The organism is Ruegeria sp. G10, assembly GCF_056533645.1.
In genome coordinates this window covers 1-56,713 of record NZ_JBQFOQ010000001.1, presented here as the reverse complement: position 1 = coordinate 56,713, position 56,713 = coordinate 1, and the positions used below count along the sequence as shown (strand labels likewise).

The 56,713-nt window shown below is 60.6% G+C and carries 50 protein-coding genes (1 of these 50 cut by a window edge); 27 read left to right on the top strand and 23 right to left on the bottom strand.

The window, feature by feature from the left end; all coding sequences use genetic code 11:
• Window positions 1-1,165 carry the 5' portion of a phosphoglycerate kinase gene (locus tag ACR0KM_RS00250; RefSeq protein ID WP_480857297.1) on the bottom strand. 26 nt of this gene lie to the left of the window's left edge, so the window shows 1,165 of its 1,191 coding nt (coding positions 1-1,165); it begins with the start codon at window positions 1,163-1,165; its stop codon lies off the left edge, out of view.
• A 135-nt stretch (window positions 1,166-1,300) separates the two neighbouring features.
• On the opposite strand from ACR0KM_RS00250, the gene ACR0KM_RS00245 reads away from it, so the two are divergent.
• Window positions 1,301-1,807, top strand: a complete 507-nt coding sequence (locus ACR0KM_RS00245; protein ID WP_480528787.1) for a peptidylprolyl isomerase — start codon at window positions 1,301-1,303, stop codon at window positions 1,805-1,807.
• Entirely contained in the window at window positions 1,800-2,348 is a 549-nt protein-coding gene (locus tag ACR0KM_RS00240; RefSeq protein WP_480819674.1) for a peptidylprolyl isomerase, read from the top strand. Before ACR0KM_RS00245 ends, ACR0KM_RS00240 begins: the two co-directional genes overlap by 8 nt.
• 48 nt (window positions 2,349-2,396) lie before the next feature.
• On the opposite strand, the gene aqpZ is transcribed toward ACR0KM_RS00240, so the two are convergent.
• Window positions 2,397-3,083 (bottom strand): aquaporin Z, encoded by a 687-nt coding sequence (aqpZ, locus tag ACR0KM_RS00235; RefSeq protein ID WP_480528789.1) that lies wholly within the window; start codon window positions 3,081-3,083, stop codon window positions 2,397-2,399.
• Between the two features lie 154 nt (window positions 3,084-3,237).
• On the opposite strand from aqpZ, the gene ACR0KM_RS00230 reads away from it, so the two are divergent.
• Window positions 3,238-4,020 (top strand): hypothetical protein, encoded by a 783-nt coding sequence (locus ACR0KM_RS00230; RefSeq protein ID WP_480857300.1) that lies wholly within the window; start codon window positions 3,238-3,240, stop codon window positions 4,018-4,020.
• Window positions 4,021-4,110: 90 nt separating this feature from the next.
• On the opposite strand, the gene ACR0KM_RS00225 is transcribed toward ACR0KM_RS00230, so the two are convergent.
• From ACR0KM_RS00225 to ACR0KM_RS00210, 4 genes are all read right to left on the bottom strand, one after another.
• Entirely contained in the window at window positions 4,111-4,611 is a 501-nt protein-coding gene (locus ACR0KM_RS00225; protein ID WP_480819677.1) for a bactofilin family protein, read from the bottom strand.
• On the bottom strand, window positions 4,601-5,926 hold the full coding sequence (locus tag ACR0KM_RS00220; protein ID WP_480857303.1) for a DUF5930 domain-containing protein: 1,326 nt from the start codon (window positions 5,924-5,926) through the stop codon (window positions 4,601-4,603). The genes ACR0KM_RS00225 and ACR0KM_RS00220 overlap by 11 nt, the downstream gene beginning before the upstream one ends.
• A gap of 178 nt (window positions 5,927-6,104) precedes the next feature.
• Entirely contained in the window at window positions 6,105-6,923 is an 819-nt protein-coding gene (locus ACR0KM_RS00215) for a ferritin-like domain-containing protein (protein ID WP_480857635.1), read from the bottom strand.
• Window positions 6,924-7,008: 85 nt separating this feature from the next.
• Window positions 7,009-7,470, bottom strand: coding sequence for a peroxiredoxin (locus ACR0KM_RS00210; protein WP_480819679.1), 462 nt, complete (start codon window positions 7,468-7,470; stop codon window positions 7,009-7,011).
• Window positions 7,471-7,538: 68 nt separating this feature from the next.
• On the opposite strand from ACR0KM_RS00210, the gene ACR0KM_RS00205 reads away from it, so the two are divergent.
• The 4 genes from ACR0KM_RS00205 (at window position 7,539) to ACR0KM_RS00190 (ending at window position 14,091) form a co-directional block, all read left to right on the top strand.
• The gene (locus tag ACR0KM_RS00205) at window positions 7,539-10,922 is read left to right on the top strand and encodes a YhdP family protein (protein ID WP_480865366.1); all 3,384 of its coding nucleotides are present in this window, start codon (window positions 7,539-7,541) and stop codon (window positions 10,920-10,922) included.
• Window positions 10,923-10,971: 49 nt separating this feature from the next.
• Window positions 10,972-12,018 carry a tRNA preQ1(34) S-adenosylmethionine ribosyltransferase-isomerase QueA gene (gene queA / locus ACR0KM_RS00200; protein ID WP_480857637.1) on the top strand — a complete coding sequence of 349 codons (1,047 nt, stop codon included), beginning with the start codon at window positions 10,972-10,974 and terminating at the stop codon, window positions 12,016-12,018.
• Window positions 12,019-12,127: 109 nt separating this feature from the next.
• Window positions 12,128-13,402, top strand: a complete 1,275-nt coding sequence (locus tag ACR0KM_RS00195; protein WP_480819681.1) for an MFS transporter — start codon at window positions 12,128-12,130, stop codon at window positions 13,400-13,402.
• Window positions 13,403-13,509: 107 nt separating this feature from the next.
• Complete coding sequence (locus ACR0KM_RS00190; protein ID WP_480819682.1) at window positions 13,510-14,091, top strand: DUF924 family protein; 582 nt, start codon at window positions 13,510-13,512, stop codon at window positions 14,089-14,091.
• Here the strand turns inward: ACR0KM_RS00190 and ACR0KM_RS00185 are convergent.
• On the bottom strand, window positions 14,088-14,522 hold the full coding sequence (locus tag ACR0KM_RS00185) for a hypothetical protein (protein ID WP_480857307.1): 435 nt from the start codon (window positions 14,520-14,522) through the stop codon (window positions 14,088-14,090). The genes ACR0KM_RS00190 and ACR0KM_RS00185 overlap by 4 nt on opposite strands.
• 205 nt (window positions 14,523-14,727) lie before the next feature.
• Between ACR0KM_RS00185 and lpdA the strand changes: the two genes are divergently transcribed.
• Window positions 14,728-16,122, top strand: a complete 1,395-nt coding sequence (gene lpdA / locus ACR0KM_RS00180; protein ID WP_480819684.1) for a dihydrolipoyl dehydrogenase — start codon at window positions 14,728-14,730, stop codon at window positions 16,120-16,122.
• Between the two features lie 136 nt (window positions 16,123-16,258).
• Here lpdA and ACR0KM_RS00175 read toward each other — a convergent pair whose 3' ends face one another.
• Entirely contained in the window at window positions 16,259-17,647 is a 1,389-nt protein-coding gene (locus ACR0KM_RS00175; protein ID WP_480857309.1) for a M20/M25/M40 family metallo-hydrolase, read from the bottom strand.
• 291 nt (window positions 17,648-17,938) lie between these two features.
• Here ACR0KM_RS00175 and hemA point away from each other — a divergent pair, with 291 nt between their 5' ends.
• From hemA to ispG, 3 genes are all read left to right on the top strand, one after another.
• Window positions 17,939-19,162, top strand: coding sequence for a 5-aminolevulinate synthase (gene hemA, locus ACR0KM_RS00170; RefSeq protein WP_480857311.1), 1,224 nt, complete (start codon window positions 17,939-17,941; stop codon window positions 19,160-19,162).
• Window positions 19,163-19,292: 130 nt separating this feature from the next.
• On the top strand, window positions 19,293-20,507 hold the full coding sequence (locus ACR0KM_RS00165; RefSeq protein ID WP_480819687.1) for a helix-turn-helix domain-containing protein: 1,215 nt from the start codon (window positions 19,293-19,295) through the stop codon (window positions 20,505-20,507).
• 70 nt (window positions 20,508-20,577) lie between these two features.
• A complete protein-coding gene (gene ispG, locus ACR0KM_RS00160; protein WP_480857313.1) occupies window positions 20,578-21,699 on the top strand; it encodes a flavodoxin-dependent (E)-4-hydroxy-3-methylbut-2-enyl-diphosphate synthase in 1,122 nt (373 codons plus the stop codon).
• An 18-nt stretch (window positions 21,700-21,717) separates the two neighbouring features.
• Here the strand turns inward: ispG and ACR0KM_RS00155 are convergent, their stop codons facing one another.
• The 3 genes from ACR0KM_RS00155 to ACR0KM_RS00145 form a co-directional block, all read right to left on the bottom strand.
• A complete protein-coding gene (locus ACR0KM_RS00155; RefSeq protein ID WP_480857315.1) occupies window positions 21,718-22,278 on the bottom strand; it encodes a CHAP domain-containing protein in 561 nt (186 codons plus the stop codon).
• Between the two features lie 276 nt (window positions 22,279-22,554).
• Window positions 22,555-23,313, bottom strand: a complete 759-nt coding sequence (locus ACR0KM_RS00150) for a DsbA family protein (protein ID WP_480857317.1) — start codon at window positions 23,311-23,313, stop codon at window positions 22,555-22,557.
• Window positions 23,310-24,692 (bottom strand): M48 family metalloprotease, encoded by a 1,383-nt coding sequence (locus ACR0KM_RS00145; RefSeq protein WP_480857319.1) that lies wholly within the window; start codon window positions 24,690-24,692, stop codon window positions 23,310-23,312. Before ACR0KM_RS00145 ends, ACR0KM_RS00150 begins: the two co-directional genes overlap by 4 nt.
• On the opposite strand from ACR0KM_RS00145, the gene ACR0KM_RS00140 reads away from it, so the two are divergent.
• The 3 genes from ACR0KM_RS00140 to ACR0KM_RS00130 all read left to right on the top strand — a co-directional run bounded on the left by ACR0KM_RS00140 (window position 24,691) and on the right by ACR0KM_RS00130 (window position 29,726).
• Window positions 24,691-25,854, top strand: a complete 1,164-nt coding sequence (locus ACR0KM_RS00140) for a pyridoxal phosphate-dependent aminotransferase (protein WP_480857321.1) — start codon at window positions 24,691-24,693, stop codon at window positions 25,852-25,854. The genes ACR0KM_RS00145 and ACR0KM_RS00140 overlap by 2 nt on opposite strands.
• A gap of 66 nt (window positions 25,855-25,920) precedes the next feature.
• The gene (locus ACR0KM_RS00135; protein ID WP_480857323.1) at window positions 25,921-27,141 is read left to right on the top strand and encodes an N-acetylmuramoyl-L-alanine amidase; all 1,221 of its coding nucleotides are present in this window, start codon (window positions 25,921-25,923) and stop codon (window positions 27,139-27,141) included.
• A gap of 95 nt (window positions 27,142-27,236) precedes the next feature.
• Window positions 27,237-29,726, top strand: coding sequence for a penicillin-binding protein 1A (locus ACR0KM_RS00130; protein WP_480819694.1), 2,490 nt, complete (start codon window positions 27,237-27,239; stop codon window positions 29,724-29,726).
• Here the strand turns inward: ACR0KM_RS00130 and ACR0KM_RS00125 are convergent.
• Window positions 29,720-30,595, bottom strand: coding sequence for an aminoglycoside phosphotransferase family protein (locus ACR0KM_RS00125; RefSeq protein ID WP_480857325.1), 876 nt, complete (start codon window positions 30,593-30,595; stop codon window positions 29,720-29,722). The two genes, ACR0KM_RS00130 and ACR0KM_RS00125, sit on opposite strands and share 7 nt — an antisense overlap.
• A gap of 32 nt (window positions 30,596-30,627) precedes the next feature.
• Between ACR0KM_RS00125 and prfB the strand changes: the two genes are divergently transcribed.
• The 3 genes from prfB (at window position 30,628) to ACR0KM_RS00110 (ending at window position 34,129) form a co-directional block, all read left to right on the top strand.
• Complete coding sequence (gene prfB / locus ACR0KM_RS00120) at window positions 30,628-31,752, top strand: peptide chain release factor 2 (RefSeq protein WP_480857326.1); 1,125 nt, start codon at window positions 30,628-30,630, stop codon at window positions 31,750-31,752.
• A gap of 176 nt (window positions 31,753-31,928) precedes the next feature.
• Complete coding sequence (locus ACR0KM_RS00115) at window positions 31,929-33,335, top strand: amidase (RefSeq protein WP_480857328.1); 1,407 nt, start codon at window positions 31,929-31,931, stop codon at window positions 33,333-33,335.
• A 17-nt stretch (window positions 33,336-33,352) separates the two neighbouring features.
• Window positions 33,353-34,129, top strand: a complete 777-nt coding sequence (locus tag ACR0KM_RS00110; protein ID WP_480857330.1) for a DUF2189 domain-containing protein — start codon at window positions 33,353-33,355, stop codon at window positions 34,127-34,129.
• Between the two features lie 4 nt (window positions 34,130-34,133).
• Here ACR0KM_RS00110 and ACR0KM_RS00105 read toward each other — a convergent pair whose 3' ends face one another.
• From ACR0KM_RS00105 to ACR0KM_RS00090, 4 genes are all read right to left on the bottom strand, one after another.
• Window positions 34,134-34,859, bottom strand: coding sequence for a helix-turn-helix domain-containing protein (locus ACR0KM_RS00105; protein WP_480857332.1), 726 nt, complete (start codon window positions 34,857-34,859; stop codon window positions 34,134-34,136).
• A gap of 305 nt (window positions 34,860-35,164) precedes the next feature.
• Window positions 35,165-35,725 carry an acetolactate synthase small subunit gene (ilvN, locus tag ACR0KM_RS00100; protein WP_480857334.1) on the bottom strand — a complete coding sequence of 187 codons (561 nt, stop codon included), beginning with the start codon at window positions 35,723-35,725 and terminating at the stop codon, window positions 35,165-35,167.
• On the bottom strand, window positions 35,722-36,981 hold the full coding sequence (locus tag ACR0KM_RS00095; RefSeq protein ID WP_480857336.1) for a glycosyltransferase family 87 protein: 1,260 nt from the start codon (window positions 36,979-36,981) through the stop codon (window positions 35,722-35,724). Before ACR0KM_RS00095 ends, ilvN begins: the two co-directional genes overlap by 4 nt.
• A gap of 50 nt (window positions 36,982-37,031) precedes the next feature.
• Complete coding sequence (locus ACR0KM_RS00090) at window positions 37,032-38,783, bottom strand: acetolactate synthase 3 large subunit (protein ID WP_480819702.1); 1,752 nt, start codon at window positions 38,781-38,783, stop codon at window positions 37,032-37,034.
• 424 nt (window positions 38,784-39,207) lie between these two features.
• Here ACR0KM_RS00090 and ACR0KM_RS00085 point away from each other — a divergent pair, with 424 nt between their 5' ends.
• Window positions 39,208-40,053, top strand: coding sequence for a HalD/BesD family halogenase (locus ACR0KM_RS00085; RefSeq protein ID WP_480857338.1), 846 nt, complete (start codon window positions 39,208-39,210; stop codon window positions 40,051-40,053).
• Between the two features lie 42 nt (window positions 40,054-40,095).
• Complete coding sequence (locus tag ACR0KM_RS00080) at window positions 40,096-40,482, top strand: bleomycin resistance protein (RefSeq protein ID WP_480857339.1); 387 nt, start codon at window positions 40,096-40,098, stop codon at window positions 40,480-40,482.
• A gap of 74 nt (window positions 40,483-40,556) precedes the next feature.
• On the opposite strand, the gene ACR0KM_RS00075 is transcribed toward ACR0KM_RS00080, so the two are convergent.
• The gene (locus ACR0KM_RS00075) at window positions 40,557-41,201 is read right to left on the bottom strand and encodes a response regulator transcription factor (RefSeq protein WP_480857341.1); all 645 of its coding nucleotides are present in this window, start codon (window positions 41,199-41,201) and stop codon (window positions 40,557-40,559) included.
• Window positions 41,198-42,634 (bottom strand): cache domain-containing protein, encoded by a 1,437-nt coding sequence (locus ACR0KM_RS00070; RefSeq protein WP_480857343.1) that lies wholly within the window; start codon window positions 42,632-42,634, stop codon window positions 41,198-41,200. The genes ACR0KM_RS00075 and ACR0KM_RS00070 overlap by 4 nt, the downstream gene beginning before the upstream one ends.
• 248 nt (window positions 42,635-42,882) lie before the next feature.
• On the opposite strand from ACR0KM_RS00070, the gene ACR0KM_RS00065 reads away from it, so the two are divergent.
• The 3 genes from ACR0KM_RS00065 to ACR0KM_RS00055 all read left to right on the top strand — a co-directional run bounded on the left by ACR0KM_RS00065 (window position 42,883) and on the right by ACR0KM_RS00055 (window position 47,380).
• Window positions 42,883-43,965 carry a TRAP transporter substrate-binding protein gene (locus tag ACR0KM_RS00065; RefSeq protein WP_480819707.1) on the top strand — a complete coding sequence of 361 codons (1,083 nt, stop codon included), beginning with the start codon at window positions 42,883-42,885 and terminating at the stop codon, window positions 43,963-43,965.
• 116 nt (window positions 43,966-44,081) lie between these two features.
• Window positions 44,082-45,008: a TRAP transporter small permease subunit gene (locus ACR0KM_RS00060; RefSeq protein ID WP_480819708.1), complete on the top strand. Its 927-nt coding sequence runs from the start codon at window positions 44,082-44,084 to the stop codon at window positions 45,006-45,008.
• Window positions 45,009-45,025: 17 nt separating this feature from the next.
• A complete protein-coding gene (locus ACR0KM_RS00055; RefSeq protein ID WP_480857344.1) occupies window positions 45,026-47,380 on the top strand; it encodes a TRAP transporter large permease subunit in 2,355 nt (784 codons plus the stop codon).
• Window positions 47,381-47,422: 42 nt separating this feature from the next.
• On the opposite strand, the gene ACR0KM_RS00050 is transcribed toward ACR0KM_RS00055, so the two are convergent.
• The 5 genes from ACR0KM_RS00050 to ACR0KM_RS00030 all read right to left on the bottom strand — a co-directional run bounded on the left by ACR0KM_RS00050 (window position 47,423) and on the right by ACR0KM_RS00030 (window position 51,249).
• Complete coding sequence (locus tag ACR0KM_RS00050) at window positions 47,423-48,781, bottom strand: dicarboxylate/amino acid:cation symporter (protein WP_480857346.1); 1,359 nt, start codon at window positions 48,779-48,781, stop codon at window positions 47,423-47,425.
• Between the two features lie 233 nt (window positions 48,782-49,014).
• Window positions 49,015-49,422, bottom strand: coding sequence for a VOC family protein (locus tag ACR0KM_RS00045; RefSeq protein WP_480857348.1), 408 nt, complete (start codon window positions 49,420-49,422; stop codon window positions 49,015-49,017).
• A 6-nt stretch (window positions 49,423-49,428) separates the two neighbouring features.
• Window positions 49,429-50,253 (bottom strand): arginyltransferase, encoded by an 825-nt coding sequence (locus tag ACR0KM_RS00040; RefSeq protein ID WP_480819712.1) that lies wholly within the window; start codon window positions 50,251-50,253, stop codon window positions 49,429-49,431.
• 75 nt (window positions 50,254-50,328) lie between these two features.
• Window positions 50,329-50,760, bottom strand: a complete 432-nt coding sequence (locus ACR0KM_RS00035; RefSeq protein WP_480857350.1) for an RDD family protein — start codon at window positions 50,758-50,760, stop codon at window positions 50,329-50,331.
• Window positions 50,761-50,823: 63 nt separating this feature from the next.
• Window positions 50,824-51,249, bottom strand: coding sequence for a DUF2852 domain-containing protein (locus tag ACR0KM_RS00030; protein WP_480819714.1), 426 nt, complete (start codon window positions 51,247-51,249; stop codon window positions 50,824-50,826).
• A gap of 145 nt (window positions 51,250-51,394) precedes the next feature.
• Between ACR0KM_RS00030 and ACR0KM_RS00025 the strand changes: the two genes are divergently transcribed.
• Genes ACR0KM_RS00025 through ACR0KM_RS00005 form a run of 5 tightly spaced genes read left to right on the top strand, consistent with a single transcriptional unit; the run spans window position 51,395 to window position 56,609 of the window.
• Complete coding sequence (locus ACR0KM_RS00025) at window positions 51,395-51,784, top strand: DUF4440 domain-containing protein (protein WP_480843484.1); 390 nt, start codon at window positions 51,395-51,397, stop codon at window positions 51,782-51,784.
• Window positions 51,781-54,570 carry a [protein-PII] uridylyltransferase family protein gene (locus ACR0KM_RS00020; RefSeq protein WP_480857353.1) on the top strand — a complete coding sequence of 930 codons (2,790 nt, stop codon included), beginning with the start codon at window positions 51,781-51,783 and terminating at the stop codon, window positions 54,568-54,570. The genes ACR0KM_RS00025 and ACR0KM_RS00020 overlap by 4 nt, the downstream gene beginning before the upstream one ends.
• Window positions 54,554-54,826: a hypothetical protein gene (locus tag ACR0KM_RS00015; protein ID WP_480528839.1), complete on the top strand. Its 273-nt coding sequence runs from the start codon at window positions 54,554-54,556 to the stop codon at window positions 54,824-54,826. Before ACR0KM_RS00020 ends, ACR0KM_RS00015 begins: the two co-directional genes overlap by 17 nt.
• 41 nt (window positions 54,827-54,867) lie before the next feature.
• Window positions 54,868-56,070, top strand: coding sequence for an RSP_2647 family RNA methyltransferase (locus ACR0KM_RS00010; protein ID WP_480857355.1), 1,203 nt, complete (start codon window positions 54,868-54,870; stop codon window positions 56,068-56,070).
• On the top strand, window positions 56,067-56,609 hold the full coding sequence (locus ACR0KM_RS00005; RefSeq protein ID WP_480528842.1) for an RSP_2648 family PIN domain-containing protein: 543 nt from the start codon (window positions 56,067-56,069) through the stop codon (window positions 56,607-56,609). Before ACR0KM_RS00010 ends, ACR0KM_RS00005 begins: the two co-directional genes overlap by 4 nt.
• Window positions 56,610-56,713 lie beyond the last annotated feature (104 nt).

Sequence of the window (56,713 nt, the reverse complement as noted above, 5' to 3'; positions counted from 1 at the left end):
GCAGGGTCTTGCCTTCCATCCATTCCAGGAATGCTCCACCAGCGGTCGAGATATACGAGAAATCCGCCGCCGCGCCGGATGCGTTCAGGGCGGCGACCGTATCGCCTCCACCCGCGACCGACGTCAGCTTGCCGTCGTGGGTCAGCGCGGCGGCCTTCAGCGCGGCGGCGTTGGTGGCCGCGTCGAACGGGGTGAGTTCGAACGCGCCCAGCGGGCCATTCCAGATCAGAGTCTGGCTTTTCTCCAAGACCTCGGAGACGGCGGCGACGCTTTCGGGACCGGCGTCGAGGATCATCGCGTCGGCGGGGCATTGATCTGCGGGCAGAACCTGATGCGGCGCGTTGGCCTCGAATGCTTCAGCCACGACGATGTCACGGGGCAGGACGATGGTGCAGCCTGCGGCTTCAGCCTTGCCGAGGATTTCGGCGGCGGTGTCGGTCATTGCGTGTTCGGCCAATGATTTGCCGACATCCAGCCCCTGCGCAACAAGGAACGTGTTGGCCATGCCTCCACCGATGACCAGATAGTCGACCTTCTCAATCAGGTTGCTCAGCAGGTCCAGCTTGGTGGACACTTTCGCGCCCCCTACAACCGCCGTGACGGGGCGTTTGGGCGCGCCTAGGGCGGCCTCAAGCGCGCTGAGTTCTTGTTGCATTAGGCGCCCGGCACAGGCGGGCAGTAGACGGGCCAGCGCCTCGGTCGAGCTGTGGGCGCGGTGGGCGGCCGAGAAGGCATCGTTGCAATAGACGTCGCCCAGCTTTGCCATGCCTTCTGCAAGAGGCACGCTGTTTTTGGTTTCCTCGGCATGGAAGCGGGTGTTTTCCAGCAGCAGGACCTCTCCATCGCCCAGTGATGCGGCGGCGGTTTCGGCATCAGGCCCGACGCAATCCTCGGCAAAGCGGACGGGAACGGCAAACGCCGCCTCAAGCGCGGGCACCAGTTGTTTCAGGGACATCTCAGCAATGCGTTCGCCCTTGGGACGCCCGAAATGGGCCAGCAGGATCGGCTTGCCGCCAGCAGCGAGGATATCGCGCACGGTGGGCACAATGCGCTGGATGCGGGTGTCATCTGTGACCACGCCATCCGCGACGGGCACGTTGATATCCACGCGCACCAGAACCCGTTTGCCGTTCAGATCCATATCGTCCAGAGATTTCCAGCCCATCGTGCCTATCCTTGCCCATTGCATCCGTTTCAGGCGGTTCTTTTCCTGCATTTTGCCTTCAGGTCAATGCGTCACTTGGCATTCGCGCCCCCGCGTCTTAGGTATTTGCGCAAGTTTCAAAGACAGGAGGGCCAGATGGCCGAGATCAAAGACCCCGAAAACACGATCATCATCGAGCTGAAGGACGGCAACGTCGTGATCGAGCTGCTGCCGGACGTGGCCCCTCAGCATTCGGCCCGCATGAAGGAACTGGCGCGTGGTGGCGAGTATGACAACGTGGCTTTTCACCGTGTGATCGACGGTTTCATGGCGCAGACCGGCGACGTGCAGCATGGTGACATGGAAGACGGGTTCAACATCCGCATGGCGGGCACCGGTGGTTCCTCGCTGCCGAATGTCCCGGCCGAGTTCTCGAAACTGCCCCATGATCGCGGTACGCTGGGCGCTGCACGCTCGGCCAACCCGGATTCGGCCAATTCGCAGTTCTTTATCAACTTCAAGGACAACCACTTCCTGAACGGTCAATACACCGTCTATGGCCGCGTCATCGACGGGATGGAGCATGTGGATGCCATCGTACGCGGTGAGCCGCCTGCGAGCCCCGACCGGATGATCAGCGTCAAGGTGGCCGCCGATGTATAAGCTGGCCGCCGCATTCGCTCTGCTGGCCAGCCCTGCGCTGGCTACGGGTCTTGAGATCGAGATCGAAGGTGAGGGCGCCAACGGCACCGTCACCGTCGACCTGTTCGAGGATCTCGCACCGCAGCATGTCGAACAGATCACCGCGCTGGCCGCCGCCGGGCAGTATGATGGCGTGGTGTTCCATCGTGTGATCGACGGTTTCATGGCGCAGACCGGCGATGTCGAACATGGCCGTCTGGGCGCGGATATGCGCCGCGCGGGCACCGGTGGCTCGGACCGTCCCGATCTGCCTGCCGAGTTCTCGGACTATAACTATGACCGGGGCGTGGTCGGTATGGCGCGGGCGCAGGATCCCGACAGTGCCAACTCGCAGTTCTTCATCATGTTTGCGCCGGGTCCGTTCCTGAACGGCCAGTACACAGTGGTCGGTCAGGTCACGGACGGGATGGATGTGGTCGATGCGATCAAGCGCGGCGACGGGCCGAATGGCGCGGTCATCGGCCAGCCGGATGCGATGAAAAAGGTCACTGTGACCGAATGAACGAACAGGGCCCCGGTGCGGATTGCGCCGGGGCCTTTGCTTTGGGGCTTAGTCGTCGCCCATGGCCCGCCAGATCACGGCGCCGATTGCAGCACCGATCAGCGGGGCCACCCAGAACAGCCACAACTGCGCCAGCGCCGGGCCGTCGGCAAACAGGGCAACGCCGGTTGATCGCGCCGGGTTGACGGATGTGTTCGTCACCGGGATCGAGATCAGGTGGATCAGGGTCAGCCCAAGGCCGATGGCGATGGGCGCAAACCCTTCGGGTGCAAAATTCGACGTCGCGCCCAGAATGATCACGATGAAGAACGCGGTCATCACGATCTCGATGATCAGCGCCGACATCAGTGAGTACCCCTCGGGCGAAGCCTCGCCATATCCGTTTGAGGCAAAGCCGCCCGCGCCTTCGAAACCGGGCGCACCGCTGACGATCAGATACAGCACCGCAGCGGCGGCAATCGCGCCGATCACCTGCGCAATCCAGTAGGGGATCAGGTCTTTGGCGTCGAACCGCCCTCCGATCATCAGGCCCAGACTGACCGCAGGGTTGAAATGCCCGCCCGAGATATGACCCACGGCATAGGCCATGGTCAGAACCGTCAGGCCAAAGGCAAACGAAACGCCCAGCCAGCCGATACCCACATCGGCCACACCTGCCGCCAGTACCGCGCTGCCGCAGCCGCCCAGGACCAGCCAGAACGTGCCGAAAAACTCGGCCATGAGTTTTGATGACATGAAATCTCCTCCGGAAAACAATGGGGTGGAGTGTAATTCAGAAATCAGTTTTTGTGAAATTGAAGTTTGCGGCCCGTTTCAGGCGATGGGTTTGCCAGATGCAGGGCGCGGGGGTAGACCTGAGGGACCCTCTTCAGTTTTCAGCGGGGTCCGTATGGGGCAAGAACGCAAACAACCTTTCACTCCGAAGGTCGCGGTGGGCGAGCCGTTTTACGAGCTTGTGCAAGAGGCCTATCGCGTGTTCGCCTATCCCAAACCTGCAAGCATCGAGGTGTGCGAGGGATGCTGCATGGATGCCGATATCGAGGCAGATTTCTTCAACCCTCCGATCGGCGATCTGCCACTGAGCTATGTTCAGGACTGGTACTTTGCGGCTTATGATCCCAGCGGGATCGCCAAAGCGACATGGGGTTATCTTCTGCCGCGTGTGCTGGAAATTCTGGCCTATGGCGAGGATGTCAGCAACGCCGGCCCCGAAGTCAGTCTGAACCGGTTCGCCACAGGCGTGGCCGCGAACTGGTCTGCCGACGAATGGAGCGTTCTGGACCGCTTCCAGCGCCTTTACCTGAACCGCGCCCTTGCGGATGATATGGGCGAGGCGCTTGACGATACATTGTGCATGTTCGCGCTGGCTGGTTGGCCGTTGCAGGAGCTGCTGGATCAGGTGGCGGCACAGCGCAGCGCGGTTCTGGCCCGCCGGTTCTGGCGGGATTGGTGTGCGGGGCGCGTACCGGGGCGCGAGTCGGTCTGGATGACCGCCTTCTGGGAAAGCCCAGCGCGCACCGAGGTGTTCGATTTTTACACCTCTCGCGCGATGTATCGCAGGTTGCAGCAGTTGGCCTTTGCCGATGATACGCCGCCTGATCTGTCAGAGAAGGCGTTGGCCGTCGCAGCCGTCATTGAAACGGACGCAAGCTGGAACCAGCCGCCGGATTAGCCGAGCATCAAGTCAGCCGGATACGGCCCGATCAAAGAAAAACGCCGCAGCGCGGGCTGCGGCGTTGGTCTCTGAAATCCGGTGCTGGATTTACTTCTGTGCTTCCGCAGCAGGGTTGGCCCCCGATTTGCCACCGCGGCCCGGGTTCAGCGGGTCGTCCTGACGCTGTACAGAGCCTTCGAAATGCGCGCCGCTTTCGATGGCGATGGTCTTGTGGATGATGTCGCCTTCCACCCGTGCGGTGGAGGTCAGGCGGACCTTCAGGCCACGCACACGGCCCACGATGCGGCCATTGACCACAACGTCATCGGCGGTGACTTCGCCCTTGATGGTGGCGGTTTCGCCGATGGTCAGCAGATGGGCGCGGATGTCGCCTTCGACGGTGCCTTCGACTTGGATATCGCCCGAGGTCTTCAGGTTGCCGGTGATGTGCAGGTCCGAGGACAGGACCGATGCGGGCGGCTTGGGCTTGGGCGGGGTGCTGGCCTTGGTTTCAGCCGGGGCAGGCGCCGCCGGAGTGGCCGGAGCGGCGGGTTTTGCTGCCTCAGGCTCTTTCGATCCGGGTTCGTTGATTTTGCTCTTAGAAAACATTTCTCGCAGCCTTGATGTAAGTCATTGGATTTACAGGTTTTCCGTTCACGCGCACCTCATAGTGCAGGTGCGTGCCGGTGGACCGTCCGGTGCTACCCATATCAGCAATATGATCCCCGCGCGAGACCCTTTGACCAACCTTTACACGTATCTTTGTGTTATGAGCGTAAAGTGTCTCAATCCCGAAGGCGTGCCTGATCTTGACCAGCCGTCCAAAGCCCGATTGCCAGCCCGCATGAGTGACCACGCCATCAGCCGTCGCAAAGATATCGGTGCCGGCCGGGCCGGCGAAATCTGCGCCGTTATGCATGCGACGGCCCCCGGTTTTGGGGTCTCGGCGGGTGCCATAGCCGCTGGTGAAGCGAACCGCTGCGCGCACCGGGCTGGCGAAGGGGGCCTTTTCGGCAGCGATGCGATAGAGGTTCAGCTGGTCCATCTGTTCCAGCAGGATATTGGCGCGGATCTGGTCGGGGGTCAGTTCCTCACCGCGTGTGCTCAGGGATAAAGGGGTCAGCGGACCGCCCATACCGCTATATCCGCGCCGAACTTCGTCGAGGATACGATCTGTTGGCATGCCCGCGCTGCGGAACATTTTGTCCAAGGGCTCGACCGAGATCAGCATTGCCTCTTCCAACTGGCGGAAGATCTCGTCGCTGCGTTCCTGCATCAGCCGGATTTCCAGCTCCAGCTCATCTTTCTGATCCAGCGCACCCTGCGCGTCGGCGGCGATCTGGTCGCGCTGCGCTGCGGTGCGGGCCAGTGCCTCGGTCATGAAGGCCATTTGCGCCGGGTTGGCCGACGCCATCATATAGGCCGCATCGCCATCCGAACTGTCCTTCAGCTCGGCCAGCTCGGAACGGGCGTCTTCACGCTGTTTCATGGTTGCGCGCAGCGTGGTTTGGATCACTTCGATCCCGGTCTCAAGCTCACGACGCCGGTTTTCCGATTCCAGCAGCTCGGACTGCATCACAGAAATTTGCTCCAGCGCCGCGTTGAACCGTTCATGAGCGGCCAACGCTTCGGCGGCGCGCGCGTCGCGTTCCGCCGACAGGATGTTCAGCCGTTCCTGATAGGTCGCCTGATCGCGCTTGGCCTGTTCCCGGAAATTCCCCGACCCGATGCTATCCATCAGCAGGATGGACGTTGCGATCGCCGTCCAGGCGACCATCACGGCGACGCCTGCGACGGCGGCGATCTGAGTCTCGGAACTCAGCCGGATGAACCGGGTGTCATTGTCGGATTTCAGAAAGACCCGGCGTTCAGGAAAGTGCCGCTCGAGCAGTGAGTGTAGTTTTATTGCCAGACGTGTGCGCACGCGTCCTACCTCAATTGTCCCCATATCCCGGAGCCGGTCGTGAGTGAGTAGCCGCCCCTTGGGGCGACTGCATAAAGCGGTCGGGTCAATCGGGCAAGTTTGTTAACCAATCAAGCGCCCCGAGCGGGGAATTCCCGCAGGCGATCGGCGGGAACTTGCCGAAACCGGGCGTTTCCGGTCAGTCGGCCACAACTCCTGGTGGTGGCAACTCTTCGGTCAGCGGCCAGTAGAAATCGGGCGGCAGGCCCGCTTCGGCGCGCTTTTCCTCGTTGAAGGGTGGCTTGAGTGCACCGTGGAAATAGCGGCGCACCAGCGTGTGGAACACATCCTTGGGATCCGCATTTTCGCGTCCGCACAGGAAGTGGAACCATTTCGAGCCATAGGCGACATGGCCGACCTCTTCGGCATAGATCACTTCCAGCGCGGCCACGGCGTCATCTGCCTTGGCCTTGCGGAAAATGTCGATCATGCCGGGGGTGACGTCCAGCCCGCGGGCCTCAAGCACCATGGGCACCACGGCGAGGCGGCCCATCAGGTCCTCAGCCGTGTCCTCGGCCGCGCGCCACATGCCCGCATGGGCGGGTAGGGCACCGTAATGGCTGTTCATCTGTTCAAGGCAATCGCAGATCATCTCGAAATGGCGCGATTCTTCTTCGGCGCATTTGACCCAGTCGTCGTAGAACCCGATGGGCATCGGGACGTGGCCGAACCGGGCGATGATGTCCCAGTGCAGGTCCACCGCGTTCAGCTCGATATGGGCGACCGCGTGCAGCAGGGCGATGCGCCCGGCCTCGGACCCCGGCCTGCGGCGCGGCACATCGCGCGGCGACAGCAGGTCGGGCTTGTCCGGGCGCGCCGGGTTCAGCGGGGGCGTGGCGGTTCCGATCTCGATCGCCTCAGCCTCGCCCTTGCGGGATGCGAACCAAGCGGCGGCGTGACGTTTGGATAGCGCGGTCTTGGCCCGCCCATCCGCTGTGGTCAGAACCTCGGTCGCCATTTGGGTCAGTGTTTTCGCCACGGCTTGTCCCCTTACGCTGTATGCGTGCGGGGCATAGCGCGGATGCAAGGGCGGGTCGAGAGGGTCAGAGCCCGCGCACGGCCTCAAGCACCTCATCGACGTGGCCGGGAACCTTCACCTTGCGCCAGACGCGGGCGATCTTGCCCTCGGCGTCGATCAGGAAGGTTGAGCGTTCGATGCCCATGGATTTGCGGCCATACATATTCTTTTCGACCCAGACGCCGTAATCCTCGCACACGGTCTGGCCGTCATCGGACAGCAGTGGCGTGGTCAGCCCGTGTTTGGCGACGAATTTGTCATGCTTGGCGACAGTGTCGCGCGAGATGCCGAAAACGTTAGCGCCTGCGTCACTAAATGCCTGAAGCTGTTCCGAGAAACCGATGGATTCCTTGGTGCAGCCCGGCGTATCATCGCGGGGATAGAAAAACAGAACGACGGCGCGACCGCGTTGTTCCGACAGGGTCACGTCTCCGCCGCCGTCACGAGGCAGTGTAAAGTCGGGTGCGATGTCTGAAACGTCGGGCATTTTGAACTCCGGCTGAAAAATTTAAGGGTCGCCCATTATCATAGGGCACTGTGAGCGGGTTGAAAGGCGTGGAACGCGAATTGGTTCAGCAAGATCAGCAAGATGGGGCAGAGGTCGGCAAGAAGCCGCGCCGTCGCTCGCGTCGGCGGGTGGCTGGCCTGTGGGCGATGGGGGGTGTTTTCTTTCTTGCGTTTCTGGCGGTGTTCACCGGGTTCATGGTGGTCGGGCATCGGTTGCATGCGCCCGAATGGGTACGTGACCGGGTCGAGGCAAGGCTGGATCAGGCCTTGGGCGGGGTACAGATCCGGTTCGGCGATGTGAGTTTCATCATTAACGAAGGCTGGAGGCCCCGGCTGCGCCTTACTGACGTGCGCGTCAGTGATGCGGCGGGGCAACAGATCGCCGAAGTCCGCGACCTGAGGGCCAGCCTTGCCATGCGGCCTCTGCTGCGCGGGAACGTCCGGCCCAAGCGGATCATTCTGCAGGGGGCCCAGATCGCTTTGACCCGCGGACAGGACGGGGCGCTGTCGCTTACGGTGGGAACAGGAAGCGCCCCGGTTGGCGAAGCTCCGAACCTGGCCCAACTGATCGAAGCCTCGGACGAGGTCTTTCGATCACCTGCGCTTTCGGCGCTGACGTCGGTCCAGCTGGATTCGATCACACTGGACTATCGCGACCTGCGTCTGGGTCGATCCTGGGTCTTGGATGGGGGGCATATTCAGGCGACGCGCAGCGCACGCGAAGTGCGGCTGGCGACCGGCTTCTCGCTATTATCCGGGCGTGATTTTGTCAGCGGAATCGAGGCGAATTATACCAGCTCTCTGGACAGCGCGGCCGCGCAGTTCGGGGTGTCGATTACCGATCTTCCCGCCGAGGATATTGCCGGACACAGCCCGGCACTGGCCTGGATGCAGGTGTTGCGGGCACCGATCTCGGGGGCCTTGCGCGGCAGCGTAGACGCGGATGCGGCGCTGGGGCCGGTCTTTGCCACGTTGAACCTGGGTGCGGGGGCGGTGCAGCCGACACCGGAAACCGTGCCGGTCCGGTTCGAGTCGGCGCGCACCTACTTTACCTACGACCCCAAGCAGGCGGTTCTGGATTTCAATGAAATCTCGGTCAACTCGGCCTGGGGGCAGGTGCAGGCGGAAGGCAAGGCGTTTCTCGAAGGTGCCGATGCAGGGGGGCTTGACAGTATGGCCGGGCAATTCCGCCTCAGCGGGATCGAGGTCAACCCGGCAAACCTGTTCCCCGAAGCTTTGAACCTGAAGCGCGCGGATGTGGATTTTCAGATGAAACTCGCGCCTTTCCGGATGCGTGTAGGTCAGATGACTGTCGAGGATGGTACGCACCGCCTACGGCTCAGCGGTGCGCTGGCCGGTCTGTCCGAAGGCTGGGAGGCGCAGATCGACGCCCAGATCGACCGGATGAGTTCGGATCAACTTCTGGGCTACTGGCCAGAGCGATTGGCCCCAAAGCCGCGTCTTTGGGTGACCAAGAACCTGCACACCGGAGAGATGTCCGATCTGGACTTTGCCCTGCGCCTGAAACCCGGCGCGCCGCCAGATATCTATGCGGATTTCGAGTTCGAAAAGACCAGTCTGACATTTGCAAAGACCCTGCCGCCAATTCAGGGCGGTCAGGGGCAGGCCAGCCTTTTGAACAGACGGTTTAGCGTAACTGCGCAGGCAGGCGTGGTGATCGCGGACCAGGGTGGCGCGATTGATGCCGCTGGAACATCGTTCATCATTCCCGACACTTCGATCAAGAAGGGCGCACCGGGCATCGCGCGAATACGGGCGAGCGGCAGTGTCACGGCAGCCTTGTCCCTGTTGGACCGGCCCCCGCTTTCGCTTCTGACCAAGGCGAATTTGCCGGTGGACTTGGCCGATGGTCAAGTGAGTTTGGATGGCACATTATCGCTGCCGCTGATCAAGGGTTTGAAGCTCGACGATACGCAATTTCACTTTGACGGCGTTCTGGCCGATCTCGACAGTGACAGGCTTGTCCCGGGCTTTGAGGTCAGCGCCGACCGTCTGCGTCTGACAGGGGATCAGACCGGCGTGTCGATTGACGGAGAGGGGCTGTTCGGAACAGTGCCGGTAACGGCGCTTTGGCAGCAGCCTATCGGCGGACAGGATCCGCAGCGCAGCACACTGAGTGGACAGATCGAGCTTTCGCCCCGGCTGTTGGCCGAGATCAAAGCCGGCCTGCCAAATGGGATGCTGACGGGGCAGGGTCTGGCAGAGTTCTCGCTTGGGATTGGCGCGGGAGAGCCGCTAAAACTGACGGCGCAATCGGATCTTGTCGGGGTGTCGCTGGCGATCCCCGAACTGGGTTGGCGCAAAGCGCCGACGACCAGCGGGACCCTGACAGCAGAGGTAACGCTTGGGTCTCAGCTCAGCGTCGATGCGCTGAGGATCAATGCCGCCGGGCTGCGGACCTCGGCTAGTATTTCGTTCCGGGACGGCAATTTCGATCGGGTCCGTTTCAGTTCCTTCGAACTGGGTGATTGGCTGGCAGTTCCGGCGGAATTGATCGCGCGTGGCGCGGCTCTGCCTGATATCCGCGTATTGGGTGGAGTGTTGGATCTGGGTAAATCAACGCTGGGCGAGGGCGGCGGCGATGGCGGGACCGGCGGGCCGGGACCCAAGCTGGACGTAACGCTCGACCGGCTGCAAGTGACCGAGGCGGTGGCCCTGACCGGGCTGACCGGCACATTTCAAACCACCGGAGGATTGACGGGCGCGTTTGCCGCGCAGGTCAACGGCGGCGCGCCGATCAAAGGGCAGGTGACACCGCGCGACGGGCGCACCGCTGTTGGTCTGACCTCTGCCGACGCGGGTGCAGTCATGCGATCGGCCGGTCTGATCACGCAGGCCCGGGGCGGCAATCTGCAGGTGCAGCTCGACCCGATTGCCGAGCCCGGTAACTATGACGTTGATCTGCGGATCGAAGGAACGCGCATCGTGGATGCTCCGGCGATGGCTGCGCTGCTCAATGCGATCAGTCTTGTCGGGCTTCTGGACGAAATGGTCGGGCAGGGCATCTTCTTTTCGGCGATCGACAGCAAGATGCGCCTTACCCCGACCGAGGTCAAAATACTCAGCGGCAGCGCCGTGGGCCCTTCGATGGGGCTGTCCTTCGATGGTACAATCGACACGGTGGCCCAGGTCCTGAACCTGCGTGGCGCGATCTCTCCGATCTATCTGTTGAATGCGATTGGCAGCGTCCTGACCCGGAAGGGCGAGGGCGTGTTTGCGTTCAACTACACACTGACCGGCCCGCTGGCCGAGCCGAAGGTGTCGGTGAATCCGCTATCGGGGCTGGCGCCGCTCTTCCTGCGCAATCTGATGCGCCAGCCTGCACCAACCGTTTCGGATGGCCCGAATGCCGCCCCCAAACGATCAGAGCAGCCGCATCCCGCACTACAGAGACGCGGGGAAGACCGCTGATCTGAACGCGGTGGTGGCCGAATCTGTTAGGGCGATGTATGGCGCGGCCATGAAACTGAGCGATTTTGATTTCCACCTGCCCGAACACCTCATTGCCACGCGCCCCGCCAGCCCGCGGTCTGCGGCGCGGCTGCTACTGGCGCAGGGCGATGCCGTTCGTGATCAGCACGTCTATGACCTGCCCGACCTTTTGCAGCCGGGCGACCGTCTGGTGTTGAACGACACGCGCGTGATCCCCGCGCGGCTCAGCGGTCGTCGACACCGCAATAGCGCGCAGGGGCCTGTCTCGGCCGCAATCGAAGCGACACTGTTAGAGCCGCAGGCGGATGGCAGTTGGACGGCGTTGGTGAAACCGCTCAAAAAGCTAAAGCCGGGTGAAGAGATCATCTTCTCCGATGACCTCAGCGCCACGTTGGATCGGGTTGCGGATGGGCAGGCCTACCTGCGGTTCAATCTGGTGGGCGAGGATTTCGACGCAGCGCTGGAACAGGCGGGGGCGATGCCGCTGCCGCCTTACATCGCAGCCAAACGCGCAGCGGATGAGCAAGACAAGACCGATTATCAAACCATCTGGGCCCGCCATTCCGGCGCGGTGGCGGCTCCGACCGCGTCGCTGCATTTTGATGACGCGGTACTGCGCGCTTTGGCGGCGCGCGGGGTCGAAATCACCTATGTGACGCTTCACGTAGGGGCGGGTACGTTTTTACCGGTCAAGGTCGAGGATGTCACAACCCACAAGATGCATGCCGAGTGGGGCCGTGTCAGCGCGCAGGCCGCTGCCGAAATCGCCGCGACCAAAGCGGCGGGCGGGCGCATTATCCCCGTCGGCACCACTGCATTGCGTCTGATCGAAAGCGCGGCCCGCGGCGGAGAGATCGCGCCATGGGAAGGTGAAACCGATATCTTTATCTACCCCGGGTTTCACTTTCACGCGACCGATGCGCTGATGACCAATTTTCACCTGCCGAAATCCACCCTGCTGATGCTGGTTTCGGCCTTGATGGGGCGAGAGCGGATGCAGGCGATCTATGATCACGCCATCGCACAGGAATACCGGTTCTTCTCTTACGGGGACGCATCGCTGCTGATCCCGTGAATGTGAATGTGTTCCGTTCGCGTCTTAAACAATGTCGTGGACAAGCGCGATGCAGCCTGTATGTGAGCGCTAAGCAAACTGTGAAACTTTTGGCATTTGGATAGGCAGCATGCTTCAGGTTCTTTCCAGCGCGTGGGCGCTTCTTCTTGGGATGGGATTGCTGATGGTCGGCAACGGCCTGCAGGGCACGTTGCTGGGTGTGCGGGGTGAGATCGAGGGCTTCTCGACCCTTGAGATGTCCTTTGTGATGTCGGCTTATTTTCTGGGCTTCCTCGGTGGGTCACGCCTTGCGCCCGAGATGATCCGGCGGGTGGGGCATGTGCGCGTGTTTGCGGCGCTGGCCTCGTTTATCTCTGCCGTGATGATCATGTACCCGATGCTGACGGACCCGATTGCGTGGTCGCTGGGCCGGGTCGTAATCGGGTTCTGTTTCTCGGGTGTGTATGTAACGGCCGAGAGCTGGCTGAACAACGCCGCCAGCAACGAAAACCGGGGGCAGGCGCTGTCGCTTTATATGATCGTGCAGATGGCGGGCGTCGTCAGTGCGCAAGCACTGCTGCTGGTGGGCGACCCTGCAGGGTATGAGACCTTTGTGATCGCTTCGATTCTGGTTTCGATCTCATTTGCGCCGATTTTGTTGTCGATCTCGCCCACACCGGCGTTTGACACCACCAAACCGATGACACTGCGCAAGTTGATGGAGACGTCTCCGCTGGGCTGTGTCGGCATGTTCCTCCTGGGCGGCGTGTTCTCGGCGCAATTCGGTATGAGCGCGGTCTACGGTGCGCAGGCGGGCCTGTCGCTGGTCGAAATCTCGACCTTTGTCGCGTCGTTCTATATCGGAGCGGTGCTGCTGCAATATCCTCTGGGTTGGGTCTCGGATCGGATGGACCGGCGTATCCTGATCCTGCTGGTGTCGGCGGTCGGTGGCCTGGGTGCGCTGATCGGCATGCTTTTCGGGGCGGGGGCCTTTCCCATCCTGCTGTTGGCGGCATTTGTGATTGGCGGCATGACCAGCCCGCTATATTCCCTGTTGATCGCCTACACCAATGACTACCTTGAATATGACGATATGTCGGCTGCCTCTGGCGGCTTGGTATTCATCAACGGCCTTGGCGCGATTGCGGGACCGGTGATTACCGGGTGGCTGATGGGGCTGGGTCTTTTGGGGCCATCCGGCTTCTTCCTGTTCATCGCAGCACTGATGTTCGCGATGGCCCTGTATGCCGCGTATCGCATGACGCAGCGTGCCTATGTGCCGGTGGACGAAACGGGCAGCATCGCCCCGATTTACCCGACCTCATCCCCCGTGGCGCTTGAAGTGGCGCAAGAGGTTGTCATCGAAGCCGCACAGGAAGAGCAGGATGCGCAAGAACCTGCCTGACGCGCGATTTGTGACTTTTGTGTTGCAATATGTTACTGTTACAAATCTGTAAAAGACATTTAAATGACGTTACGTCCCTGGGGAGGACAATTACGGAGTCTAGGGCAATGGTTGCTCCTGAAGAAGTATTGAGTTTTTGGTTAGATGAGGTTGGCCCGGACGGGTGGTACCTGCAGGATGAAGCGCTTGATGCGCAGATCCGTGACAAATTTCTGTCAACTTGGAAGGCCGCATGCGAGGGTCGATTTTCGCTTTGGCTGACCTATCCCAGCGGTGCGCTGGCCTATATTATCCTTATGGATCAGTTCCCTCGCAATATGTTCCGGGGTGATGCGCAAGCGTTCGCGACGGATCGTGCGGCACTGGCGGCGGCAAAATGTGCGGTCGACAAAGGGTGGGACATGAAGATCGACGAACCGGCGCGGCAGTTCTTCTATCTGCCGATGATGCATTCGGAAAATCTGTGTGATCAGGAACGCTGTGTGCGGCTGATGCACGAGCGTATGCCGCAGGCCGGTGCCAGAAACCTGCTGCACGCGCGGGCGCATCGCGAGGTGATCCGCAAGTTCGGTCGTTTCCCATACCGCAACGATGCGCTGGATCGAAACACCACTGAACACGAAGCCGCTTATGTCAGCAACGGTGGCTACGGCGCCACCGTGCGCGAGTTGCAGGCGGCCGCGACCTAGGTGGCAGGTATGCACCCACGGATGCTCAGAAGGCTGTCCGTCACGTCATCCACTGCCGTTGTGATTGCATGATCAATCAGGTCTTGCGGATTTTCCACAAGACCTCCCAACCGGGTCTGAGCGTCTTTCAGGCTGTCCTCCAAAACACTCAATCGCTGCAAGCTGGCGTTTAGCTGTTGCGCCGTTGCAGAATCAAGCGCAGACCCCTGCGTCCGAACTGCCGCAAGATCACTGCGCAATGCCGCAAGCTCGGACTGGAGATTCTGCGCCTGATCGCGCAACGGCGTCACGATCTGCAGACTTTCTGTGACCCCTGTCCTGATATCATTCACGGACTGCGCCAGTTTCCACCCCAGAAACAGGCATAACGCCAGCAGGATCAGAGTCGCGTTCAACAGCGCAAGCAGTAGATCTTTGAGTGTTTTTGCCATGCCAGTCCTCTTTGTAACATGCTGATACGGAAAGCTCTGGGTTTTGCTTCTAGTCATTGAAGGCCCCCGGGTATAGGCTCAATCCGGGGTCCGATTGGTGATCTGACCCTGCGTCACATATGTCGCGGGCAGTGATGTTGATGCGCTCCAAAAAATAGTTTAATGGTAAACTAGTTTTGAAACCGGACTGCGCCGAGAGGGATACATGGCTGCAAAATCTTATGATCTGATCGTAATCGGGGCAGGCCCCGGAGGCTATGTCGCGGCTATTCGTGCGGCTCAGCTGGGTCTGAAAACCGTCGTTGTCGAACGCGAGCACCTGGGTGGCATCTGTCTGAATTGGGGCTGCATCCCGACCAAGGCCATGCTCCGCTCGTCCGAGGTTTTCCATCTGATGGAGCGCGCTAAGGATTTTGGCCTTAAGGCCGACAAGGTGGGATACGACCTTGACGCGGTCGTCAAACGCTCACGCGGGGTGGCGGCTCAGTTGTCGGGTGGCATCGGACATCTGTTGAAGAAGAACAAAGTTGATGTGGTGATGGGCGAGGCGACGATCCCGTCAAAGGGCAAAGTCAGCGTAAAGACCGATAAAGGCACCGAGGAGTTGGCGGCCAAAAATATCGTTCTGGCCACGGGCGCACGCGCTCGGGAACTGCCAGGGCTGGAAGCGGATGGTGATCTGGTCTGGACCTACAAACATGCGCTGCAGCCGCCGCGTATGCCCAAGAAGCTGCTGGTTATCGGCTCGGGCGCGATCGGGATCGAGTTCGCCAGTTTCTACAACACGCTCGGTGCAGACACGACCGTCGTCGAAGTGATGGACCGCGTTCTGCCCGTGGAAGACGCCGAGATCAGCGCTTTTGCCAAGAAGGCCTTCACCAAGCAGGGCATGAAGATCATGGAAAAGGCGATGGTCAAGCAGCTTGACCGCGCCAAAGGTAAGGTGACCGCGCATATCGAGGTGAAGGGTAAGGTCGAAAAACACGACTTTGACACCGTGATCTCGGCCGTAGGGATCGTTGGCAATGTCGAAAACCTGGGGCTTGAGGCGCTGGGTGTGAAAATCGACCGAACCCATGTGATCACCGATGAATACTGCCGGACCGGGGTCGAGGGGCTCTATGCCATCGGCGATATCGCCGGTGCGCCGTGGCTGGCGCATAAGGCAAGCCACGAAGGGGTCATGGTGGCCGAACTCATCGCGGGCAAACATGCACACCCCGTGAAGCCCGAAAGCATCGCAGGCTGCACCTACTGCCAGCCTCAGGTCGCGTCTGTGGGGTATTCCGAGGCGAAGGCGAAAGAGCTTGGCTATGACATCAAGGTCGGTCGCTTCCCGTTCATCGGTAACGGCAAGGCTATCGCTTTGGGCGAACCCGAAGGTCTGATCAAAACGATTTTTGATGCCAAAACCGGCGAGTTGCTGGGTGCGCATATGATCGGCGCCGAGGTGACGGAGATGATCCAGGGCTATGTGGTGGGTCGCCAGCTGGAAACCACGGAAGAAGACCTGATGAACACCGTCTTCCCGCACCCGACGCTGTCAGAAATGATGCATGAAAGCGTTCTGGATGCCTATGGGCGCGTGATCCACATGTAAGGGTAGGGGGCTCTGCCCCCGCCGCGGCAAGCCGCGACTCCCCCGGGATATTTTTAGCCAGATGAAGCGGGGGATCCGTCCTTCATCTGGCTAAAAATATCCCGGAGCGCGAGGCAGAGCCTCGCAAAACCCAAGCTTAGGTGTTGGTCAACGCATCCAGTATACGCGCCCAGGATCGGATGCCCTTGTGGAAGCTTCTGACGTCGTATTTCTCATTCGGCGAATGGATTGCATCGTCGTCATTGGCATAGCCGACCAGCATCGAGTCCAGCCCCAGAACAGTGTCAAAGTAGCCCACGACCGGGATCGAACCGCCCATACCGGTGAAGACGGCCTCCCGTTCCCACTCGTCAGACAGCGCGCCGCGTGCGGCTTCGAATTCCGGGCGGTTGAGGTTCATGACCGAAGCGGGCGAGCCTTCGAGATCGTTGTCCCAGACCACTTTGGCGTCAGGGGACAGGCGCTGTTCGATATGGTTGCGGATTTTGCCGCGCAGGGCGTCCGGGTCCATGTCGCCAACGAGGCGGCATGTGATTTTGCAATGCGCTTCGGACGGGATCACGGTTTTTGATCCCGCGCCATTGTAGCCGCCCCAGAGGCCGTTCACCTCAAGCGTTGGGCGCGCCCATTGCTGTTCGAGGGTCGAATACGCCTTTTCGCCGTGCGGTTGGGTGTAACCGACCGAGTTCAGGTATTCGGCCTCGTCGAACCCACAGGTCTGCCATTGGCGCAGTTGGTCGGCGGGAACCTCGTGAACGCCTTCGTAAAAACCCTCAACCGCGACGCGCCCGGTTTCTTCGTCATAGAACGACGCCACGAGGCGAGAGAGTTCGCGCAACGGGTTCAGGCCGGGACCTCCGTAATGGCCCGAATGCAGATCGATGCGGGGGCCAATGATGGTGAATTCGTCCTTCAGCATGCCGCGAAGTTGCGCGGCGATCGAAGGCACACCGCGCGAGACCATCGAGGTATCGCAGACCAGCGCGAGATCGGCCTGCAGCTCGGCTTTGTTTTCCTGTAGGAACGGCACCAGCGAGGGCGAGCCGGATTCTTCTTCGCCCTCGAAGAAGAAGGTGATGCGGCAAGGCAGCGTTCCGTGGACCGCTTTCCAGGCGCGGCAGGCCTCGACAAAGGTCATCAGCTGTCCTTTGTCGTCGGACGAACCGCGTCCACGGATCACTTCTCCGTGTTCGGTCTGTTCTACTGCGGGGTCGAACGGGTCGCGATTCCACAGTTCCAGCGGGTCGACCGGTTGCACGTCATAGTGGCCGTAGAACAGGACATGCGGTCCGTCGCTGTCTTCGCCAACATGACCGACCACCATCGGATGGCCCGGGGTCGGGCGCTTTTCAGCCGTAATGCCGATGCTTTGGAGATCGGCCACCAGCCAGTCTGCGGCCTTGTCGACATGCTCTTTGAAGGCCGGATCGGTCGAGATCGAGGGGATGCGCAAAAACTCCATCAAGCGGTCGATAGAGGGGGTCAGATCGGTGTCGATCCGGCTGAGTACGGCGTCAAGCGACATAAGGCTCTCCTGCAAAGTCTGGATTTGCGGCAGAGCCTATCAGCGCTGGCGGGGCCGTCCAGCCCGTTTTGCAGGGCGACCTGCCTGCGTCGTTTCCTCGCGTCCGGGTGCCGTAACTTCTCTTGTCGCGGGGGGTGTTAGGCGGTATTTGATGCAAATCAAAGTTGGGTTCCGCAGTTCGGCATAGTCAAGTTGAACAGAGGAATGTAACGCCACGCTTTCAGCTGGTCTGCAGATGTGGTGAAATAAGGCGTCCGGGGGGAAGATAACCGGGCATCCAAGGAGGGTCCGGTGGACTATACTGCTCAGCTCGATACAGCGATTGCCAGGCTGCATGACGAAGGACGTTACCGGACCTTTATCGACATCGAACGTCGCAACGGGCATTTCCCGCATGCGGTGCGGACCTGTCCCGACGGGTCACAGCAGAACATCACCGTGTGGTGCGGCAATGACTATCTGGGCATGGGCCAGCACCCGGTCGTTCTGGAGGCGATGCACGAGGCGGTAGATGCCGCAGGCGCAGGTTCGGGCGGGACGCGCAACATTTCGGGCACCACCGTGTATCACAAGCGGCTTGAGGCCGAATTGGCTGATCTGCACGGTAAGGAAGCGGCGCTTTTGTTCACCAGCGCCTATATTGCCAATGACGCGACGCTGTCGACGTTGCCCAAGCTTTTCCCCGGCCTGATCATCTATTCGGACGCCCTGAACCACGCCTCGATGATCGAGGGCGTGCGCCGCAATGGCGGGGCCAAGCGCATCTTCCGCCACAATGACGTGGCGCATCTGCGCGCGCTGATGGAAGCAGATGATCCCGCTGCCCCCAAACTGATCGCGTTTGAATCGGTCTATTCGATGGATGGCGATTTTGGCCCGATCGAAGAAATCTGTGATCTGGCCGATGAATTCGGCGCGCTGACCTATATCGATGAGGTCCATGCGGTCGGCATGTACGGCCCGCGTGGCGGTGGCGTGACCGAGCGTGATCGTCTGGCCCATCGCATCGACATTATCAACGGGACTTTGGCCAAGGCCTATGGTGTCATGGGTGGCTACATCGCCGCCAGTGCCAAGATGTGCGACGCCATCCGGTCTTATGCTCCGGGCTTTATCTTTACCACCTCGCTGCCACCTGCGGTTGCGGCAGGGGCGGCGGCCTCGGTTGCGTATCTCAAGCGCGCGCCCGAGCTGCGCGAGCAGCATCAAACGCAGGCCAGCATCCTCAAGCTGCGCCTGAAAGGGCTGGGCATGCCCCTGATCGATCATGGCAGCCATATCGTGCCCGTGATCGTTGGCAACCCGGTTCACACCAAGAAGTTGAGCGATATGCTGCTGGATGACTATGGTATCTATGTGCAGCCGATCAACTTCCCGACCGTTCCGCGCGGTACGGAACGCCTGCGCTTTACCCCGTCTCCGGTGCATGGACCCGACGAAATGAACCGTCTGGTGCAGGCGATGGACGAACTTTGGTCACATTGTGCGCTAAATCGCGCCGAACTTGCTGGTTAACCTCACGCTAAAGTGTGCAACGAGTTTGCTGCGTGTTAGGCTTACGCTAACAAAAGTAGCGGACGAATCGTTATAGGGGCGATTCGGCGCTATCGCGTAACACGCGACAGGCAAAGATGGGGCAGCAGGAATGATTGGGCGCAGATCACAGCGCGATTCCGAAGAGGACATGGATGTCAGACCCAAAGGGTTTGATGACTATGAGGTGCGGCTTGGCGATGTCATGCGTGGCGAACGCGCGACGATGGGCAAGTCTCTTCTGGATGTGCAGCGCGAACTGCGGATCAAAGCCAACTACATCGCCGCCATCGAAAACGCCGATCCCGATGCCTTTGACACGCCAGGCTTCATTGCCGGATATGTCCGGTCTTACGCCCGCTATCTGGGCATGAACCCCGACGAGACGTTTCAGACCTTCTGCAAGGAAAGCGGCTTTGAAGTCGCGCACGGCATGTCTGCCGAGGCTTCGGTGGTCAAGAAAACGCCCGGTGGTTTGCCTGCGCGCGGGCCGATGGGGCGTGATCCTTTTGTCTCGCCCAATACACCCTACATCCCGGGCCGCGAATCCGTTGTCAGCCAGATTGAACCGCGCGCGATCGGCTCGACCCTGGTCCTGTTGGCCGTTATTGGCGGTATTGGCTATGGTGGCTGGTCCGTCCTGAACCGTATCCAGCAGGTGCAGGTCAGCCCGGTGGAACAGGCGCCTGTCGTGCTGACCGACCTCGATCCGTTGGATGCCGCACAGGCGCGCCCGGACGAATCCGAGCTTGCAAGCGTCGAAACACCAAGCGCTGAGGCGCTGGATCGTCTGTATCGCCCACAGGCGCTGGACGTGCCGGTTCTGGTGGCGCGCGATGCACCGATTTCGACGCTCGACCCCCGCACGGTTGGCACCTTCCGCGCGCCCGAGCCGCCGCAGATTCAGGTCACCGAGGTCCACACCGTTGAACGCCCTGCGTTGCCGCAGGTCGTCGAGCAACTGGATACGACCCTGAAGATCGTGGCGGTGAACCCTTCATGGATGCGCGTCACTGCAGCCGATGGCAGCGTGATCTTCGAAGGGACCCTGGGCACGGTTGAACAGGGCAGCACGTTCGAGGTGCCGCTGACCGAAGAACCGCCTCAGCTGCGGGCAGGGGCCTCGGGCTCGGTCTATTTCTCGATGAATGGCGAACATTTTGGCCCCGTCGGCGCGCCCGGCACGGTCACCAAAGGTGTGGTTCTGTCGAAAGACGCAGTGGCTGAGAATTTCGCTGTGGCCGATCTTGAGGCCGAGCAGAACAGCGCGCTCAAGCAACTGGTGGCCGAACTGCAGACCGAGGCGACAGAAGCGCCCGCCGAGTAATCCCGGCATTGCTCCTTCCCGCTTGGCGCACTATTTAAGGCGCAACTCAGGCTGATCCGGACCGATGCTCATGTCCCACAATCCCGTACGCCCGTGGCGCGATATCTATCGCCGTAAATCCCGTCAGATCATGGTCGGCAACGTCCCGGTCGGGGGGGATGCGCCGATTGCCGTGCAGACCATGACCAACACGCTGACCACCGATGTGGCCGCGACAGTGGCGCAGGTACAGGCGGCGGCTGAGGCTGGGGCGGATATCGTACGCGTCTCGGTCCCGGATGAGGCGTCGTCGAAAGCTCTGAAAGAGATCGTGCGCGAAAGCCCGGTGCCCATTGTGGCCGACATCCATTTTCACTATCGCCGCGGGATCGAAGCTGCCGAGGCAGGCGCGGCCTGCCTGCGGATCAATCCCGGCAACATCGGGGACGAGACGCGGGTGCAGGAGGTCATCAAGGCTGCGCGCGACCACGATTGCTCGATCCGGATCGGTGTGAACGCGGGCAGCTTGGAAAAGCACCTGCTGGAGAAATACGGAGAACCGTGCCCCGAGGCGATGGTGGAAAGCGGGCTCGAGCATATCCGTATCCTTGAGGATAACGACTTTCACAACTTCAAGATCAGTGTGAAGGCCAGCGATGTGTTTCTGTCTGCCGCCGCCTATCAGGGCATTGCCGAGGCCACCGATGCGCCGATCCATCTGGGGATCACCGAGGCCGGAGGGCTGGTCAGCGGCACCATCAAATCCGCCATCGGTCTGGGCAACCTGCTATGGATGGGCATCGGCGACACGATCCGCGTCAGCCTGTCCGCCGATCCGGTGGAAGAGGTGAAGGTGGGTTTTGAAATCCTGAAATCCCTCGGCCTGCGCCATCGCGGGGTGAACATCATCTCATGCCCCTCCTGCGCGCGGCAGGGGTTTGACGTGATCAAAACGGTTGAGGCGCTGGAGCGTCGGCTGGAGCACATCAAGACGCCCATGAGCCTGTCGATCATCGGCTGCGTGGTGAACGGCCCGGGTGAGGCGTTGATGACCGATGTCGGTTTCACCGGCGGCGGGGCGGGGTCCGGCATGGTCTATCTGGCGGGCAAGGCCAGCCACAAGATGTCGAACGATCAGATGATCGATCATATCGTCGAACAGGTCGAGAAGAAGGCGGCAGAGTTGGATGGTGCGGCCGAAGCCGCGGAATAATAGCGAAGTGGTTTTGAATCACTCGCCGAGCTTCGGATAAATGAAACCGTTCACCGGATATTGACTGCCAAACTGTCCGGGTTGGCTTTCGACCCGCACCAGTGTCCAATCGTTGTTCTTGGACACGTCTTTGACGCTCATACTCAACGATACTTTGTTGCGGTGCCAGTTGGCGTGGTTAATGATAACCTCACGCTCGGTTACGATATCCGAGACGACCGCGACATGCCCCAGGGGCATTCCACGTGTCGCCCGAAAAGACATCACAGACCCGACGACCGGTTCATTGCCCCGATCAAAGATATTGCGCGCCTTGCCCCACCAGTCTTTGGCGTTGCCGCGAATTTCGATGCCGCTGAGATTTCGGGCGTAGGGCACGCACCACACACGATGCCCCAGCGCCTGTTTTCTGGAGACTTCTTGCAGCGCCATCAACTGGCGTTCCGGATCGAGATCAACTTGGTTTGGATTCTGAGCACAGGCCGATAAAAGCGCGACAAGTCCCAGCGCAATCGCAGCGCGAACGACGCCAGGCGGGCGCGGCCAATTCCTATTCGTTTTACTGACGCTGTTCTGCAAGGGTCTTCGGCGTTGATTGGAGTGGTCTCAGAGTTTTATTGCGGACTTGCGGATTATGAAAAGAGGCGCGGAAAATTCCCGGCGGGATTTTGCCGATTCCATGCGTTCAGTGTGAGAAAATGGGCACAATAAAAAGCGCATCCGCGTCTCTCGCGGCGAATGAGGCGTTGGAACTAAGGTTTACAAAGGACCAATGCAGCCACTGGCGGCTTCCTAAGCCAAAGCCGCCAGTTGCATGTATCTGAGCGAAACCACGGCAGCGCGTCGCCCTATGGCTCAGCCCTGTTCGGCGCGTACGCCATCCGCAATCTGCAGCATCTGATCGGCAGGCAGGAACCCGCGCAGCATCTCGGTGCCCAGCACAAACGATGGGGTGCCCGAAATCCGCATCCGCTGCGCCAGTTCACGGGTCTGGGCGATTTCCGCAGTTACCGCGTCACTGTCCATCGCGGCGACGATCGCGTCGCTGTCTAGACCCAGCCCGTCCGAGATGCGGCGCAGGGTCACCTCGGACGGTTCGCCGCTGAACTCCAACAGCGCGTCGTGGACTTGCTTATACGCATCATCGCCCGCCACCTGTTTGGTCGCGATAGCAAAGCGCGAGGACACGACCGAGGCATCGCCCAGAATGGGCAATTCCTTGATCACCAGCCGGATGTTGCCATCTGCAGCCAGCAATTCGGCCACTTCAGGCACGGCGCGGCGGCAATAGCCACAGCGATAATCCATGAACTCGACCAATGTGATGTCGCCGTCGGGGTTGCCACCCACCCAGCTGTAGCCGTCGTTAAACAGCGCGTCGGCATTGGCGGCGATCAGTTCCTTGTCCGCTGCAGCTTCGGCAGCGGCGTTGCGTTCTTCCAGAATGTTGATCGCCTCGATGATCACTTCGGGGTTCTCCAGCAGGTATTCACGCACTTGCGCACCGAATTCGGCCCGCTCGGCGTCACTCATGGCGTTCAAGTCCAGCGCTTGGGCCGGAGCGGCCAGCATGGAAAGCCCCAGCAGGGCGGGTGCGGTGTGTCTGAGGATCATTTTCGCTTCCTTTTTTGTTTGTTCGCCCGTTCCGAGGCAATCAGCACGTCTTGTGCTCTTTGCCACCCCGGAGACCCCTCGGGCAGCAACCCGATGGCGCGTTTGGCATGGATGCCTGCATCGTCCATGCGACCATGCAAAGCATATCGTTCTGCGGTGACCGTCGAGGCCATCCCGGTGTTGCCGACCTGCGCATACGCCGCGCCCAGATCCTGCATCAGCCGCGCATTTCGGTAGTCCCGTGCGCGCGCCCTTTCTAGCGCTTGCAAGGCGTCCTTTGTCTGTCCGTCTGCCAGCAGGGCGCGCCCGTAACCGGCCAGGATCAGCGAGTCGTTTGGTGCCATATCAACAGCTGCGCCGTAAGCTGCAACCGCTTCTTTCACGCGGCGGTTTTCCAGCAGGATTTGGCCTTTCAGCTCATAGAAAAATGGGTCGTCCGGTCGGATTTCAAGGGCTTTGTCGATCGCGGCGCGTGCCCGGGGGAGATCCCGGTTCTGGTGGTGTGCCGAGGCTTCGCGCATCAAGCGGATGTCGGGGGCGGCCTCCTCAGCCGCGCGGCGCAAGGTCCAGCCGGGCGCGCGCAGCCATGCGGACAGTTTCCCTTTGACCCGTGCAAACCAATAGTCAGCATCTGAATTCGGCTGCGCCTGATCACCAAACTCGTCCAGAAAGTGCTCGGCCGCGCGCAGGCGTTCGCGGCTGGTCGGATGGGATCGCATATAGGGGTCCTGATTGGCCTCGCTCAGAAGCTCTTGTCCGGCGAATTTGCGATGCAGGTTAACCATCCCGCGTGGCGAGATGCCCGCCCATCTCAGATAACTGGCAGCGCTGCGGTCCGCCGAGGCCTCCTCAGCGCGAGTATGACCCAAAAAGCTGCGCAGCGCGGCCCCGGTAGCGCCCGTTGCGATCCCGGCGGCTGCTTCGCCGCCGCCCGCTGCTGCGACGACCAAGGCGAATACATTGCCCAGCCGCGCATTGCGTTGCGCCGCGCGCAGGTTTTCCACGCGCCGGGCAAGATGCCCGTTTGCGATATGGGCCGCCTCATGCGCGATCACGGCCTGCAGCATCTCGGGCGTGTCGACCGACAGGATCAGGCCGTAGTTCACATAGATCGTGTTGTGGTCGATGACGAAGGCGTTGAACGTGTTGCTGTTGACCACCAGAATGCGCACACGGTTGGTGTTCAGGCCCGCCGCGCGCAAAATCGGAAAGGCGAGTTCGCGTAATCCATGTTCGACATCGGCATCGCGGATCAGGCTTTGGGCCTGGCTCTGCGCGCTCGACGCCAGCCACATCACCGCAGCCAGCATCAGGGCCGGGATTGACGCCAGCCTGGATACGCGTTTCAAAGCCATGGCCGCAACATGGGAGATGGGCATGAGAAACTCAACCCGGTCCGGGGTTGATCCGTTCATTGTGATGGACGTGATGGAAGCCGCGCGCCGCGCCGAAGAGGCTGGGCGGCATATCATTCATATGGAAGTCGGCCAGCCCGGCACCGGTGCCCCAAAGGGCGCGACCGAGGCACTGGTCAAAGCGATGGACCAAGGCCCGTTGGGATACACCGTTGCGCTGGGTTTGCCAGCCCTGCGCCAGCGGATCGCACGGCTGTATGGCGAGTGGTATGACGTCGATCTGAATCCCGAGCGCGTGGTGATCACACCCGGTTCCTCGGGCGGGTTTCTGCTGACCTTCACGGCGTTGTTCGACAGCGGCGACCGCGTCGGGATCGGCGCGCCGGGCTATCCGTCTTATCGGCAGATTCTGAAGGCACTGGGGCTGGTTCCCGTCGATCTGCCCACCGCACCCGAAAACCGGTTGCAACCGGTACCTGACGATCTCGCCGGGTTGAACCTGCAGGGCCTGATGGTGGCGTCTCCGGCCAATCCCACAGGCACGATGCTGGATCGCGCCGCGATGGGTGCGCTGATCGAGGCCGCGCACGGGCAGGGCGCCTCGTTCATCAGTGACGAGATTTACCATGGTCTGGAATATGAGGCCAAAGCCGTCACCGCGCTGGAGCTGACGGATGAGTGCTACGTGATCAATTCGTTCTCCAAGTATTTCTCGATGACTGGCTGGCGTGTGGGCTGGATGGTGGTGCCCGAGGATCAGGTGCGCGTGGTCGAGCGGATCGCGCAGAATATGTTCATCTGCGCCCCTCATGCCAGTCAGGTCGCGGCGTTGGCGGCGATGGATTGCGAGGATGAGTTGCAGGCCAATCTGGACGTCTATCGCCGCAACCGCGCACTGATGCTGGAAGGGCTGCCCAAAGCCGGATTTGCCAATATCGCACCGCCCGACGGCGCGTTTTATGTCTATGCCGATGTCTCGGACCTGACCGATGACAGCCGCGCCTTCGCGGCTGAGGTTTTGGATAAGGCTGGCGTCGCCGTCACGCCCGGGCTGGATTTTGACCCTCTGCGCGGTCATACCACACTGCGGTTTTCCTATGCGCGCGCGACGGCAGACATCGAAGAAGGTCTGGCCCGCCTGCAGCGTTTCATGGCCGAACGCGCAGCGACGGTGACACCAGCCTAGGCCGTTCACAAAGACCGGGGGATGCTGTAGGTTAAGCTTCAAACGATCTCGGGAAAACTTGAGGCTATGAGCAGGATTTTCTACTTACTCGCCCTGTTTTGGGCGCTCACAGGTGCTGCGCTCGCGCAAGAGTTCAGCGCGCTGGCCCGCGTATTGCCAGAGCAAAGCCGGATCAGTGATGAGGGACGGTCAGATGTCAGGCTTGATCTGGGCCTCAGTCAGGGTGTGCCGTACCGCGTCTTCACCTTGCGCGATCCCTACCGGATGGTACTGGATTTTCAAGAGGTTGACTGGACCGGTCTGGACCGCCAGAGCTTTCTGCAAACCACCCGCATCAGCGGTGTTCAATATGGGGCCTATGTGCCCGGCTGGTCCCGGTTGGTGCTGGAGCTGGGGGCACCCCTTGCGATTGAAACAGCCGAGTTGCGCGTTGATGAGACCTCGGGCGCCGCGCATCTGACCCTGCACCTGACCGGCACGGACTTTGACAGTTTTGCCGCCAGCGCGGGCGCTCCGCGCCAGCCCGGGTGGGATTTGCCCGAACCCGCGTTTGTTCCCGACGCCCGCGCGCCACGCGATCGCAACAGCCTGCTTGTGATGCTGGATCCCGGGCATGGCGGCATCGATCCGGGCGCCGAGGTGGAGGGCACCAATGAAAAAACCCTGATGCTGACCTTCGCGCGCGAGCTGCGCGAGACGCTGCTGCGCGCTGGCGGTTTCGAAGTGGTCATGACGCGCAGGGACGACCGTTTTGTAAGCCTTGAGCGGCGCATCGCCCTGGCACATCGTGCCGGTGCGGATGTGTTCCTTTCGCTGCACGCCGATTCCCTGTCGGAAGGGCGCGCGCATGGGGCGGCAGTCTATACGCTTGCGGATGAGGCGTCGGACGTGGCCAGCGAAAAACTGGCGGAACGTCACAACCGTGGCGATCTGCTGGCCGGGATTGATCTGAGCGGCTCTGATGATCAGGTGGCCGACGTTCTGCTGGATCTGGCACGACAGGAAACCAAACCGCGCACGGATGCCTTGGCGCGCGCTGTGGCAGACGGGATGGCGCAGCAGGGCGGGCCGATGAACAGCCGCCCGTTGCGCACTGGTTCTTTTTCGGTCCTCAAGGCCGCTGACATCCCATCCGTTTTGATCGAGCTTGGCTTTCTGTCCAGCCCGCGCGATCTGAAGAATGTCCGGAACCCGGAATGGCGCGCCTCGATGGCATATGGTATCGTGCAGGGGCTTGAGGCCTGGGGGCAGGCCGATTTGGTCAACCGGTCGCTGGTCGGGCAATAACGCAGCGGCGCAAAACAGCCATTGAAGGCTTTCGTGTTTTGACCCGGAACAAGCGGCCCCCTATATAGGCGGCACCGCGAGAAAAAGGCAGTAACGTGATCCGGTTTGTTCTTTCGTTTTTCGGGGCCATCTTCAGCCTCGTCACATTGGGTATCTTCATGGCCGCGCTGGTTATCGGCGCGATCTTCTGGATGTATGGGCGCGATCTGCCCAGCCATGAGTCGCTTGCGCAGTACAAACCGCCCACGATCAGCCGGATCTACTCGGGCGAAGGGCAGCTGATCGACGAGTTCGCGCAGGAACGCCGCCTGTTCACGCCGTCCGAGGAAATTCCCGATCTGGTCAAACAGGCCTTTATCTCGGCAGAAGACAAGAATTTCTATACCCATCAGGGCTATGACCCACGCGGCATCGTTGCGGCCGGGGTCGAGGCCGTGCGCACCAAAGGTGAAACCGTGCGCGGTGCATCGACCATTACGCAGCAGGTGATGAAGAACTTTCTGCTGTCCGGCGACCGCCGCGCCGAACGCAAGATCAAAGAGATCATCCTTGCCACAAGGCTTGAGGATACGCTGGACAAGGAACAAATCCTCGAACTTTACATGAACGAGATTTTTCTGGGCCAGAACTCTTATGGGGTGACTGCGGCGGCGCAGACCTATTTCAACAAGACGCTTCAGGAACTGGCTCCGCATGAGGCCGCGACGCTTGCCGCGATGCCCAAGGCCCCGTCGGATTATCACCCAGTTCGGCAAAAAGAGCGCCTGCTGGCCCGCCGCAACTATGTGCTGCGTGAAATGCAGCAAAACGGCTATATCGATCAGGCGACCTATGAGGCCGAGGTCAATGCACCGCTGCGCTCGGTCCAGAATGGTGACTTTGAAAGCTTCCGCACGGCCTTGCCGCCTCGCGACTACTTCACCGACGAAATCCGCCGCCAGCTGAGCGAGGATTTCGGTGAGGGTGAGTTCTTTACCGGTGGCTTCACGGTGCGCGCCTCGGTGGATGAAGAGATGCAGGTCGAAGCCGCCAAGGCCCTGCGCACCGCGCTGCAGAAATACGACCGCTCACGCGGGCGCTGGCGCGGCACGGGCGAGGTGATCCCCGAAGAAAAGCTGGCGGATGAGGCGCAATGGCGCGAGGCGCTGGCGATCATGGAAATCCCGCGCGACGTGGTGTTGCCGACGCAATGGTATCCGGCGGTCGTGCTGAACGTGGCCGATCAATCTCTGACCGTCGGGATCGAAGATGGCCCGGCGGACGGCACCATTCCACGTTCGGACATCCAGTGGATGCAGGGCGACTTTGCGGCCAATTTCAAACGCGGCGACGTGATCCTTGTGATGGAAGGCGAAGAAGGCCAATGGTCCGCCCGTCAGGTGCCCGAAGTGCAGGGTGGCTTTGTTGCGATGGATGTGAACTCGGGTCGTGTTCTGGCCATGCAGGGCGGGTTCTCGTATCAGGACACCGTGTTCAACCGCGCCACGCAGGCGCAGCGCCAGCCGGGATCGAGCTTCAAGCCCTTCGTCTATGCCGCCGCGCTGGACAGTGGCTATAGCCCCGCGACCATCGTTGTGGACGCGCCGATTGAGGTGAACACGCCGCAGGGTCTGTGGCGTCCGAAGAATTCTTCGAACAAATTCTATGGGCCAACGCCGCTGCGCACAGGGATCGAACAGTCGCGGAACCTGATGACCATCCGTCTGGCGCAAGAGGTCACGATGCCGGTGGTCGCGGGCTATGCCGAACGCTTTGGTGTCTATGACCGCATGGGGGCGTTTCTGGCGAACTCGCTGGGGTCCGAGGAGACGACGCTCTATAAGATGGTCGCGGCCTACGCGATGTTTGCCAATGGGGGTGAACGGGTTGAGCCGACGCTGGTCGACCGGATTCAGGACCGGTACGGCAAGACGATTTATCGCCATGACGATCGTCAATGCGTGGATTGTAATTCAAGCTGGCTGGAACCTGATGAGGCCCCGCAGATCATCACCGACCGCAGTCAGGTGATGGATGCGATTACGGCCTATCAGCTGACCTCGATGATGAAAGGCGTGGTGGATCGCGGCACGGCCTCGGCCCATGTCAAGCTGCCGGTGCCGACAGCGGGCAAGACCGGGACGACCAACGAATCCAAGGATGCGTGGTTCATCGGCTTCACCTCGAACATCGTGGCGGGCTGCTATATCGGCTACGACCGCCCGCGCCCGATGGGGCGGGGGGCCTATGGCGGGACGATGTGTGGCCCGGTGTTCCAGAGCTTTATGGAGAAGGCCGTCGAGAAATACGGTGGTGGCCCGTTTGAAGTACCTCCGGGTGGTCAGTTCATCAAAATCGACCGGTTCAGCGGCGCGCGCTTGCCAGCGGATGCCTCGGGCGACTATGTGGTGGCCGAGTATTTCCGGGATGGCGTAGATGGCTTCATCGACCGGGTTTATGACGGTGGGTTCGCCGTGGGCTCGGAACTACCGCTGTTCGAAGAAGTGACCCGTGGTGGTCGTCAGGTGACGACCTCGACCGGGAACACGATCACCGTTGGGCCCAACGCAAGTCAGGGTGATCTGCAGGGCGGCGGGCTTTATTGATCCGCGATCTTTAGGAACAGGTGCAGCAGATCGGCCTCACGGTCGGTCTTAATCAGTCCATTGGCCCGCCAAAAGATCGACAGCGCGCATTTTGCAGCAGCCCATTGGGCTAGTCGGTTAACGTCTACGCTCATCACGCTGGCATAAAGTTCCAGGCATCGTTCGATCTGGCTGCGTTGCCGCACCAGCGCCGCCATGCCCTTGGGGTGGCGCAGAGCATTGGCCAGTTCAAAGGCCGGATCGCCGAGATAGCCTTTGGCATCTATGACCCGAGGGCCTTGGGTGGTTTGGATGACGTTGTCGGGGTGCAGATCGCCGTGCAGCGGGACGGCGATGGGCTGGCTGTCCAGCAGGGTGCGTGCCAGAGCGATCGCCCGGGCCATGTCATGCTGCAGTTGCGGGTTGCATTTCGGTGAGAAGCGGATTGCGAAGATCGGGTCGAAGACCTGCTGCAGCGGCTTGAGGCCCGTTGTCTGCACAACCGGCGCGCGATGCAGGCGCTGCGCTGTTTCGGCCAGAGTTGTCAGGGCCGTATTGGGCTGACCTCCTCGCGCCAGATCGCCCAAGGACGGCCCCTCTAGCCAATCCATCAGCACCGCGTCTGCGGTTTCGGCCAGAACCCGAACCGCGCCGCGATCCTGCCAGAGGCGCAGCAGCTTTGTCCCCGCAGCCTCATTCCCCCGATCGCTCCGGCGATAGAGCTTCAGGGCGGCGTAACCGTCAGCCGTCTGCGCCTTCCAGACCCGCGCGTGGCCGGTATCGGCGACCTGTTCCAGCAGGCTCAGACCCCATTCGTTTGCAATCTCTTCCGCCGCGCTTTGCATTCCGATCCCGCCCGTCTTGTGGTGGCCCGCACCTCTTGCTATCACGCAGGCCTGATTGAGCAAGTTGGGACAAGACCATGCGCGCCGAAACCCAGAACATCGTGGCGGAAATCGAAAAGTCGCTGGAGCTGCTGGCGCAGCGCATGGACTATGAAACCGCGCCGCACCGGTTGGAGGAATTCAACGCGCGCGTCGAGGACCCGAACCTGTGGGACAATCCCGAGAACGCGCAGAAGCTGATGCGCGAACGGCAGATGCTGGTCGATGCCATCGAGACCTATGAGACCATCAAGACCGATCTGAGCGACAATATCGAGCTGATCGAACTGGGGGAGATGGAAGAGGACGAAGAGGTCGTTCAGGATGCCGAAGCGGCCATCAAGGCGCTCGGCGCGAAGGCCGCCAAGAAAGAGCTTGAGGCGCTGCTGGACGGTGAGGCGGATGGCAATGACACCTTCCTCGAGATCAACTCGGGCGCGGGTGGGACCGAGAGCTGCGACTGGGCCTCGATGCTGGCGCGGATGTACGTGCGCTGGGCCGAGAAGAAGGGCTATACGGTCGAGCTGCAGTCCGAGACGGCGGGGGAAGAGGCGGGTATCAAGTCTGCCGCGTACAAGATTTCCGGGCACAATGCCTATGGTTGGTTGAAATCCGAGAGTGGCGTGCACCGGCTGGTGCGAATCTCGCCTTATGACTCGGCGGCCAAGCGGCATACCTCGTTCAGCTCGGTCTGGGTTTATCCGGTGGTGGATGACAATATCGAGATCGAGGTGAACCCGTCGGATATTCGCATCGACACCTACCGGTCGTCAGGGGCCGGTGGGCAGCATGTGAACACGACGGATTCGGCGGTGCGGATCACGCACATTCCCACCGGCATCGTGGTGACGAGTTCCGAGAAATCGCAGCACCAGAACCGCGATATTGCAATGAAAGCGCTGAAATCGCGGCTGTATCAGCAAGAGTTGGATCGCCGGAACGCCGATATCAACGCGGCGCATGAGGCCAAGGGCGATGCGGGTTGGGGCAACCAGATCCGGTCTTATGTGTTGCAGCCTTACCAGATGGTAAAGGATTTGCGGACCAACCATGAGACCTCGGACACCAAAGGGGTGTTGGACGGGGATCTGGACGGGTTCATGGCGGCGACGCTGGCATTGAATGTGGCCGGAAAATCCCGGTCCGAGGCGCAGGGCGACTGAGGTTTCTGGGGGCTCTGCCCCCGTCGCGGCGGGCCGCGCCTCCCCCGGGATATTTCTGGCCAGATGAAGCAGGGATCCCTGCAGATTCGATCGGAAAAGATACATCTAAACAGTGGGTTTAAATGAGAGAGCGGCTTGGCTAGGCTGAGCGGCGAACGCCTTATGTGAGCCTGCCGATGACCCTGCACCAAACCTCTGCCAAAGATCTGTTGAGCGATCTTGCCGCGCGGCGCGTTTCGGCGGTCGAGGTGATGCGGGCGACGCTGGATCGGATAACGGAGGTCAACGGGCAGGTGAATGCGATCGTCGCGCTGCGCGATGAAGACGCGCTGTTGGCCGAGGCGCGGGTGCTGGATGCGGGGCCGGTCGTGGGACCGTTGCACGGTTTGCCGATTGCGGTGAAAGATCTGGTGAATGTGGCGGGGGTGGTTTCGTCGCAGGGTTCGCCCTTGTTCAAGGACCATGTTCCGCAATCCGATGATCTGATCGCGGCCCGGATGCGGGCGGCGGGGGCGGTTTTAATTGGCAAAACCAATTCACCGGAGTTTGGATTGGGGTCGCACACCTTCAATCCGGTCTATGGTGCAACGCGGAACCCCTATGATCCAGCGCGGACCTGTGGCGGGTCATCGGGCGGTGCGGCGGTTGCGCTGGCTACCGGGATGGTGGCGCTGGCCGATGGTTCTGACATGATGGGCAGTTTGCGCAACCCGGCCGCATGGAACAACGTTTACGGGTTCCGGTCCAGCTGGGGGTGGGTGCCGTCCGAGCCGGTTGGTGACAGCTATTTGCATCAACTGTCGACCCTCGGTCCGATGGCGCGCAGCCCTGAGGATATTGGGATATTGCTGGATGTGATCTCGGGCCCTGATCCGCGGATGCCGTTGAGTTTCGACAGCCCGGATGTGTCGCCAGTAAGCCCGGTCGATCTGCGCGGGATGCGGATCGGGTGGTTGGGCGATTGGGGCGGGGCCTTTCCTTATGAGGCCGGGATCGCCGATCTGTGTGAGACCGCTCTGGACGTCATGGCGCAGCTTGGGGCGCAGGTCGAGCCGGTCGCTCCACCGTTCGAGGCGGAGCGGATTTGGGACAGTTGGATTACCCTGCGGTCGTGGAGTGTGGCAGCGGGCCTGGAGGTGTTGTCGGACCGCAAGGCGGCGCTTAAAGACAGTGCGCAATGGGAGCTGGAGCGCGGATTGGCGCTGAGCGCGATGGAGGTGCATCATGCCAGCGTGATCCGGTCCGAGTGGTTTCGGCGGGCGGTGGATGTGTTTGGCACCTTCGATGCACTGGTGCTTCCGGCGGCTCAGGTCTGGCCCTTTGAAGTAGATCAGCCTTACCCGACCGAAATCGCAGGGCAAGCGATGGATACCTATCATCGCTGGATGCAAGTGGTGACGCCGGTCAGCCTGCTGGGTTTGCCCTGTCTGGCCCTGCCTGCCGGGTTCGGTACGCAGGGATTGCCGATGGGTCTGCAGATGTTCGGGCCCCGCGGTTCGGACGCGAAACTACTGGCGATGGGGGCGGCGTACCACGAAGCGACGCGCTGGCCGCAGAACAGACCGGCCATTCAGGTCGGCTAGGGGAGGAGAGACAGAGAATGGACAAACCCTTTGGTGTTCCGACGATGCAGCCGGTCGACACGGCCATGCTGAAAGAGGCGCTGCGCCGGGCGTGGCAGGATTACCGCCGCGCGCCGCTGTTCGGGCTGCTGTTCGCCGGTTTTTACGTGTTGGCGGGTTGGGCGATGGCCTGGGTTACACTTCAGACCGGGACATCTTTCTGGCTGGTGCTGGCTGCGATTGGCTTTCCCCTGATCGGCCCATTTGCGGCCGTGGGGCTTTATGAGGTCTCGCACAGACTGGAACAGGGCGAGCCGCTGGATTTTGGCGCCATTTTCGGTGTGGTCGTGCAGCAAAGCCGTCGGCAGCTGCCTTCGATCTGCGCGATCATTGTTGTGATCTTCCTGTTCTGGTTCTTTTTGGGCCACATGATTTTTGCACTGTTCATGGGATTGTCGACGATGACAAATATCTCGTCATCGTTTGAGGTGTTTCTGACCCCCAACGGGCTATCGATGCTGGTCATAGGAACAGCCGTAGGGGCCATCTTTGCGATCTTGTTGTTCATGATCACCGTGCTGTCGATACCGATGCTACTGGATCGCGAACTGGATTTCGTAACGGCGATGATCTCAAGCTATGCCTATGTTGCCGCGAACAAAAGTGTGATGCTGGGGTGGGGGGCGTTTATCGCAATCTTCACTTTTCTGGCGATGATACCTTGGTTTCTGGGCCTGTTGGTGGTTCTGCCGCTATTGGGTCATGCCAGTTGGCACCTTTATCGGCTGATCACTTTGGATGAAGGTGCGGCCTGATTGGTCAGCGCGCGGTTGGCGCATGTGGGGCGTGTCGCCTCAGCCGCAGGGCGGCGGCCAGGTCATAGGCCAGATGATGCAGGTTCAGTTGCCGAACGTTGGGGCCACTGACCGTGTGATCGGATAGCCGGAGCATGTAGCCCGCCCAATGCAGACTGCCCTCTGAAGGTTGTTGCGACAGCACCATCAGGCGGCGGTCCTGCGCGCAGCGGCGGGACATCAGAACACAGACCTGTGTCCCGTTATGGGCAACGATACCTTGCAGTTCGCGCTGCGGTGCAGTTGCTCCTGGCAAAACCGAGCGCGGCTCGTAGCCGCGCAGCAATGCGCAATGGCCGATATGGCGCACATGCAGCAGCCGATGACGTGTCCTTGGATCGGTGTCAGCGCCTGTTTCAATCGCATGATAGAAACCGGGCGCAAACCGGAGGTCGGGGCCAGCCGCAAGAAAACGGTCGAGTGTTTCTGAGGCCGGATGGTCAACGGCTGGTTCAATATCATCCAGCGGTTTCAGAAGGATACGCGCATCGACGGCAAAGAAACGACAGATACGGTCCAGCACATCCGGGCGCGGAAAGCTCTCGCCCGAGAGATATCGGTTGAACTGGGTGCGATTGATACCCAGCCGGCGGCAGACTTCCGAAACCGAAGGATACCTGTTCGCAAGACGCCGAAGGTTTGCACCGAACATTCTGCGGAGGTCATCGGGGCTGCGGGTGGTTTCGGTCATATCTGTGCCAGCGTGTTGCGGTATTTCAGGAAAACACGATCGCAACGGCGGTTAGGCCGAACGTCTTGCAATAAAATCGTAAATGTGACCCCAGCGAAGATGAGATGCGGCTTCGCTACGGGGCACACGCTAGCGCTCTATATGGCAAAATCAATAGGTTTTTGGCTCATTTGCATGATCTTTTTCTGGGTGTAGATCAAAGGAGCCGAAATTCAAAACCGCGCGTTTGGTGCCGCGCGGTTTTGGTGTCGAAGCTTGGGCCGCACAGGGTTTCGTTGACCCGTCTGCGGACGTCCGACCTGCGCTTAGTCCCCGCGCAGCAGCGCCGCGACTCCGGTGCGCGCAACCTCTGCCAGCCCCAGAGGGCGCATCAGGTCGGCAAAGGCGTCAATCTTGTCGGGCGCGCCGGTGATCTCGAAAATGAACGAGTTCAGCGTACTGTCGACCACATTGGCGCGGAAGATATCGGCCAAGCGCAGCGCCTCGACCCGTTTGTCGCCTTCACCAACCACCTTGATAATTGCCAATTCACGCTCGACCGAAGACCCTTCGACCGTCAGGTCATGCACATCCCGGACCGAGACGATCCGACCGAGCTGGGCCTTGATCTGTTCGATGACCTGCGGCGTACCGTTGGTGACGATGGTGATGCGACTGAGGTGACCAGTGTGGTCCACTTCGGCCACTGTAAGGCTATCGATGTTGTACCCACGACCCGAGAACAGACCGATGACCCGCGCCAGAACGCCGGGCTCGTTTTCGACCAGCACTGCGATGGTGTGCTGTTCCTGCACATCCGAGAAGATGGGGCGTAGGTTGTACGCGGAATGGCGGGAGGAGCCTTTGACGATGTTGAGCGGGGTCATGGATTTTCCTGTCGTCTTAATGGAGCGGAAAGAGGGGCGCTGAGTTGGCGGGTGACTGCCGTCACACATACGATAATCGCAACAAACGTGACCGGAGCAAAGGCAAGCCGCATGCTGACGTTCGCCAAATCGGCGAAAGCCATGAGAAGAAAGGCGGGTGTAATGCCGAGCCACATCAACCCTGCAAGGATCAGCCCGGGCGCATTGCCACCCAAAACTCCGGCCCGCAGCATGAACAGGGCCGTGGGTGCAAGAAGCGCCGATTCATAAAACCATAGGTAGGGAGTAGACGATACAATACCCAGCAGGAGGATCGCAGCCTTCAGATCAAAACCGATTTTCGGACTGCGCCAGGTCAGAAAGACCATCAGTGCAGCGAGGGCGGTAAGCATCCATTGCAGAATCAATGCAATACTGTCTGACAGGCCGAAGCTGGAAAACGTAGAGAATGCACTGATCATCAGCGTGTTCTGTTGGCTGGCACCACGAATGTTGTCGAAGTGCATTTGCATCATATTGTACATTTCGGTCCAGTATTCGACGCCCACAACAAAGGTTGCGAATACTGAAATCACGATTGTCGTTACCGCTGCAGATAGGAACGTCGGCCAGGCGGCCACGGCTATCAGCGCAACCGGGATTAGGAGCCCAAGCTGTGGTTTTAGTGTCAGCAAACCAATGACGACGCCGGCGAGGATTGGTTTACCTGCCCGCAAAAGCGCCAATGCACCGACAATGCCAGCGGTCCACAGGATGCTGGTCTGACCCATCATCAGGTTGGGCAACACTGCAGGTGCCAGCGCAAATCCGAGCCAGACAGGTGTCACGCCGCCAGAAAACGGTCGAAAAGCTACCAAAGCGGCCAAAACAGACACGACTGTAAATACCATCCACGCGCCGGAAAACGACAAGACGCCGAGGGGCATCAATGCCACGAGGAAGCCTGCCGGATAAGCCCAAGGCATCCAGTCTTCATCATCCAGCCCATGGACGCTCGACAATGCATCCATACTAAGCGCATCCAGAGGCGCGCCCAGAGCAGCCAATCGAGCGGCAGCCCAAAAAACGCGAAAATCAACGGAAGCGGCTGTTTCTCCGGTTTCATGCAATTCGCGCCAACTGCCCAAAATCCAGAATGCGCAGAACACCATTAGCAGAGCCGGTATAAGCGTCCCGACCTGCCAACCTCTGCGCGTTTGGAAAATCAACAGGCGCGCGTCAGCTTCTTTAATCTGCTGATCGTGATCCAGTTTCATCTATCTCACTTGCCTCAATAGTTTTTTTCATAATGTCTCATACTAGGGTTTCAGACCAGAACCGAACCTTTGGAGTCGATCACACCTTGCGTTTCGGCCTCACCCAGCAACATTTCGTTATGCGCCTTGCCTGATGGGATCATGGGGAAACAGTTCTCGTGCTTTTCAACCAGGCAATCAAAGATCACCGGACCGTCATAGGTGATCATCTCCATGATCGCGTCATCCAGATCAGCAGGGTCAGAGCAGATGATGCCCTTGGCGCCGAACGCCTCGGCCAGTTTGACGAAATCGGGCAGGGCCTCGGACCACGAATGCGAGTACCGCTCACCATGCAGCAGTTCCTGCCACTGGCGAACCATGCCGAGGCGTTCGTTGTTCAGGATGAACTGTTTCACCGGCAGGCGATACTGCACGGCGGTGCCCATTTCCTGCATATTCATAAGCCACGACGCTTCACCGGCCACGTTGATCACCAGCGCCTCGGGATGCGCCATCTGCACACCGATCGAGGCCGGGAAACCATAGCCCATCGTGCCCAGACCGCCTGAGGTCATCCAGCGGTTTGGGTCTTCGAACCCAAGGTACTGCGCCGCCCACATCTGGTGCTGACCGACTTCGGTGGTGATGTAGCGGTCATGCTTTTTGGTCAGCTCTTCCAGCCGCTGCAGCGCGTGCTGTGGCTTGATGCTCTTTTCGCTGGGGGTGAAGGCAAGACAGTTGATCTTGCGCCAGTCGGCGATCTGCTTTTGCCATTCGGCCACGGCGGGGGCGTCGGTCTTGCGGCCGCGCGACTTCCAGATGTTCAGGATATCTTCCAGCACATGGCCGACATCGCCAACAATCGGGATGTCCACCCGGATGACTTTGTTGATCGAGGATGGGTCGATATCCACATGCGCCTTGATTGATTTTGGCGAAAAGGCATCAATCCGTCCGGTGATCCGGTCATCAAAGCGTGCACCTATATTGATCATCAGATCGCAGTCATGCATCGCCATGTTGGCCTCATAAAGACCATGCATCCCCAGCATCCCCAGCCAATTCTTCCCCGAAGCCGGATAGGCCCCAAGACCCATCAGGGTCGAGGTGATGGGGAAGCCCGTCGCATCTACCAATTCCCGCAGCAGTTGGCTGGCCGCGGGGCCGGAGTTGATGACGCCGCCGCCCGTGTAGAAGATCGGCTTCTTGGCGGTCTCCATTGCGGCCACCAACTCGGTGATCTCTTCCAGATCCCCCTTCAAGACGGGTTGGTAGTGTGAAGTCGAAGGTTTGGGCGTTGAATACTGCCCGGTTGCAAACTGTACGTCTTTGGGAATGTCGATCAGAACCGGGCCGGGCCGGCCTGAAGTTGCGACATGAAAGGCTTCGTGCAGGGTGTTCGACAGCGAATTGGTATCCTTCACCAGCCAGTTATGCTTGGTGCAAGGGCGGGTGATCCCGACGGTGTCGGCCTCTTGAAACGCATCCGAGCCAATCATGAAGGTCGGCACCTGTCCGGTCAGAACAACAAGCGGGATCGAATCCATCAACGCATCGGTCAGGCCAGTCACCGCGTTGGTGGCACCGGGCCCGGAGGTTACAAGGGCAACGCCCGGTTTGCCGGTCGACCGCGCATAGCCTTCGGCGGCGTGGATCGCGCCCTGTTCGTGCCGCACCAGAATGTGACGGATATCATTTTGCAGAAAGATCTCATCATAGATCGGTAGCACGGCGCCGCCGGGGTATCCGAATACCGTGTCCACGCCCTGATCCTTGAGGGCCTGAACCACCATCTTTGCGCCGGTCATCTCACGTGTCATCTGCTTTGCTCCGTTCGCGACATGTGTCTTGCGTTTTGCCAAAAAAAAGCCCCCGAGATTTTTCGGAGGCGCATGGGTTCGATTATGGTTTACCGTCACCGGCCCATGCGCGTGGTTCCTACGATTACGACTAGCGCTTTCATCGCCAGAGGCTCCTTCTTTGCGTGCAGGGACATTATGAGCGGCGCGCGGGGGCGTCAACAGGCAATTCTACAAATTTTCTATCCTGATGGCGGTATTTTGCGACATATTGTTGCGCCATTTGCCGCATGATGGGAATTTCCGCGAATTTCGTACTGATTTTGGCGTGTCCGGGGTGCTGCGCGAATGTCCGAAAGCGTCAGTGAAGTGTCTGAAATGGGCATGATCAGACCCTTTCTCTGCGCCACGCTGGGTGCAGGCGTATGACTATCGGAGGTCAGAGATGCTGCATGATCTGGTAGATCTGGGGCGGTACCCGATCGATTGCCCGGATTCGTGGGCCTATAACCGGATGATCGAGGATCTACGGCGCGAACTGGAACGGGACGGATGCGCCGTGCTGCCCGGTTTCGTGCATGAAGCCGGACTGGAACATCTGGTGCGAGAGGCTGAAGCCACCGCCCCGCAGGCACACCGATCGTTCAATCGGACCAACGTGTATTTCACGCAGGATGATCCGCGCTTTGGTGTCGGGCACCCGCTGCGCCGGTTCTATGATCGCTCGAACGCCTTTGTTCCCGCCGATAACTTCACCAAGGATGGCCCCCTGCGGAGGATCTATGAATTCGAGGGGTTTCTACCCTTCATCCGTGCGGCATTGGCGGAGCCCGAGGATCGCTTTTTCCGCTATGATGATCCGCTGGCCGATGTGATCATAAATGTGGTCGAGGAAGGGCAGGGCTTTCCCTGGCATTTCGACACCAACAATTACACGGTCACGTTGGCGATCCAGAACGGAGAAGAGGGTGGGGCGTTTCAATACGCGCCCAACCTGCGCAGCGCCGAGGATGAGAATTTTGCGGATGTGGCCTCGGTATTGGATGGCAACATGGGGCGGGTGCGCACGCTGGAACTGCAGCCCGGAGACTTGCAGATTTTCCGTGGCCGGTACTCGCTGCATCGGGTCGCGCCGGTCAAGGGGCCGCGGCGGCGGTATGTCGGGATATTCTCATTCGTCGAAACCGAGGGCATGTGTGGCGGGGTCGAGCGCACCCGGCAACTGTATGGCCGGGTATTGCCCCACCATTATGAACGCGAAGGCGTGCGCGGGGATCAGTTGATCGACTGAACTGTGCTAGACTGAAGACATCGGTCAGGGGAGGGTCGGTTGATGCAGATCGTGCAACTCACGCCATTTGTCCTGTGTTCTTCGCTGGACGCGCAGGTTGCGTTTTATTGCGACCGACTAGGTTTCGATTGCACTTTCCGGCAGGACAATTATGCCTTTCTGCGCCATGGCCCGGTGGCGATCCGGCTGCTGGAATGCCCGCCGCGCCCCGATGGGCGGGCTTTGGGGGATGATCAGTCCTTCTACATCGATGTAAAGGGTATCGACGCCCTGTTCGAAAGCTTGCGCCCGGGTCTGGACGACCTGCCCGAAGGGCGCGTGCGCCCGCCCTTCAACCAGCCGTATCAACAGCGCGAGTTCCATGTCATCGACGAGGATGGCACGCTGGTGTTTTTCGGAGAAGACATCAGCCCGCGCGGCGGCGGCTAGCCCTCCCGCCCGTCGTCAATACGCCTTTGGCGCATCTCCTTCGGTTGGGCCGGGCAGCGCGTGCCGCGCTGCGGTCAGAGCCCGGGGCTGGTCCCCTGCAGGACGCCATGTTCCAAAGCATAGCGGGTCAGGCCTGCGGTGGAAGAAATGCCCAGCTTGCGTTTGATGTTCTTGCGGTGGGTCTCGACCGTGCGCACCGAGATATCCAGCGCCTGCGCGACTTCTTTGTTGGATTTGCCCTGCGCCAGCTCCAGCAGGATGGTCTGCTCGCGGCCTGTCAGCGCCTCGCGCGTGTTGCCGTCCTTGGGCTCCAGCGATCCGCTGGCGCCGGTGCAGAGGTATCGCTCACCCCGCATGACGGCGTCGATGGCCTGTTTGATCTCTTCGGTGGGGACGTCCTTCAGCACATATCCCTTCGCCCCGTGGCTGAGGGCAGTCGAGATATATTCGGGGCTGTCATGCATGGACAGGATCAGGATGCGGGTGTCGGGCAGGCGTTCGAGGATGATCTCGGTCGCGCTGAGCCCGCTGAGGCCGGGCATGTTAAGATCCATCAGGATCACATCGGGTTGCAGAGCTACGGCCTGATCCGCTGCTTCTTGGCCGTTCGACAGTGTGCCGACCACCTCGATCTCGTCATAGCTTTCCAGCAGCGACTGGATGCCCTCGGCCACCATGGGGTGATCGTCGACAATGAGAACCCGGATCGTATCAGTCATCGGGAACCGGCCTTTCGTTTTGGTGTTGCGTCTTCCTGCGGCGGCAGCAGGTGGCTGAGGGGCAGGCTGACCTCGATCACCGTACCGCTGCGCTGGCCGCGCGAAGATAGGATGCGGAGCGATCCGTCAAGCTGTTCGATGCGTTCCTGCATGTTGCGCAGCCCGATCCCTGTACTGGCACCGTCCGTTTCGCTGCGCAGTCCAATGCCGTTGTCGGTGATCCGCATGGTGGCCCCTTTCTTATGGCCGCGCAGGTCTATGGTGACACGGGTTGCACCAGAGTGCCGCTCGATATTGGTCATCGCTTCCTGGGCAATCCGGTAGAGGGCGATCTTGCTGTCCTGATCCAACCGGTTGCGGAACACGACGGTCGAGAATTCGGTCTCGATCCCCGTCCGTTCGCGGAAATCATCGGTCAGCGCCTTGAGCGCAGGGCCGAGGCCCAGATCGTCCAGTACGCCGGGGCGTAGATCGCGGCTGATGCGACGAACCTCGGTGATGGCGGTGCCTAGATTGTCGATGCCTTTTTCCAGTGGGTCCTGCGCACCCTCATCATCGCCGCGCGACAGGCGGCGGCGGGCATTGTCCAGCGCATACCGCACACCGACCAAAATCTGGCTGATCCCGTCATGAAGTTCGCGCGCCACGCGCCCGCGTTCCTCTTCTTGCGCATCGAACACGCGCTGGGTCAGCTCCTTGAGCTTGGCATCGGCCAGGCGACGTTCGCGGATATTCAGCAGCATGCCCGAGGCGAAGACGATCAGAACGGCGGCCAGAACGATGCCGCCGATATACATGAATGTCCGTTGCACGCGCGCCTCGACCTCGGCGCGGGCATTGGCGACGGTTGCGACAATATCGTCGATGAAAACGCCGGTGCCCACGACCCAGCGCCAGTCCTGCAGGCCGACCACATAGGCGATCATCTGCGCCTCTTCCCCGGTCGATGGCTTTTGCCACATGAAACTGTGCCAACCCGCCCCCTGACGGGCGAGGCTGATGAATTCGTCCACGATCGGCGTGCCATCACTGTCGGTCAGGCCGACCCAGTTGCGGTTGATGAACTCGGTCTGGCGCGGGCTGACCAGATTGTTGCCGTCATAGTCGTAGACGAAGAAAAACCCGTCCTTGCCGTAGATCATCGCCGACAGGATCTGCGTGACCAGATTCTTGGCGACCTCGTCATCGGGCGAGGCGCGCCCGTAGATATAGGCGAACCCGTTGCGCGCCTGGGTCACGTAGTTGCGCAGTTCGTCCTTCTTGGCCTCGATCAGGCGGCGTTCCAGCGCCTGAATCTCGCTTTCTGCCGTTGCGCGCGACTCATAGGCGACCACCAATGCAATCGCCGCCACTGCCACAAGCAGCGGTATCGCCGCGACCAGTGACAGTTTCTGCGCATAGGTCAGCGAGATGAAGTTGCGGAATCCTCCCATGGTCGAATCGATACGCAAGCTGCCGCGAAATTGCAAAAAGATTGGGCGATCCGAGGGCTCGCCCACTGTATTTTGATGAAGATGGAGCAAAAACAGCCTGATTTCTGCGCCCAAGCGCTGAAAAACCGCCGCGGCTACGTAGTAGTAGGTATTCACATTCATCGGCGTGGATTTAGGCTGTCGCGCACTGGAAACGATCGGCTCGAGGACAGCCTTGGGTAATAAATATGTAGGGGAGGAACACTCATATGGATCGTCGTAAGTTTCTGAAAACCTCGGCACTGGGCGGCTCGGCTGCTGCAGCCACCACGCTGGCAGCGCCCGCCTATGCGCAGGGCAAGCGCACCCTGACCATGGTCACATCGTGGGGCCGTGGCCTTGCGGGCGTGTTTGACAGCGCCCAGCGCTGTGCCGACAGCATCACCACCATGTCGGACGGCAACCTGAACGTCGAAATCAAGGCCGCCGGTGAGTTGGTTGGCGCGTTCGAAGTGTTTGACGCGGTTTCGTCGGGTCAGGCCGATATGTATCACGCGGCTGACTATTACTTTGTCGGTCAGCATCCGGGCTACGCGTTCTTCACAGCTGTTCCCTTCGGCATGACCGCGCAGGAATTGGTGAACTGGTACTACCATGCCGGTGGGATGGAGCTGCATGATGAACTGGGCGAAATCTTTGGCCTGAAATCCTTCCTGGCCGGTAACACCGGTGCGCAGGCGGGTGGCTGGTACGCAAAAGAGATCAACAGCCCCGAAGACTTCAACGGTCTGAAGTTCCGTATGCCGGGTTTGGGCGGCAAGGCTCTGGGTAAACTGGGCGCATCGGTGCAGAACATTCCGGGTTCGGAAGTGTATCAGGCGCTGTCGTCCGGCGCGATTGACGGAACCGAGTGGATCGGTCCGTGGGCCGACGAAAAAGCGGGCTTCCAGGAAATCACCAAGACTTACTACACCGCTGGCTTCCACGAGCCGGGCGCGGGTCTGTCGCTGGCGACCAACCGCGAAGTGTTCGACGGTCTGACTGCTGCTCAGCAGAAGATCATCGAGATCGCGGCTGCTGAAGCGCACCAGTGGAACCTGGCCCAGTTCCTGGCCAACAACGGTGCCGCTCTGCAGCGTCTGCAGGCCGGTGGCGTCAAGGTCATGGAATTCCCCGACAGCGTCTGGGATGCCTTCGGTCAGGCCAGCCAGGAAGTTCTGGACGAGAACATGGGCGACGAGCTGTTCAAGCGCATCCATGACAGTGCCATGGAATCGATGGCCGCTTCGTCAGGCTGGAACAACCTGTCTTCGGGCGTCTATACCGCGCAGCGCGACCGCGTGCGCAGCTAAAGCGAGATCCAAGAAACCGGTTCCCCCGCGCTGCGGGGGAGCCTTTCCCGTTGCACATAAGCGGATTTCACTTACCGCAATAACGAAATGTGCAACCGATGCGACCTGGGGACAACATGCAGGACGAAAACGGTATCTCGTTCTTCGGCGCCCTGTGGAATGGACTGATCTGGTTCATTCAGAACATTGCCGAAGCCTTCTATAATTTCGGATACGCCATCACGCATCCGCAGCTCTGGCTGGATTGGTCGGACAAAGAGTCGATCATGCGCTTTGTCTACTACGGCGGCTCGGTCGAGTTCTTCTTTGTGATCTTCGCGCTGTTTCTGGTGTTGACGGCCATCGGCCTCTACTATCGGAGTTTCATGTGGGGGATGGTGCGCGTCCTTGAAGGGTTCGCCAACACGACTGGGCGGTTCTTTGCATGGGCAGGCCTGCTGATGGTTATCCAGCAGATCGTTATCGTATTTATGCAACGGGTCTTTACCCGTCCCGATATGTCCTTTGGGCTGGGCATCCCTTTTCAGATGGATATCAGTTGGTTCGCCGAGGAACTTAAACTGTATAACGCCATGGTTGTCTGCCTCTGTTGTACCTACACATTCGTGCAGGGCGGCCATGTGCGGGTTGACCTGATCTATGCCGGTATCAGCCACCGGGCCAAGCGCGTCGTTGATATGTGCGGCGCGGTTTTGTTCATGATGCCGATGGCAGTTCTGACCTGGATGTATGGCTGGTATTTCATGTGGCGGCACCTGATCGTGCCCAAGCCTTCGGCGAGTGACACGGTAGATCGGTTGATCGCGAAATCCCGTGCGTTGCGTTGGAACGTTGAAACCATCGGCTTCAGCCCCAATGGGTTCAATGCCTACTTCCTGTTCAAAATCCTGCTGGTGGCTTTCGCCGCCATGGTGTTCCTGCATGCGATCGCGTTCCTGTACCGCTCGTATCTGGAATATGTGGAAGGGCCGGAAAGCACTGGAAAATACCTCGACAAGGACAGCCTTGGTGAGGGTGAAGAAGCCTACGAAGGCGCGCATTAAGGACGGGGAACCAGACAATGCTATTCGGACTTGATGGCGTCGAGATAGGCCTCATTATCGTATTCTTCTGCCTCTTTGGAGGCATCCTGTCGGGTTTCCCCGTGGCTTTCGCCATCGGTGGCGCCGGGGTAATCTCATTCGGGATCATCGCCGCATTGAACAGTGCTGGTTTGTTGATCCATCAGGCGATTGACACCGGGTCGCAGGCCTATCGGGACCTGGTGAATTCCGGCGTGAAACCGGACTCGGTTTCGGTGTTCCGATACCCCGATTTGCCAAGGATCGCCGAACCGGTCTTTGTGCAGGGCTGGGAAACCGCGCTCGACCGCAACGTGTCCTTCATTGTAAATCGTATGAACGAACGCGTTCTGGCCGGTCAGTCGATCGAGACTCTGCTGGCCGTTTTGATGTTTGTTCTGATGGGCATCACACTGGAACGCTCGAAAATCGCGAACGACCTGCTGACTACAATGGCGCGTGTCTTTGGCCCGCTGCCCGGCGGTCTGGCCGTGTCGATCGTTGTCGTGGGCGCGTTTCTGGCCGCCTCGACCGGGATCGTCGGCGCGACCGTGGTGACAATGGGCCTGCTGGCCCTGCCGACAATGCTGCGCAACAACTATTCGCCAGAGCTTGCGACAGGCGTGATCGCGGCCTCGGGGACGTTGGGGCAGATCATTCCACCGTCCATTGTGATCGTTCTGCTCGGCACGCTGGCGGGCGACTTGTATTCGACAGCGCAGGAGACGCGTGCAGTCGAAGCCGGGTGTACCGACGCGCTGACCTATCTGGGTGAACCTGCTGTTGTTTCGGTGGGGACGTTGTTCCAGGCGGCGCTGCTGCCGGGGATCATGTTGGCCTTGCTCTATGCGCTCTATGCCTTTGGCTATGCGCTGTTGAACCCGGACAAGGCCCCGGCTGTTGAGCTGTCGGGCGGGACGGGTGAGACCATCACACGCTCGGAAGGTCTGACATGGCTGCTGGGTGCACCGGTTGCCCTGATCGTTGGCGCGGTCCTGCTGGGCAGCGCGGGTGTGATCGGCAGCCAGAACATCTCGGTCTCGGCGTTCTCAGATATTGGGCAGGGTGCCTCGTTGCGCACGAACGTCTCGGAAGAGTGCAAGGCCTCGATGATCGAGTTGCATGGTCAGTCTGCCTGGGATCAGGCCGTGGCCGAGCAGGAGGCGATCGACGAGGCTGGTGGTGCAGCTGAATCGCAGCGCTTGAGCGAAGAAGAACTGGCCGCGGCGCAGGAAGCCAAGATTGCTGCGGCAGCACCGATCGGAAACGGCGTCGCCGTTATGGTGGTTCTGCTGGGCCTGACACTGGTGCTGGGGCGTGGCATTGCGCCTTCGCGCTCGCCGCAACCGCTGATCGTGGGCGCAATTGGTCTGTTGCTGATGCTGTTGGTCGACGTTCTGCTGATTGCGCCGACAACCTCGTCAGGGGCGACGTTCCTTATGCTGGCCATCCCCTTTGTCATTGCCATGTATGGCTGCAAAGAGGCGGCAGCGCGGTGTGCCACCAACGATCTGATCCGCGTGGTCTTCCCACCACTGGTTCTGATCATCGCGGTGCTGGGTTCAATCCTGGGCGGGGTGACCAACCCGACGCCCGCTGCGGCCCTCGGGGCGGGCGGAGCGATCATGCTGGCGGCCTATCGCAAGCTGCAGGATCAGGGCCGGTCCGGCAAAGTGATCATCTGGTCGACCTTTGCCGTGATCATCGCCCTGTTGATGGGCGTGAACTTTGATCTGCGCATCAACCAAGGCGACGTGTCGGTTGAAAGCTGGATCGCGTTCATCATCGCCTATTCGGCATACCTGTATGCGTTGTTTGGTCTTCTGTTCGGCTGTTGGGTGCTGTTCTCAAGCGGGGTGTTGACGCCCGTGGTGCGCGAAACGGCCAAGGTGACCTCGATGGTCTTTACCATCCTGATCGGTTCGCAATTGCTGAACCTTGTGGTGATCTCGTTCGGGGGTGAGCACTATATCCAGCAGTTCCTGCGCAGTTTTGACAACGAGTTCACGGTCTTCCTGATCGTGATGCTGGTGCTGTTTATTCTGGGCTTCGTGCTGGATTTCCTTGAGATCATCTACATCGTGATTCCCATCGTGGGCCCAGTGATTTATGGCGGTTCGTTTGACCCGAAATGGGTGACGATCATGGTGGCTGTGAACCTGCAGACCTCGTTCCTGACGCCACCTTTTGGGTTTGCGCTGTTCTACCTAAGGGGGGTTGCGCCGAAAGAGGTCACAACGGGGCACATTTATCGAGGGATCATACCGTTCGTGCTGATCCAGGTGGTTGGGATCGGGATACTCTGGTTCTTCCCCACGATCGTGACCATCGTCCCGGATCTGATACCGAACTAACGTCACACAAAGGAGGCCCCGCAGGGCCTCCTTTTTTTTCTGTCATGTTTGCGGCTGAGGATGCGTCAGCTTGGCAAATTCCTGTTCGGTTGAATGATCGATCTCAAGATCGGCCGTGTCGAACGTGCCGGCATCGGGGTTATCGAAGACCGTCTTGTCCAGTTTGCCGACCTTCTTGCCGACGATGGTGGTCACGACGGCATCACCGGTGATGTTCACCACGGTCCGCATCATGTCGAGGATACGGTCGACGGCGAGGATGATCCCGATGCCTTCCAGTGGCATTCCCAACTGGTTCAGAACCATCGCCAGCATGACGATGCCTACGCCGGGAACACCCGCGGTGCCGATCGAGGCCAGAACCGAGATCGAGATGACGGTCAGATAGCCGCTCAGCCCCAGATCCATGCCATAGGCATTAGCGAGGAACACGGTGGCCACGCCATGCATGATCGCGGTGCCGTCCATGTTGATCGTCGCCCCGAGTGGGATGCCGAATGACGCGACCGAGCGATCCACCCCAACGCGCTGCGTCACGCATTGCAGGCTGGCCGGGATCGTTGCATTCGAGCTTGAGGTCGAAAACGCAAACACCTGAGCCGAGCGCATCTTGCGCATGAACGTGCGCGGGTTGAGGCCGGTGGTGAAATAGAGCAGCGCCATCAGAGTGACACAGAGGTGGAACACCAGCGTCAGGCTGATCGTGGTCAGATAGCCGATGACGGGGCCGAAGAGGCTGAAACCTTCCATCGCAAAGGTCTTGGCGATCAGGCTGAACACGCCGATGGGGGCAAAGGCCATGACGATCTTGACGATTTTCATCGCCAGTTCGTTCATGAACTCGCAGCCTTCGACAAACGCCTTGGCGCGGTTGCCCATCATCAGAACCGCAATGCCCACGACCATCACGTAGAAGATGATCTGCAGCATCTCACCATTGGCCAGCGCGTTGATCGGGTTCTTGGGGATGATGTTCGCCAGAATCTCCCATGTGGTCTGTGGGTTGGCGACACTCACACCGTCTCCGACCAGATACATGCTTTCGAACCCTTTGCCGGGACCGATCAGGCTGGCGAACACCAGCGCAGTGGTCACCGCCAGCGCGGTGGTGGCCAGATAGGTGACAAAGGTCATGCCGCCGACGCGGCCCAGCAGCTTGACATCTCCGATCCCGACCACTCCGCAGAGCAGCGAGAAGACAACAAGTGGCACTACAAGCATCTGCAGCGCGTTCAGGAACATCTGCCCCAGCATCGACAGCGCGCCATCGACAAGCGCGGTGTTCAGGGCGGCGATATCGAGATAGTTCAGAACCAGTCCAAACACTGACCCGAGGGCCAGCGCGATCAGGATCTGGGTCGTCAAAGTGGCCGAAACCAGTCGGCGTGTGGCGTTAACCATTTTCCCCCTCCTTCAGAAGCTCTACGGCAGGGTGGGAGGCCTGTCGCAGAAACAAAATCCCCAGCCCCGGCAGCGGCTTGATATGCGGCGGGTTTCACGGCTGGTTCGTGTGTTAAGAAGCAGGTTTAATGTGGTGACGCCGCGTCAGCTTTCAATTGCTCAACCGGTGTGCAAGTGCATTAATAATGCTTAATATTTGCGCGCATAGTTCGTAAGTATCAGAAATATATAAATTACTCTAAGAGGCTCGGGGTCGTGAACTCGATCAGGTCCCAGCGGTTTCCGAACGGGTCGCGCCAGACTGCGACGATGCCATAGGGCTCGCGGCGGGGGGCTTCCTCGAACCCGACACCCGCCTCAAGCATGGCTGCGTGGTCCCGATAGAAGTCGTCGGTCTCAAGAAAGAAACCGACGCGCCCACCGGTTTGCTGCCCGATCGCAGCCACCTGCGTGTCGCCAACGGCCTTGGCCAACAGCAGCGAAGCCCCCGCCGACCCCGGTGGTGTGACACGTACCCAGCGCTTATCCTCGCCAAGGTCGAGATCCTGTATCAGGGTGAAGTTCAGAACTCCGGTGTAGAACGCAATCGCCGCATCATAGTCGGGCACAACCAAAGTGACCGCATGAAGGTTTTGGCGCATGTCGGGTCAGCCTTTGGTGGGGTGGCGGTCGGGCAGCTGAATATTCGCGACCTGTTCTGCGATCGGCGCTGATGACAAGGGATGATGCGACGTCTGAGCATAGGACTCGGGGTCGTCGATCATCCGCCATTCTCCCTGCACATAGGCCTGCAGACCTGCGAACTTGGCTTTGTAACCCATCTTCGGACTGCCGGGCACCCAGTAGCCCAGATAGATAAAGGGCAGCCCGGCCTCGCGTGCGATCTCGATATGATCGAGGATCATGTAAGTGCCCAGCGATTTTTTCTGAAACTCCGGGTCATAGAACGAGTAGACCATGCTCAGCCCGTCATCCAGCACGTCCGTCAGGCTGACCGCGATCAGGTCGTCGGTTTCCGGGTCTGCATACTCGATCACGCGGCTGCGGATCGGGGTTTCCTCGATCATGGCGGCGAATTCGAACACGTCCATGTCGGCCATGCCGCCATCGGCGTGGCGGGCGTCCAGATACCGGCGGAACAGATCGAACTGTTCATCCGTAGCCCAGGGCGAGGTGGCGCGCCGTTTCAGATAGCCATTGCGTTTTGTGGCGCGCTTTTGGCTTTTGCTGGGGCGGAAGGCGGACACGTCGATCCGGGCAGACAGGCACGCGGCGCAATCGGTGCAGGAAGGGCGGTACAGCACGTTTTGGGATCGTCTAAACCCTTGTTGTGACAGGCAATCATTTAACTGATCAGCGCCTTCGCCCTGAAGGGCGGTGAACAGTTTGCGCTCCATCCTGCCCTCAAGATAGGGGCAGGGCTGGGGTGCCGTCACATAGAACTGTGGCGCGATTGGCAGCGTGTGTCGCATGAAGGTCCCGCATCTCCTCGGGACGGATGATAGCAACGGTTATGGGTGCCGCCAAGTTTTTTGCTCAGGAGTTTTTCAGGCCCGCTTGTTGATCATGACGGTGCCGAGGAAGGCATCGGTCAAACCCTGACAGCGGGCGCTTGTCATCATCATGATGACCGAGATGATCTGCAGGACCGGGATCGCCATGCTGACGAAATAGCCCGCCGTATGCGCGATGGCCTTGCCGGTATCCATGCGCGCCCCGAACGCATCACGCAACTCGATCCCCATGAACCGCATACCCAGCGTGGCAGAGCCATTGGCGATGGTCACGACCCGATAGATGAAGCTGATGACCGCATAGATCAGGGCGAGGATGAAAAAGCCCATGCCGAAGGTCAGCAGGATCGCAACGGTACACAGCAACGAGATGAAGGCGATATCAAACAGCCATGCGAAGAAACGCTTGGTGGCGACGGATTGGTAGAATTCCGGCTGGCTGTCGGGATCGGGCAGGTGGGTCATGTCTTGGTCCGGTTATTGGTCAAAGGCACCCTGTCCCGAAGATCGGGGCAGGGCAAGGCTGGATCAGGCGGGTTGTTCGCCAGTGCCTGTGTCATCGCGATTGTCGCGGGCGCGTTCGTCCATGAACTCGTCGAACTCGGCCTTGTCCTTGGCTTCGCGCAGTCGGTGCAGGAAGGCCTCAAAATCCTTCTGCTCGCGCTCCAGCCGCGCCAGAGTGTCGGCCTTGTAGGCGTCAAAGGCGCTGTTGCCGGAAGGTTTCATGGCGCTCATGTGGCTGTTCCACGACGAACGGCGGCTGCAGGATTTGCTGAACATGCGTTTGCTCCAGATCATATAGGCCAGAAAGGCCAGGCCGATGGGCCAGAAGACGATAAAGCCAAGGACCATTGCGGCGATCCAGGCCCCTTTGCCCTTGCTGTCAAGCCAGGCCTCGGCGCGGTGCAACCAGCCTGGATTTGCAGGAACGGCGTGTTCGGACAATGCGGTCATTTGGTCTCTCCACTCAGGATGTAAATGCTATTCACATTTCCTAGATGGGAGGGGGGAGCGGACGTTGCAAGGGGTAATGTGAAAAAGATTTACATACTGGTTTTCGACGGTTGACGCGGTGGCGGAACGGGCGCAGTTTCTGCTCATGCAAGATACTGAGAACACACACGCTCCGACGCTTGATCAGATACTTTCGCTGGAAAAGCAGGTTTGGACCGCGCTGGTAGAAGGCAACGCGCAGGCTGACCGCGCATTGCTGAGCTCGGATTTTCTGGGCGTTTACCCGACGGGCTTTGCCAACCGCGACGATCACGTTGGGCAGTTTGCCGATGCACCGACGATGGCCACGTATGAATTGTCCGAGGCGACGCTGCGAGTGCTGACCCCGGACATCGTGCTGTTGAGCTACCGTGCGGACTATACCCGTCCGGATGCACCAGAGCCCGAGGCGATGCTGATCTCGTCCCTGTGGGAGCGGCGGTATGATGTCTGGATCAACAGTTTCAGTCAGGACACGCCGCTGGAGCGCCCATGAGCCTTGCCATTCACCGAGTCCCGCGCGCCTTTGATCCGGCCCTTGGGGCCGAAACCCGCGCAGCCTTGCCAGACCTGAGCGCAGAACAAGGAGAGCTGATTGCAGGTACCGCAGGGTCCAGCCCCTATCTGAAGGGTCTGATTGATCAGGAAAAGGTTTGGTTAGCCCAAGCGTTGCAAGATCCGGATCAGGCTTTGGCGGATGTCATGGCGGTCGCACGGGCGCTGCCGCCGGATCAGTTGAAGCCGGGGCTGCGACAGGCCAAGCGGCGGCTGGCACTACTGACCGCGCTGGCCGATCTGGCAGGGGCTTGGCCGTTGGAAAAGGTGACCGGAGCGCTGACCGATTTTGGCGCGTTGGCTGCGGACGTGGCGGCCAAGGCCGAGATCGCCGCCCTGATCCGACGCGGCAAGCTGCCGGGCATGACAGAAGACGATGTCGAAACCGCCGCCGGGCTGGTCATTCTGGCCATGGGCAAGATGGGCGCGCATGAGCTGAACTATAGCTCGGATATCGACCTGATCGTGCTGTTTGACGAGACGCGGTTTGCCCCGGATGACTTTTACGATGCGCGCCATGGCATGGTCCGGGCGACACGGAATTTCTGCGCCACGCTCAGCGACAAGACAGCGGATGGCTATGTCTTTCGCACCGACCTTCGCCTGCGCCCCGATCCGGCGGTGACGCCCGTGTGCATGGCGATGGAGGCGGCTGAGCGCTATTATGAAAGCCTCGGCCGGACGTGGGAGCGCGCGGCCTATATCAAGGCGCGCCCCTGCGCCGGGGATATTGCCGCCGGAGAGCGGTTTCTGGACGCCCTGCGCCCCTTCGTCTGGCGGCGGCATCTGGATTTCGCCGCCATTCAGGACGCCCACGACATGCGCCTGCGCATACGCGAGAACAAGGGAACGGGCGGCAGCCTGTCGATCCCCGGCCACGACATGAAGCTGGGGCAGGGCGGCATTCGCGAGATCGAGTTCTTCACCCAGACCCGCCAGTTGATTGCCGGGGGGCGCGACCCCGATCTGCGTGTCCGTGGCACGGTTCCGGGGCTGGCGGCGCTGGCCTCGAAGGGCTGGGTGCCCGAGGACGTGGCTGTAAAGCTCACCGACCATTACCGCGCCCATCGTGAGGTCGAGCATCGCATCCAGATGGTGCATGACGCCCAGACCCACAAGATGCCGCAGACTGAGGACGGCATTGAACGGGTGGCCTGCCTGATGGGCCTCAGCAGCGCCGATCTGACCGCCGATCTGACCCGCCGCCTGACCGAGGTGCACGAGTTGACCGAGGGGTTCTTTGCTCCCGGTGCCAGCCCACGCCCTGCGACAACGCCAGAGGTTGAATTCGACAAGGGTGTGCTGGCCCGGTGGACCACATACCCGGCGCTGCGGTCGCAGCGTGGCGCGCGCATTTTTGAACGCCTGCGTCCCGAACTGCTCTCGCGCCTCGCCAAAACCGCAAAACCCGAAGAGGCCTTGCTGGCGCTGGATGGTTTTCTGGCGGGCCTTCCCGCCGGTGTGCAACTGTTTTCCCTCTTCGAGGCGAACCCGCAACTGATCGACCTGCTGATCGACATCGTCGGCACCTCGCACGCGCTGGCCACGCATCTGTCGCGCAACGCGGCCGTGTTTGATGCGGTCATCGGCGGTAGTTTCTTCGACGACTGGCCGGGGCAGGCGGTGCTGCAATCGGATTTGCAGCAAGCCCTGTCAGAAGAAGATGACTATGAAACTCAGCTGGATCTGGCCCGGCGCTGGTGCAAGGAATGGCACTTCCGCATCGGTGTCCACCATCTGCGCGGCCTCATAGACGGGGCGCAGGCCGGGCAGCAATATGCGGAACTGGCGGGGGCGGTCATCGCATCGGTTCTGCCCTGCGTCGAAACCCAGTTTGCCAGAAAGCACGGGCCTGCCCCAGGGCGCGGGGCGGCGGTTCTGGGCATGGGCTCGCTTGGGGCCGGGCGCATCAATTCGCAGTCCGATCTGGACATGATCGTCATCTACGACCCGCAGGACCAGGAAATGTCGGACGGCCCGCGCCCTCTGGCCACACGCACCTACTATGCGCGGTTCACGCAAGCCCTGATCACCGCGCTGACAGCTCCGATGTCGCAGGGACGGCTCTACGAGGTCGATATGCGCCTGCGCCCTTCGGGCAATCAGGGACCGGTGGCCACCAGTTGGAGCAGCTTTACCAATTACCAGCAGAACGAGGCATGGGTGTGGGAACACCTCGCCCTGACCCGCGCGCGCGTGATCGCCGGGGATGCCGGGCTGACCGAGGATATCGAAGGCTTTCGTGCCGAGTTTCTTTCGCGCCCGCGCGATCGCACCAAGGTTCTGACCGAAGTCGCTGAAATGCGCACCCGTCTGGCTGCCGCCAAGGCTCCGGCGGGGGTTTGGGATGCCAAGAACGGCCCCGGACGGATGATGGATATCGAATTGCTGGCCCAGAGCGGCGCGCTGTTGTCGGGCTCCGCACAACGCGATGTGCGCGCGGGTCTGGACGGCGCGGTCGCTGCCGGACTTCTGGAGGTCGCGCAGGCGCAGACGCTCAAGGACTGTTACGGCCTATGCTGGTCCGTACAATGCGCGGCGCGGCTGCTTTCGGGCAAAGCGATCGAGGCGGACAAGATCGGTGAGGGCGGCGCGGCCTTCCTCTGCCGGGCCACCGGGTTCGATCAGGTCGACACGCTACAGGCCGCGTTGCAGGATAGCTACGACACCGCCGCCGCCTTGATCGGCGCTGTGGTTGAAGGAGAGGCAAATGGCGCGCAGCGATGATCCGAACGACCACAAGGGCCTGATCCGCGAGGCCTATCGCATCGACGGCATCACCATGTCCGAATGCCGCAGCATCTTCCTCGACTGGGCGCTCAGCCTGCCCGAGGACAGGGATCAGAAACAGGCGCTGACCGAACTACACGCGCAATACGCGGCGCAAGCGGGTGATCACCCGATGACGCAGGTTTTGGCCGAAGGGCTGCAATCGGCGCAGGCCCCCAAGCGCCGCGGGGGCTGGCGCAACCGGAACCGTTAACAGGGCTTTCACCCCAACCGGTTCAAAGCTATGAGAGCGCCATGACCGCCTCATCCGACCGCCCCCGCATTCGCCTGAAACCCAAAGCCAACGCGCGCGGGCTGCGCCATGGTTTCCCATGGGTCTACGCCAATGACATCGTCACCGACCGCCGCACCCGCAAGATCGCAGCCGGAGCACTGGCGGTGCTGGAGGATGACAAACGCCAGCCCATCGCGCTGGTCGCGGTGAACCCCGCATCGAAAATCATGTGCCGGGTGTTGGACCGGGACATTGACGCGGACCTGAATGCCGACTGGTTCGAAACCCGCCTGCGTCGTGCGCTGGAGATGCGCGCGCGCCTGTTTGACGCGCCCTATTACCGCCTGATCCATGCCGAAGCTGATGGCTTTCCCGGCGTGATCATCGACCGCTTTGCAGATGCCTGCGTCATCCAACCCAACGCTGCGTGGGCCGAGGCGCATCTGGACGCCCTGACCGATGCTCTGGTCAAAGTGACCGGCGTGACCACGGTTCTGAAAAACGCCTCCGGCCGCACCCGAGGGCTAGAGGGTCTCGACGACCTTAACCAGACCCTGCACGGAACGACGCCCGAGGCACCGCTGCCCGTGCCCATGAACGGTGCAACTTATATGGCCGACCTGACCGGCGGCCAGAAGACAGGCCTGTTCTACGATCAGCGCCCCAACCACGCCTTCGCCGCCCGCCTGGTGCATCCCGAAGCGCATGTTCTGGACGTGTTCAGCCATGTCGGCGGCTTCGGCCTGGCCATGCTGGCCGGTGGCGCCGCGCAAGCGCTGGCGGTCGATGGTTCCGCCGCAGCACTGACGCTGGCCGAACAAGGGGCCGAGGCCGCAGGCGTTGCCGACCGGTTCCAGACCCGCCAAGGCGACGCATTCGACGTTCTGACGCAACTGGGCGAAGAAGGGGCCGCATTCGACGTGGTGATCTGCGACCCACCCGCTTTTGCGCCCTCGAAACAAGCGCTGGACGCAGGCCTGCGCGCCTACGAACGTATAGCGCGCCTTGCCGCGCCGCTGGTGAAACCGGGCGGGTACCTTGGCCTCTGCTCCTGTTCCCACGCCGCCGATCTGGCCCGCTTCCGCGACGCCTCATCGCGCGGGATTGGCCGGGCAGGGCGGCAGGCACAGCTGATCCATACGGGCTTTGCCGGACCGGACCACCCGCAACTGCCGCAACTGGCCGAAAGTGGCTATCTCAAAGCCGTTTTCTACCGCCTGTGAAAGCGGTGCTGGACACCTGCGTCATCTACCCCACGGTGATGCGAGAGATGCTGCTGGGCGCGGCAAAGCTGGGCCATTTCACCCCGGTCTGGTCCGCCCGCATCCTCGAAGAATGGGCCCGTGCCGCCCGCAAACTCGGCCCCACGGGTGAGGCGCAGGCCCGCGCCGAAATCGCCCTGACCCAAGCCAACTGGCCCAAGGCCGAACACCCCGCCGCACCGGGCATGGAACAACGCCTCTGGCTGCCCGACAAAGCGGATATCCACGTCCTAGCCACCGCAGTCGCCTCATCGTCAGACCTGATCGTCACCGTCAACGCCAAGGATTTCCCGAAAAACATCCTTGCCGAAGAAGGCATCGACCGCCGCGATCCCGACGGCCTGCTGCACAGCTTCTGGCTGACCGACCCCGAAGGCATGGCGCAGGTCGCCGCCAAAACCCTCACCCAGGCCAACCACCTCTCCGGCGATCAATGGACCCTCCGCCCCCTGATGAAAAAGGCCCGCCTGCCCAGATTGGGCAAAGCCCTCACCACCTGACGCGGATTCACCCTTCATCTGGCCAAAAATATCCCGGGGAGCGCGAGGGGCAGCACCCCTCGCACCCACACCTATCCGCCCGCCCCCCAGCGCTGCTCCAATGC

Bases quoted from the DNA above. Each gene is read 5' to 3' on its own strand.
- ACR0KM_RS00245 (WP_480528787.1), top strand. From the start codon at position 1,301: ATGGCCGAGATCAAAGACCCCGAAAACACGATCATCATCGAGCTGAAG.
- ACR0KM_RS00240 (WP_480819674.1), top strand. From the start codon at position 1,800: ATGTATAAGCTGGCCGCCGCATTCGCTCTGCTGGCCAGCCCTGCGCTG.
- aqpZ (WP_480528789.1), bottom strand. From the start codon at position 3,083: ATGTCATCAAAACTCATGGCCGAGTTTTTCGGCACGTTCTGGCTGGTC.
- ACR0KM_RS00230 (WP_480857300.1), top strand. From the start codon at position 3,238: ATGGGGCAAGAACGCAAACAACCTTTCACTCCGAAGGTCGCGGTGGGC.
- ACR0KM_RS00225 (WP_480819677.1), bottom strand. From the start codon at position 4,611: ATGTTTTCTAAGAGCAAAATCAACGAACCCGGATCGAAAGAGCCTGAG.
- ACR0KM_RS00215 (WP_480857635.1), bottom strand. From the start codon at position 6,923: ATGGCGACCGAGGTTCTGACCACAGCGGATGGGCGGGCCAAGACCGCG.
- ACR0KM_RS00210 (WP_480819679.1), bottom strand. From the start codon at position 7,470: ATGCCCGACGTTTCAGACATCGCACCCGACTTTACACTGCCTCGTGAC.
- queA (WP_480857637.1), top strand. From the start codon at position 10,972: ATGAAACTGAGCGATTTTGATTTCCACCTGCCCGAACACCTCATTGCC.
- ACR0KM_RS00195 (WP_480819681.1), top strand. From the start codon at position 12,128: ATGCTTCAGGTTCTTTCCAGCGCGTGGGCGCTTCTTCTTGGGATGGGA.
- ACR0KM_RS00190 (WP_480819682.1), top strand. From the start codon at position 13,510: ATGGTTGCTCCTGAAGAAGTATTGAGTTTTTGGTTAGATGAGGTTGGC.
- ACR0KM_RS00185 (WP_480857307.1), bottom strand. From the start codon at position 14,522: ATGGCAAAAACACTCAAAGATCTACTGCTTGCGCTGTTGAACGCGACT.
- lpdA (WP_480819684.1), top strand. From the start codon at position 14,728: ATGGCTGCAAAATCTTATGATCTGATCGTAATCGGGGCAGGCCCCGGA.
- ACR0KM_RS00175 (WP_480857309.1), bottom strand. From the start codon at position 17,647: ATGTCGCTTGACGCCGTACTCAGCCGGATCGACACCGATCTGACCCCC.
- ACR0KM_RS00165 (WP_480819687.1), top strand. From the start codon at position 19,293: ATGATTGGGCGCAGATCACAGCGCGATTCCGAAGAGGACATGGATGTC.
- ispG (WP_480857313.1), top strand. From the start codon at position 20,578: ATGTCCCACAATCCCGTACGCCCGTGGCGCGATATCTATCGCCGTAAA.
- ACR0KM_RS00150 (WP_480857317.1), bottom strand. From the start codon at position 23,313: ATGATCCTCAGACACACCGCACCCGCCCTGCTGGGGCTTTCCATGCTG.
- ACR0KM_RS00140 (WP_480857321.1), top strand. From the start codon at position 24,691: ATGAGAAACTCAACCCGGTCCGGGGTTGATCCGTTCATTGTGATGGAC.
- ACR0KM_RS00145 (WP_480857319.1), bottom strand. From the start codon at position 24,692: ATGCCCATCTCCCATGTTGCGGCCATGGCTTTGAAACGCGTATCCAGG.
- ACR0KM_RS00135 (WP_480857323.1), top strand. From the start codon at position 25,921: ATGAGCAGGATTTTCTACTTACTCGCCCTGTTTTGGGCGCTCACAGGT.
- prfB (WP_480857326.1), top strand. From the start codon at position 30,628: ATGCGCGCCGAAACCCAGAACATCGTGGCGGAAATCGAAAAGTCGCTG.
- ACR0KM_RS00115 (WP_480857328.1), top strand. From the start codon at position 31,929: ATGACCCTGCACCAAACCTCTGCCAAAGATCTGTTGAGCGATCTTGCC.
- ACR0KM_RS00110 (WP_480857330.1), top strand. From the start codon at position 33,353: ATGGACAAACCCTTTGGTGTTCCGACGATGCAGCCGGTCGACACGGCC.
- ACR0KM_RS00105 (WP_480857332.1), bottom strand. From the start codon at position 34,859: ATGACCGAAACCACCCGCAGCCCCGATGACCTCCGCAGAATGTTCGGT.
- ilvN (WP_480857334.1), bottom strand. From the start codon at position 35,725: ATGACCCCGCTCAACATCGTCAAAGGCTCCTCCCGCCATTCCGCGTAC.
- ACR0KM_RS00095 (WP_480857336.1), bottom strand. From the start codon at position 36,981: ATGAAACTGGATCACGATCAGCAGATTAAAGAAGCTGACGCGCGCCTG.
- ACR0KM_RS00090 (WP_480819702.1), bottom strand. From the start codon at position 38,783: ATGACACGTGAGATGACCGGCGCAAAGATGGTGGTTCAGGCCCTCAAG.
- ACR0KM_RS00085 (WP_480857338.1), top strand. From the start codon at position 39,208: ATGCTGCATGATCTGGTAGATCTGGGGCGGTACCCGATCGATTGCCCG.
- ACR0KM_RS00080 (WP_480857339.1), top strand. From the start codon at position 40,096: ATGCAGATCGTGCAACTCACGCCATTTGTCCTGTGTTCTTCGCTGGAC.
- ACR0KM_RS00075 (WP_480857341.1), bottom strand. From the start codon at position 41,201: ATGACTGATACGATCCGGGTTCTCATTGTCGACGATCACCCCATGGTG.
- ACR0KM_RS00070 (WP_480857343.1), bottom strand. From the start codon at position 42,634: ATGGGAGGATTCCGCAACTTCATCTCGCTGACCTATGCGCAGAAACTG.
- ACR0KM_RS00065 (WP_480819707.1), top strand. From the start codon at position 42,883: ATGGATCGTCGTAAGTTTCTGAAAACCTCGGCACTGGGCGGCTCGGCT.
- ACR0KM_RS00060 (WP_480819708.1), top strand. From the start codon at position 44,082: ATGCAGGACGAAAACGGTATCTCGTTCTTCGGCGCCCTGTGGAATGGA.
- ACR0KM_RS00055 (WP_480857344.1), top strand. From the start codon at position 45,026: ATGCTATTCGGACTTGATGGCGTCGAGATAGGCCTCATTATCGTATTC.
- ACR0KM_RS00050 (WP_480857346.1), bottom strand. From the start codon at position 48,781: ATGGTTAACGCCACACGCCGACTGGTTTCGGCCACTTTGACGACCCAG.
- ACR0KM_RS00045 (WP_480857348.1), bottom strand. From the start codon at position 49,422: ATGCGCCAAAACCTTCATGCGGTCACTTTGGTTGTGCCCGACTATGAT.
- ACR0KM_RS00040 (WP_480819712.1), bottom strand. From the start codon at position 50,253: ATGCGACACACGCTGCCAATCGCGCCACAGTTCTATGTGACGGCACCC.
- ACR0KM_RS00035 (WP_480857350.1), bottom strand. From the start codon at position 50,760: ATGACCCACCTGCCCGATCCCGACAGCCAGCCGGAATTCTACCAATCC.
- ACR0KM_RS00030 (WP_480819714.1), bottom strand. From the start codon at position 51,249: ATGACCGCATTGTCCGAACACGCCGTTCCTGCAAATCCAGGCTGGTTG.
- ACR0KM_RS00025 (WP_480843484.1), top strand. From the start codon at position 51,395: ATGCAAGATACTGAGAACACACACGCTCCGACGCTTGATCAGATACTT.
- ACR0KM_RS00020 (WP_480857353.1), top strand. From the start codon at position 51,781: ATGAGCCTTGCCATTCACCGAGTCCCGCGCGCCTTTGATCCGGCCCTT.
- ACR0KM_RS00015 (WP_480528839.1), top strand. From the start codon at position 54,554: ATGGCGCGCAGCGATGATCCGAACGACCACAAGGGCCTGATCCGCGAG.
- ACR0KM_RS00010 (WP_480857355.1), top strand. From the start codon at position 54,868: ATGACCGCCTCATCCGACCGCCCCCGCATTCGCCTGAAACCCAAAGCC.